General features: G+C 55.0%; 54 protein-coding genes, 2 tRNA genes and 1 pseudogene (1 of these 57 only partly in view). 21 read left to right on the forward strand and 36 right to left on the reverse strand.

The features are described from left to right. Positions 1-10: 10 nt before the first annotated feature. Genes AC007G_RS04190 through AC007G_RS04200 form a run of 3 tightly spaced genes read right to left on the reverse strand, consistent with a single transcriptional unit; the run spans position 11 to position 4,137 of the window. Complete coding sequence (locus tag AC007G_RS04190; protein WP_142630494.1) at positions 11-1,804, reverse strand: aryl-sulfate sulfotransferase; 1,794 nt, start codon at positions 1,802-1,804, stop codon at positions 11-13. Between the two features lie 24 nt (positions 1,805-1,828). Beyond that, entirely contained in the window at positions 1,829-2,572 is a 744-nt protein-coding gene (locus AC007G_RS04195) for an ABC transporter ATP-binding protein (RefSeq protein WP_142630496.1), read from the reverse strand. After that, a complete protein-coding gene (locus AC007G_RS04200) occupies positions 2,569-4,137 on the reverse strand; it encodes an ABC transporter permease (RefSeq protein WP_064793321.1) in 1,569 nt (522 codons plus the stop codon). The genes AC007G_RS04195 and AC007G_RS04200 overlap by 4 nt, the downstream gene beginning before the upstream one ends. Before the next feature lie 220 nt (positions 4,138-4,357). On the opposite strand from AC007G_RS04200, the gene AC007G_RS04205 reads away from it, so the two are divergent. Then, positions 4,358-5,425, forward strand: coding sequence for an ABC transporter substrate-binding protein (locus tag AC007G_RS04205; RefSeq protein ID WP_032696593.1), 1,068 nt, complete (start codon positions 4,358-4,360; stop codon positions 5,423-5,425). Here the strand turns inward: AC007G_RS04205 and AC007G_RS04210 are convergent. Beyond that, positions 5,422-6,366 carry a LysR family transcriptional regulator gene (locus AC007G_RS04210; protein ID WP_047664145.1) on the reverse strand — a complete coding sequence of 315 codons (945 nt, stop codon included), beginning with the start codon at positions 6,364-6,366 and terminating at the stop codon, positions 5,422-5,424. The genes AC007G_RS04205 and AC007G_RS04210 overlap by 4 nt on opposite strands. Before the next feature lie 342 nt (positions 6,367-6,708). Here AC007G_RS04210 and AC007G_RS04215 point away from each other — a divergent pair, with 342 nt between their 5' ends. Then, a complete protein-coding gene (locus tag AC007G_RS04215; protein WP_032689339.1) occupies positions 6,709-7,275 on the forward strand; it encodes a C40 family peptidase in 567 nt (188 codons plus the stop codon). A gap of 89 nt (positions 7,276-7,364) precedes the next feature. Here the strand turns inward: AC007G_RS04215 and phoE are convergent, their stop codons facing one another. Continuing rightward, positions 7,365-8,417 (reverse strand): phosphoporin PhoE, encoded by a 1,053-nt coding sequence (gene phoE, locus AC007G_RS04220; protein WP_032689340.1) that lies wholly within the window; start codon positions 8,415-8,417, stop codon positions 7,365-7,367. 290 nt (positions 8,418-8,707) lie between these two features. Between phoE and proB the strand changes: the two genes are divergently transcribed. After that, entirely contained in the window at positions 8,708-9,811 is a 1,104-nt protein-coding gene (proB, locus tag AC007G_RS04225) for a glutamate 5-kinase (protein WP_004858334.1), read from the forward strand. A 10-nt stretch (positions 9,812-9,821) separates the two neighbouring features. Further along, a complete protein-coding gene (proA, locus tag AC007G_RS04230) occupies positions 9,822-11,075 on the forward strand; it encodes a glutamate-5-semialdehyde dehydrogenase (RefSeq protein WP_032700722.1) in 1,254 nt (417 codons plus the stop codon). Positions 11,076-11,125: 50 nt separating this feature from the next. On the opposite strand, the gene AC007G_RS04235 is transcribed toward proA, so the two are convergent. Genes AC007G_RS04235 through AC007G_RS04245 form a run of 3 tightly spaced genes read right to left on the reverse strand, consistent with a single transcriptional unit; the run spans position 11,126 to position 14,479 of the window. Further along, positions 11,126-13,156 carry a hypothetical protein gene (locus AC007G_RS04235; RefSeq protein ID WP_223849359.1) on the reverse strand — a complete coding sequence of 677 codons (2,031 nt, stop codon included), beginning with the start codon at positions 13,154-13,156 and terminating at the stop codon, positions 11,126-11,128. Further along, positions 13,146-14,105 carry a glycosyltransferase family 2 protein gene (locus AC007G_RS04240; protein WP_142630498.1) on the reverse strand — a complete coding sequence of 320 codons (960 nt, stop codon included), beginning with the start codon at positions 14,103-14,105 and terminating at the stop codon, positions 13,146-13,148. The genes AC007G_RS04235 and AC007G_RS04240 overlap by 11 nt, the downstream gene beginning before the upstream one ends. Beyond that, positions 14,105-14,479 (reverse strand): GtrA family protein, encoded by a 375-nt coding sequence (locus AC007G_RS04245; protein ID WP_032689344.1) that lies wholly within the window; start codon positions 14,477-14,479, stop codon positions 14,105-14,107. The genes AC007G_RS04240 and AC007G_RS04245 overlap by 1 nt, the downstream gene beginning before the upstream one ends. A 341-nt stretch (positions 14,480-14,820) precedes the next feature. Here AC007G_RS04245 and AC007G_RS04250 point away from each other — a divergent pair. Next, positions 14,821-14,896 (forward strand) — tRNA-Thr (locus tag AC007G_RS04250). Positions 14,897-15,007: 111 nt separating this feature from the next. Next, a pseudogene (locus tag AC007G_RS04255) lies at positions 15,008-15,169 on the forward strand (Arm DNA-binding domain-containing protein); the annotation flags it as partial. A 319-nt stretch (positions 15,170-15,488) separates the two neighbouring features. On the opposite strand, the gene AC007G_RS04260 reads toward AC007G_RS04255, so the two are convergent. From AC007G_RS04260 to AC007G_RS04270, 3 genes are read right to left on the reverse strand one after another with little or no spacing between them, the layout of a single operon-like run. Next, on the reverse strand, positions 15,489-16,391 hold the full coding sequence (locus AC007G_RS04260) for an alpha/beta hydrolase (protein ID WP_032689345.1): 903 nt from the start codon (positions 16,389-16,391) through the stop codon (positions 15,489-15,491). Then, entirely contained in the window at positions 16,381-17,277 is an 897-nt protein-coding gene (locus AC007G_RS04265) for an alpha/beta fold hydrolase (RefSeq protein ID WP_142630499.1), read from the reverse strand. The genes AC007G_RS04260 and AC007G_RS04265 overlap by 11 nt, the downstream gene beginning before the upstream one ends. 25 nt (positions 17,278-17,302) lie before the next feature. Next, positions 17,303-18,358 carry a sugar phosphate isomerase/epimerase family protein gene (locus AC007G_RS04270; protein WP_142630501.1) on the reverse strand — a complete coding sequence of 352 codons (1,056 nt, stop codon included), beginning with the start codon at positions 18,356-18,358 and terminating at the stop codon, positions 17,303-17,305. A gap of 141 nt (positions 18,359-18,499) precedes the next feature. Between AC007G_RS04270 and AC007G_RS04275 the strand changes: the two genes are divergently transcribed. Then, the gene (locus AC007G_RS04275) at positions 18,500-19,093 is read left to right on the forward strand and encodes a TetR/AcrR family transcriptional regulator (protein WP_032689348.1); all 594 of its coding nucleotides are present in this window, start codon (positions 18,500-18,502) and stop codon (positions 19,091-19,093) included. A gap of 423 nt (positions 19,094-19,516) precedes the next feature. Beyond that, positions 19,517-20,566, forward strand: coding sequence for a LacI family DNA-binding transcriptional regulator (locus AC007G_RS04280; RefSeq protein WP_142630503.1), 1,050 nt, complete (start codon positions 19,517-19,519; stop codon positions 20,564-20,566). Between the two features lie 60 nt (positions 20,567-20,626). On the opposite strand, the gene AC007G_RS04285 is transcribed toward AC007G_RS04280, so the two are convergent. The 4 genes from AC007G_RS04285 to AC007G_RS04300 form a co-directional block, all read right to left on the reverse strand. Next, complete coding sequence (locus AC007G_RS04285; RefSeq protein WP_032689350.1) at positions 20,627-21,046, reverse strand: RbsD/FucU family protein; 420 nt, start codon at positions 21,044-21,046, stop codon at positions 20,627-20,629. A gap of 45 nt (positions 21,047-21,091) precedes the next feature. Beyond that, positions 21,092-21,856 carry an SDR family NAD(P)-dependent oxidoreductase gene (locus AC007G_RS04290; RefSeq protein WP_049266034.1) on the reverse strand — a complete coding sequence of 255 codons (765 nt, stop codon included), beginning with the start codon at positions 21,854-21,856 and terminating at the stop codon, positions 21,092-21,094. 207 nt (positions 21,857-22,063) lie between these two features. Next, positions 22,064-23,938 carry a TRAP transporter large permease gene (locus AC007G_RS04295; protein WP_032689352.1) on the reverse strand — a complete coding sequence of 625 codons (1,875 nt, stop codon included), beginning with the start codon at positions 23,936-23,938 and terminating at the stop codon, positions 22,064-22,066. Positions 23,939-24,012: 74 nt separating this feature from the next. Next, positions 24,013-24,969: a TRAP transporter substrate-binding protein gene (locus tag AC007G_RS04300; protein WP_227507585.1), complete on the reverse strand. Its 957-nt coding sequence runs from the start codon at positions 24,967-24,969 to the stop codon at positions 24,013-24,015. A 566-nt stretch (positions 24,970-25,535) separates the two neighbouring features. Here AC007G_RS04300 and gabD point away from each other — a divergent pair. Next, on the forward strand, positions 25,536-26,984 hold the full coding sequence (gene gabD, locus AC007G_RS04305) for an NADP-dependent succinate-semialdehyde dehydrogenase (RefSeq protein ID WP_032689354.1): 1,449 nt from the start codon (positions 25,536-25,538) through the stop codon (positions 26,982-26,984). Positions 26,985-27,050: 66 nt separating this feature from the next. Here the strand turns inward: gabD and AC007G_RS04310 are convergent, their stop codons facing one another. The 4 genes from AC007G_RS04310 to gpt form a co-directional block, all read right to left on the reverse strand. Further along, complete coding sequence (locus AC007G_RS04310) at positions 27,051-27,416, reverse strand: hypothetical protein (protein ID WP_032689355.1); 366 nt, start codon at positions 27,414-27,416, stop codon at positions 27,051-27,053. A 258-nt stretch (positions 27,417-27,674) separates the two neighbouring features. Continuing rightward, positions 27,675-28,073 carry a sigma factor-binding protein Crl gene (crl, locus tag AC007G_RS04315; protein ID WP_032696603.1) on the reverse strand — a complete coding sequence of 133 codons (399 nt, stop codon included), beginning with the start codon at positions 28,071-28,073 and terminating at the stop codon, positions 27,675-27,677. A gap of 57 nt (positions 28,074-28,130) precedes the next feature. Beyond that, complete coding sequence (gene frsA, locus AC007G_RS04320) at positions 28,131-29,375, reverse strand: esterase FrsA (protein ID WP_032689368.1); 1,245 nt, start codon at positions 29,373-29,375, stop codon at positions 28,131-28,133. Between the two features lie 107 nt (positions 29,376-29,482). Further along, on the reverse strand, positions 29,483-29,941 hold the full coding sequence (gene gpt, locus AC007G_RS04325; protein ID WP_004858267.1) for a xanthine phosphoribosyltransferase: 459 nt from the start codon (positions 29,939-29,941) through the stop codon (positions 29,483-29,485). Positions 29,942-30,198: 257 nt separating this feature from the next. Here gpt and pepD point away from each other — a divergent pair, with 257 nt between their 5' ends. Beyond that, positions 30,199-31,656 carry a cytosol nonspecific dipeptidase gene (gene pepD / locus AC007G_RS04330; RefSeq protein WP_032689369.1) on the forward strand — a complete coding sequence of 486 codons (1,458 nt, stop codon included), beginning with the start codon at positions 30,199-30,201 and terminating at the stop codon, positions 31,654-31,656. A gap of 40 nt (positions 31,657-31,696) precedes the next feature. On the opposite strand, the gene AC007G_RS04335 is transcribed toward pepD, so the two are convergent. The 9 genes from AC007G_RS04335 to AC007G_RS04375 all read right to left on the reverse strand — a co-directional run bounded on the left by AC007G_RS04335 (position 31,697) and on the right by AC007G_RS04375 (position 39,406). Next, the gene (locus tag AC007G_RS04335) at positions 31,697-32,152 is read right to left on the reverse strand and encodes a GNAT family N-acetyltransferase (protein WP_142630505.1); all 456 of its coding nucleotides are present in this window, start codon (positions 32,150-32,152) and stop codon (positions 31,697-31,699) included. A gap of 2 nt (positions 32,153-32,154) precedes the next feature. Continuing rightward, on the reverse strand, positions 32,155-33,210 hold the full coding sequence (gene dinB / locus AC007G_RS04340; protein WP_032696605.1) for a DNA polymerase IV: 1,056 nt from the start codon (positions 33,208-33,210) through the stop codon (positions 32,155-32,157). Positions 33,211-33,346: 136 nt separating this feature from the next. Further along, positions 33,347-33,562, reverse strand: a complete 216-nt coding sequence (gene nqrM / locus AC007G_RS04345) for a (Na+)-NQR maturation NqrM (RefSeq protein ID WP_032689392.1) — start codon at positions 33,560-33,562, stop codon at positions 33,347-33,349. Positions 33,563-33,564: 2 nt separating this feature from the next. Next, a complete protein-coding gene (gene nqrF / locus AC007G_RS04350; protein WP_032696606.1) occupies positions 33,565-34,788 on the reverse strand; it encodes an NADH:ubiquinone reductase (Na(+)-transporting) subunit F in 1,224 nt (407 codons plus the stop codon). 11 nt (positions 34,789-34,799) lie between these two features. Beyond that, complete coding sequence (gene nqrE, locus AC007G_RS04355; protein ID WP_032689372.1) at positions 34,800-35,396, reverse strand: NADH:ubiquinone reductase (Na(+)-transporting) subunit E; 597 nt, start codon at positions 35,394-35,396, stop codon at positions 34,800-34,802. A 6-nt stretch (positions 35,397-35,402) separates the two neighbouring features. Beyond that, positions 35,403-36,041 (reverse strand): NADH:ubiquinone reductase (Na(+)-transporting) subunit D, encoded by a 639-nt coding sequence (locus AC007G_RS04360; protein WP_004858245.1) that lies wholly within the window; start codon positions 36,039-36,041, stop codon positions 35,403-35,405. Then, the gene (locus tag AC007G_RS04365; protein ID WP_032689373.1) at positions 36,034-36,828 is read right to left on the reverse strand and encodes a Na(+)-translocating NADH-quinone reductase subunit C; all 795 of its coding nucleotides are present in this window, start codon (positions 36,826-36,828) and stop codon (positions 36,034-36,036) included. The genes AC007G_RS04360 and AC007G_RS04365 overlap by 8 nt, the downstream gene beginning before the upstream one ends. Next, a complete protein-coding gene (locus tag AC007G_RS04370) occupies positions 36,821-38,059 on the reverse strand; it encodes an NADH:ubiquinone reductase (Na(+)-transporting) subunit B (protein WP_032689393.1) in 1,239 nt (412 codons plus the stop codon). The genes AC007G_RS04365 and AC007G_RS04370 overlap by 8 nt, the downstream gene beginning before the upstream one ends. 3 nt (positions 38,060-38,062) lie before the next feature. After that, entirely contained in the window at positions 38,063-39,406 is a 1,344-nt protein-coding gene (locus AC007G_RS04375) for a Na(+)-translocating NADH-quinone reductase subunit A (protein WP_032700758.1), read from the reverse strand. A 410-nt stretch (positions 39,407-39,816) separates the two neighbouring features. Between AC007G_RS04375 and dpaA the strand changes: the two genes are divergently transcribed. Further along, positions 39,817-40,557 (forward strand): peptidoglycan meso-diaminopimelic acid protein amidase, encoded by a 741-nt coding sequence (gene dpaA / locus AC007G_RS04380; protein ID WP_015585090.1) that lies wholly within the window; start codon positions 39,817-39,819, stop codon positions 40,555-40,557. On the opposite strand, the gene AC007G_RS04385 is transcribed toward dpaA, so the two are convergent. Further along, on the reverse strand, positions 40,528-41,295 hold the full coding sequence (locus tag AC007G_RS04385) for a class II glutamine amidotransferase (protein ID WP_032696609.1): 768 nt from the start codon (positions 41,293-41,295) through the stop codon (positions 40,528-40,530). The genes dpaA and AC007G_RS04385 overlap by 30 nt on opposite strands. 107 nt (positions 41,296-41,402) lie before the next feature. Further along, a complete protein-coding gene (gene lpcA / locus AC007G_RS04390) occupies positions 41,403-41,984 on the reverse strand; it encodes a D-sedoheptulose 7-phosphate isomerase (RefSeq protein ID WP_004099149.1) in 582 nt (193 codons plus the stop codon). Between the two features lie 238 nt (positions 41,985-42,222). Here lpcA and fadE point away from each other — a divergent pair, with 238 nt between their 5' ends. The 7 genes from fadE (at position 42,223) to AC007G_RS04425 (ending at position 51,087) form a co-directional block, all read left to right on the forward strand. Beyond that, a complete protein-coding gene (gene fadE, locus AC007G_RS04395; protein WP_032696610.1) occupies positions 42,223-44,667 on the forward strand; it encodes an acyl-CoA dehydrogenase FadE in 2,445 nt (814 codons plus the stop codon). Positions 44,668-44,850: 183 nt separating this feature from the next. Further along, entirely contained in the window at positions 44,851-45,621 is a 771-nt protein-coding gene (locus AC007G_RS04400; RefSeq protein ID WP_032689394.1) for an amidohydrolase, read from the forward strand. Positions 45,622-45,893: 272 nt separating this feature from the next. Next, a complete protein-coding gene (locus AC007G_RS04405) occupies positions 45,894-47,021 on the forward strand; it encodes an AI-2E family transporter (RefSeq protein WP_099973416.1) in 1,128 nt (375 codons plus the stop codon). Continuing rightward, positions 47,011-48,534 carry an efflux transporter outer membrane subunit gene (locus tag AC007G_RS04410; RefSeq protein WP_046853063.1) on the forward strand — a complete coding sequence of 508 codons (1,524 nt, stop codon included), beginning with the start codon at positions 47,011-47,013 and terminating at the stop codon, positions 48,532-48,534. Before AC007G_RS04405 ends, AC007G_RS04410 begins: the two co-directional genes overlap by 11 nt. Beyond that, positions 48,531-49,625, forward strand: a complete 1,095-nt coding sequence (locus AC007G_RS04415; protein ID WP_142630506.1) for an HlyD family secretion protein — start codon at positions 48,531-48,533, stop codon at positions 49,623-49,625. The genes AC007G_RS04410 and AC007G_RS04415 overlap by 4 nt, the downstream gene beginning before the upstream one ends. A gap of 12 nt (positions 49,626-49,637) precedes the next feature. Further along, the gene (locus tag AC007G_RS04420; RefSeq protein ID WP_142630508.1) at positions 49,638-50,660 is read left to right on the forward strand and encodes a DUF2955 domain-containing protein; all 1,023 of its coding nucleotides are present in this window, start codon (positions 49,638-49,640) and stop codon (positions 50,658-50,660) included. A 1-nt stretch (position 50,661) separates the two neighbouring features. Next, a complete protein-coding gene (locus tag AC007G_RS04425; protein WP_032689379.1) occupies positions 50,662-51,087 on the forward strand; it encodes an ion channel in 426 nt (141 codons plus the stop codon). A gap of 75 nt (positions 51,088-51,162) precedes the next feature. Here the strand turns inward: AC007G_RS04425 and AC007G_RS04430 are convergent. After that, positions 51,163-51,239, reverse strand: a tRNA-Asp gene (locus tag AC007G_RS04430). A 132-nt stretch (positions 51,240-51,371) separates the two neighbouring features. Further along, the gene (dnaQ, locus tag AC007G_RS04435) at positions 51,372-52,103 is read right to left on the reverse strand and encodes a DNA polymerase III subunit epsilon (protein ID WP_047665456.1); all 732 of its coding nucleotides are present in this window, start codon (positions 52,101-52,103) and stop codon (positions 51,372-51,374) included. A gap of 64 nt (positions 52,104-52,167) precedes the next feature. Here dnaQ and rnhA point away from each other — a divergent pair, with 64 nt between their 5' ends. Continuing rightward, entirely contained in the window at positions 52,168-52,635 is a 468-nt protein-coding gene (gene rnhA, locus AC007G_RS04440; protein ID WP_004858198.1) for a ribonuclease HI, read from the forward strand. On the opposite strand, the gene AC007G_RS04445 is transcribed toward rnhA, so the two are convergent. Next, entirely contained in the window at positions 52,632-53,354 is a 723-nt protein-coding gene (locus AC007G_RS04445; RefSeq protein WP_032689381.1) for a class I SAM-dependent methyltransferase, read from the reverse strand. The two genes, rnhA and AC007G_RS04445, sit on opposite strands and share 4 nt — an antisense overlap. Before the next feature lie 33 nt (positions 53,355-53,387). On the opposite strand from AC007G_RS04445, the gene gloB reads away from it, so the two are divergent. Beyond that, on the forward strand, positions 53,388-54,143 hold the full coding sequence (gloB, locus tag AC007G_RS04450) for a hydroxyacylglutathione hydrolase (RefSeq protein WP_032696615.1): 756 nt from the start codon (positions 53,388-53,390) through the stop codon (positions 54,141-54,143). Positions 54,144-54,214: 71 nt separating this feature from the next. Then, the gene (gene mltD, locus AC007G_RS04455) at positions 54,215-55,582 is read left to right on the forward strand and encodes a murein transglycosylase D (RefSeq protein ID WP_032689383.1); all 1,368 of its coding nucleotides are present in this window, start codon (positions 54,215-54,217) and stop codon (positions 55,580-55,582) included. Positions 55,583-55,646: 64 nt separating this feature from the next. Here mltD and AC007G_RS04460 read toward each other — a convergent pair whose 3' ends face one another. The 3 genes from AC007G_RS04460 to AC007G_RS04470 all read right to left on the reverse strand — a co-directional run. Next, the gene (locus AC007G_RS04460; RefSeq protein ID WP_032689384.1) at positions 55,647-56,417 is read right to left on the reverse strand and encodes a class I SAM-dependent methyltransferase; all 771 of its coding nucleotides are present in this window, start codon (positions 56,415-56,417) and stop codon (positions 55,647-55,649) included. Between the two features lie 86 nt (positions 56,418-56,503). After that, complete coding sequence (locus AC007G_RS04465; protein ID WP_479466549.1) at positions 56,504-57,301, reverse strand: endonuclease/exonuclease/phosphatase family protein; 798 nt, start codon at positions 57,299-57,301, stop codon at positions 56,504-56,506. Positions 57,302-57,404: 103 nt separating this feature from the next. Then, a protein-coding gene (locus AC007G_RS04470) for an MFS transporter (protein ID WP_032700764.1) crosses the window boundary here: on the reverse strand, positions 57,405-57,671 show its final stretch. 921 nt of this gene lie beyond the right edge of the window; only the last 267 of its 1,188 coding nucleotides appear in the window; its start codon lies beyond the right edge, outside the window; it ends in the stop codon at positions 57,405-57,407.

Consider the following 57,671-nt stretch of genomic DNA (forward strand, 5'->3'; position numbering starts at 1 on the left):
CCAGACGGGGTCACAGCACCGCGCTCTGCAGCCAGTCCCGCAGGCTTTCCACGGAAAGGTCCGCCGGGGCCCGCGCCGTCGGCTGACCCGATTTCACCATCAGCAGCGCAGGTAAACCACGGACCCCCAGCGCTGTCGCCAGTTGCTGATGACGATCGGCATCGAGATAGCGTGTCTCCAGCGCCGCCAGGTGGTTCGCGAGGCTCGCATGACCCAGCAGCTGCCACAGCTTACGGCAGTGGACGCAGCGTTCAGCGCCGACGAACAACAGCAGCGGAGATTCAGACTCGCCGGAGAGCTCGCTTTCCGCGTTCAGCGGCGTGAAGCGGCTCTCCGCCACCCGGAACAGTTTCGGACTGCGGCGTAGGGTATCGTTATCGGTCGCCACGCACAGCGCATCGGCGCTTTTACTGTAGGGCTGCACGCCGGCGACGCGCACCATGCTCTGCGCCGGACCTGCCGCTGCGGCGCCGGGCTGGCGTAAAGTCCGCACGTCAACCGCCGCAATCGGCACTTCGGACGGCCGCGCCAGCTGCGGGATCCAGGCATACGGAATACGATAGGCGCGGTAAACCATGTTGTTATTCAAGGTCTTGCCCCAGAATGGCGAAATATACTCCCAGACGATTTCATGGTCGCGGGTCACTTCAAAAATGCGGCCGTTGGAGCCTTCGTTGATGAGGGTATTGCCGTTTTCCAGGCGCTGCATATTGCTGATATACGGGCTATAGAACCGATACGAGTCGGTTGGCTGCGGGAGATCCGCCTCATACGGCGAGTAGCGCCATTCGATATCGAGCGTCACCGGGTTGATCTCGAGGATCCGCGAATAGTCGCGCCAGGCGTTTTTCACCCCGTCCGCCGACGCCGGGTTGGGGGCGCCGTACCCGGCCCAGCCGCCGTTATCAAAGATCAGAATATTGCCCGCCCCGGGTAATCCCTGGGGGATCATATGCGCGTGGTGCTGGCCGATAATCCACCCCAGATGCTTCAACCGCGGCGTGCTGTAGTCCGGGCCAAGCTGCCAGACAATCTTACCGCTCTGTTTATCAATGATGGCGATGATATTGGACTCGCGGGCATCCCAGATGATGTTGTCAGGATGGAAGCGCGCATCGCCGGCGTCATACCATTTGTTTGGTCCCAGCGCCGACATGGAGTTGATGTGCATCCAGTCGCCCATCCCGCCGCCGCTGGCGCGCATATTGGGGTTATTGCGCAGCGCCGCGCGCGCCGCCTCGTCAAAGCCCAGCTCGTGGAAATGATCGCTGCAGCGCCATTCCCACACCACATTGCCCTGCCAGTCGACCTCAATAATGGTGTCATCAAGCAGCAGCTTATCGGAAATCTCTTCATTCACCAGGTTGGTGTGGGCCAGAATTAAGGTGTTGCCGCCGTCAACCTGCGGCTCAAGCCCCGGGGCGTAATAGCCCACCGGATTCCCGGCGCGCTGATAATCATGGTGCGCGCGCGCCATCCAGCGCGGCGCGTGACCCGGGTCGCTCACCTGTTCATAGCGGTCAAATTTCCAGGTGATATTGCCTTCCCAGTCCACCTGAATCAGGTCGAGCATATCCTGCATCCCGTAGCGGGGATCGCGTTCGCCGCTGTGGCCCAGGATCGCCCCCCCGGGCAGGATTTTATTCGGAAAGCCGTGCAGTTCGGGCCATTCGCGGACCACGTTGCCATTCATATCGACCAGAATCGCCCCGCGTTCGGTGGCCTGAAAAACGGTATATCCGCTCCACGCGCGCTGCGGATCGTAGAGCGTGGCGCCGGTCGGGTAGACGGAAGGATGTCCCATATTGTCACTCCTTAAATAGTCAAATCAGGCACAAGTAATCAAGGTACGAATCTGCCGGCAGGCGGCGGAGAACGACTCATCATCGCGCTGTCGCGGATGGGGCAACGCCAGCGTCACCACCTCACGAATCCGTCCCGGACGGGGAGAGAGCACCACCACCCGGTCGGCCAGCGCCACCGCCTCTTCCACATCGTGAGTCACCAGCAGCGTGGTGGTCCCCGTGCGGCGATGAATATGCAGCAGCTCCTGCTGCAGGGTATGGCGCGTCAGGGCATCCAGCGCGCCGAAAGGCTCATCGAGCATCAGAATTTGCGGCCGGGCGATCAGCCCGCGGGCAATCGCTACCCGCTGGGCCATCCCGCCGGAAAGCCGGGATGGCAGCGCATGGGCGAACTCCTGTAGCTGCACGCGCTCCAGCATCGCCAGCGCGCGCTGGCGCTTCCCCCCACGACTCAGCTTTTCATCCGCGAGGCCCAGCATCACGTTGTCGATCACCGTCAGCCACGGAAACAGCCGCGGCTCCTGAAAGACAATGCCGCGCTCTTTGCCCACGCCGCGTACCGGCTCGCCGTTAACGCGGATTTCCCCCTGCGTCACCGGCTCCAGGCCAATCAACATCCGCAGCAGCGTGGACTTGCCGCAGCCGCTGCTACCCACCAGCACCACCAGCTCGCCGGCGGCGATATCGAGGCTGAAGTTTTGCAGTGCCGTCACCTGTTGCCAGGATTTATGCACATGGCGAAAAGAGACCAGGGTCGAGTCGGTCATCGTTGCTCCCGTTGGCGCCAGCGGGTGGCGCGAGATTCCAGTAAACGTCCGGCTTTATCCAGCGCGGCGCCGGTGATACCAATCAGCACCATGCCGCAGAGAATGGTCGGCATATCCAGCAGCTGCTGGGCGTTGATCATCAGGCTGCCGATACCGGTCCCGGAGGACATGAAATATTCCGCGCCGATGTTGCCCAGCCACGCATAAATCAACGCCAGGCGCAGACCGGCAAATATGCCCGGCGCCGCCCCCGGTAAAATCAGCGTCCGCAGGCGGGTCAACGGGCCAAAGCGCAGCACCTTCGCCACTTCATCAAGCTGCGGATCGCGCTGGCTGACGGCCTGCAAGGTGCTAAAAAACATCGGGAAGAAAGAAGCCAGGGCGATAAACACGATTTTGCCGCCGTTATCGTTACCCACCCACGCGGTCAGCAGCGGCAGCCAGGCAAAGAGCGCGATATGGCGCAGGACGTTCAGCGTCGGGGTCAATATCTGCCCGGCTCGCGGGCGCAGGGCCAGCAGCAACCCGCACAGCAGCCCGATAGCGATCCCCAGCGCGCCGCCGGCAAAGGCCCGTCCGAGACTGGCCAGCATCGCGGCGGGCAGCTCGCCGCTGGCCGCTCCGGCCATAAAGCGCTGCGCCACCGCCAGCGGCGAGGAGAATAACGTGCTGTCGATCCAGCCCCAGCCGCTGGCCAGTTGCCACAGCGCCAGTAGGATCAGCGGCAGCTGGAATGCATGCCAGCTGGCCTGCGGCTTCCAGGCCAACCGCCCGGTAGCGGGCTGCGGCCAGAAGACCAGACGGGCATAGACCCGGTTGGTCGCCCACTCCATCAACAGCCCGCTCAGCCCGACCACCGCGATGGTGACGAAGACAATATCCAGCTGAAACAGCTGGCGGCCCCAGACCATCAGGTAGCCGATCCCTTCAGACGAGGCCAGCAGCTCGACAACAATCAGCGACACCCAGGCCTGAGATAACGCCAGCCGCAGGCCGGTAAACCAGCCCGGCAGGCTCGCGGGAATCACCAGCCAGCGCAGCCGCTGCCAGCGGGAAAAATTCATCACCTGCGCCGCTTCCCCCAGCGCTGGCGAGACGCTGGTGACCGCCAGTTGCGTATGGATGGTCATCGGGACAAGGGTGGTTTTGACGATAACCGCCAGCTTCAGGCCGTTATCGATGCCAAACAGCACCATAAACAGCGGGATCCAGCCCAGGGTGGGGATCTGCGCGAGGGCATAAAATAGCGGTTCTATCCGCTGAGCCGCGGCCGGTACGAGACCAAACAACGCCCCCAGCAGGGTACCCGCCGCCACGCCCAGCAGCAGCCCGACGGCCAGGTGCTGAAGGCTAAACCCCCATTGCGCCAGCAGATCGCCGCTGAGAAGCGACAGCGCGGTATCGGCGACGACCGCCGGGGCGGGCAGGATCTGCTCCGGCATCCAGCGCTTTACGGCGGCGATGTGCCACAGCAGCGCGATCAGCGCCGGCAGCAGCAGGGGCCAGCCGTTTAGCCTGATAGCAGGCAAGGAGTACCTGCGTCTTTTCAAGATCATCTGCGACATAGCGGTCCGTTTTGAGTGAAATCATCACCCTATAAAACCGTCCTCACCGTCTGTCGTCATTGCGTTTGCTGAATAATCCCGATGCAACAAATGCATCTCAGCCTGGCGGACAGGCGGGCTCTGATTTAGCTTATTTTTGCCTTTGCTCTGCGAATAAAAGCATTTAACAGTACGCGGTGAGCCTCTTTAGGGTGAGAAAAAACTCAGGGAGTCACCACCAATGATGAAAGCTATTTTTACCCGTACGGCGCTGGCGCTGGTCGCCGTGGTCACGCTGATGGCCAGCGCGCAGGCCGAGAGTCTGCGAACCATTCGCATTGGCGTGCCGGATCAAAGTGCCGGCAGCAAACCGTTTATTGAAGGGCCGGTCGGGATGGCGTTTATCCGTCATCAGCTGGAGGCGGTGTTTAAACCACAGGGCGTGGAGGTGCAGTGGCAGTTCTTTAAGGGCGCCGGCCCGGCGGTGAATGAAGCGCTGGCCAACCGGCAGCTCGATTTTGTCTATCTCGGCGATCTGGCGGCGATTATCGGCAAAGCCAACGGTCTGCCAACCCGTCTGCTGCTGGGCAGCCGCGGGTCGGAGTCCTACCTCGCGGTCACCAGAGCATCGGCGATTAAACAGCTGGCGGACCTGAAAGGGAAACGCGTGGCAGTGTATCGCGGTACCGCAGACCAGCTGGCCTTCGATCGCGCTTTGCAGACCGTCGGACTTAGCGAACGCAATATGCAGGTCATTAATCTGGACTGGAGCGCCGGGAAAGCCGCGTTGGCCGCCGGTCGCGTGGATGCGGTGTGGGGCGGCGTCTCGCTGCTGGCGCTGCGCGGCGATAAGATTGACGTGGTGGTGAAAAGCGGTGATTCAGGCCGCCAGAATACCACCCAGGCGGCTTTTCTCGGAACTCAGGACTTTATTCAGGCCTGGCCGCAGGCCACCCAGCAAGTTATTGACGTGCTGGTGAAAAACGCGGCGGAAATCAGCAACCCGGCGAATCGCGAGGCCTGGTCGGCGGAGATGGCGCAGCAGAGCCAAATTCCGCAGGCGCTGTTCCTTGAGGATCTGCAGCCGCAGGATCTCAACTTCAGCACTTCGCCGCGCATCGACCCCTTCCTGGCCGACAGCTTCAGCAGCAGCGTCGAGCAGGCCAAAACAGGTCGCCTCATTCGCAACGCCTTTGCGGTGACGCAGTGGGCAGACGGGCAGTTTGTCGAACGGGCGCTGAAGACTCTGCAGCTGGAAAACCACTGGCCGCAGTATGATAGCCAGGGCCAGGCGGCGGACGCCGGCTAAGCCCCCTCCTCCTGCGCCAGCAGCGGGATCTGATGCTGGCGGTCGGTATGCAGGATAATATCGATAAACCTGGCGACCAGCGGCGAAAGCGCGGCATGAACCGGGGAGATCACCGCAAAGCGGGTCTGCATCAGCCGCCACTCTTCCGGGAGGTTGCTGAGCTCCAGCTTCACCAGGCGATGGCTGTGCTGGCACAGGGCGAAGCCGTCTTCGCTGGCAAAGCTTATCGCCTGAGTGTGCGCCAGCGTCGACAGCAAGGCGTAGACGTGATCGCATTGAATCGCCGGGGTGAAATCCTGCTGCTGGCTGAGCGTTGCCAGCACTTTTCGCACCCCCGGAGGCAGATAGGGCGCGGCAAAGGGGTAGCGCAGCATCTCCTCAATAGCCACCGGCCCGCTCTGCGCCAGGGGATGGTCGGCATGACAGATGAAGAAACAGCGCTGCGGGCTGAGCGGCTGGACCCGCAGCTGCGGATCCAGCTCCGCATGCCAGCTGTCGGCCACCACGAAGGGAAACTGCTGGGTCGTCAGCGCGTGATGCAGGGCAAACCAGTTATCGACCTGAAAACGCACCCTCGCCTGCGGTAGACGGCGATGAAACTCACCGATGGCCGCCGGGATCAGGCGCGCCGCTGGCGCCGGGCCGCAACCGAACGCCACTTCGCCATTTTCGCTATCGTCCGTTTCTCCCAGCAGGCTGCTCAGCTCAATGTTTAGCTCCTGGAAACGGCGGGCGTAAGGCAGCAGCGTTTGCCCGTGTCGCGTCAGCGTCGGCAGCTTATTCTGCCGGTCGAATAAGGGATGGCCGACGCTCAGCTCCAGCGACTGAATACTGCGGCTGAAGGCCGATTGCGACAGGCATACCGACTCGGCGGCGCGGTGAAAACTACCGTATTCAACCAACGCGACAAAGTTGCGCAGCTGGCGAAAATCGAGATGCATAAGCTTGCCTCACAGGGACCTGGAGCGGACAAAGTACTGGACGCCGCCCCCGGCGCGCAATGGCCGGATGATGAGGATCTTTCACCTTCCGCGAAGAGAAGAGAGTCATTAACATCAGATGCGTCTTATATGCGATCGCGAAATAGTGTTTCATGGTGAAATAATTTATTAACAAGCGACACCACAGATTTTTCTCTTATATTTAACTGGAGCAATGAAAAACGTGAAGTAACAAGTTTACTCTACGTAAGGTTTCGTAAATTTTTCAGCGAACCATTCTGACAATATGGCGGATACGCTATAAATACCCACGGCCCATTCCCCCTCACGAAAAATAACGATATGACGCCTAAACTTGCTCACGCTTTATTATTGGTGCCTTTTTTAATTTTGGCAGGATGCTCATCTTCATCTAAACATCCGCCAAAAACCGCCGCCAAACACCAATACGCCCCGATCGATAGCGGATCTGACGATCTGATTCCGGTGGTTGCCGCCCTGCACGATCAAATGCACACCTGGCACGGCACCCCCTATGAATGGGGCGGTACCGAGCAAAGCGGCGTCGACTGTTCTGGCTTCGTCTGGCGAACGCTCAAGGACCGCTTCAATTTGCCCATGGAGCGCGTAACAACGAGCGATCTCCTGCATATGGGCGTCCGCGTCAGCAAGCAGCAGCTCCGTCCGGGGGATCTGGTATTCTTCCGTATTCGTGGCGGGATGCACGTCGGTTTCTATGACACCGAGCACAACTTCCTGCACGCTTCCAGCAGCCAGGGCGTCATGCGCTCCTCGCTGGACAACCCTTACTGGAACTCGGTCTTCTACCAGGCGCGTCGCCTGCCGAAAGAATATAACGCGCAGATCACCATGAATAGCGACCATCAGCACCTGGCTAAAAATCATTAATCCTTTTCAATAAAAAACCGCAGCAATAATGCTGCGGTTTTTTGTTCAGCCTGCTAACCGCCGCGGAAGTCTCCTGCGGCGGTCGCGGATTAGAACTGGTAAGTCATACCCAGAGCGACGATGTCGTCATTGTTGATAGCGAGTTTATTATCGCTGTTCAGCTGGTTGATTTTATAATCAACAAAGGCGTTCATGTTTTTGTTGAAGTAATAAGTCAGACCCACGTCGATGTAGTTCACCAGGTCCTCGTTACCAACGCCTTCAATATCTTTGCCTTTTGACAGCACATAGCCCAGGGACGGACGCAGGCCGAAGTCGAACTGGTACTGAGCAACGGCTTCAAAGTTCTGCGTTTTATTGGCAAAACCACCGCTGATTGGCGTCATCTTGCGGGTTTCAGAATACATAGTGGCCAGATAAATATTGTTGGCGTCATATTTCAGACCGGTCGCCCAGGCTTCCGCTTTTTTACCCACGCCGCGCGCCAGCAGGTTCTGGTCATTGGTACGGTCAGAGCTGGTATAGGCCGCGCTGATGGCAAAATCGCTGCCGCCGAAGTCATAGCTTAACGAGGTGCCGAAGCCGTCGCCGTTCTGTTTTTTCGCTTCGCGGCCTTCGTTTTTGCCCTGATATTGCAGAGTCATATCCAGGCCATCCACCACGCCGAAGAAATCGGTATTGCGGTAGGTTGCCAGACCGCTGGCACGCTTGGTCATGAAGTTGTCGGTCTGTGCGGAAGAGTCGCCGCCGAATTCCGGGAACATATCGGTCCAGGCTTCAACGTCATACAGGGCGCCGAGGTTACGACCATAATCGAAAGAACCGTAGTTTTTCAATTTCAGGCCGGCAAAGGCCAGACGGGTTTTCTGGGTGGAGTCGCTTTCCGTTTTGTTACCGGAGAATTCAGATTCCCAACGACCGTAGCCGGTCAGCTGGTCATTAATCTGGGTCTCGCCTTTGATGCCGAAACGGACATAGGTCTGGTCGCCATCTTTACTGTCATAGTCGCTGATGTAGTGCATCGCTTTGACTTTGCCATACACGTCCAGTTTGTTGCCGTCTTTATTATAAACTTCTGCTGCCTGTGTAGCTGAAGAAGCGACAAGACCCATCATCATTAATGCCAGTGAGCTCTTTTTCATTATTCAGTCCTGGTGATTTATTTATACGCGCTAATCAATTCCGGGCGAAGGCCCCGTGAAAAACAGGAGGTTTTTTAACGCTCCGATATTAAAAATTTATGACAATGTGGAACTTTTTATAAAAAAGAGTGTTTAGATGTTTCCGTCATAAATTTGTCATCGTGTTACGCCACAATGCCCGATCTCGCGCAATAAAGTGGCTCGCCCAATACGCCAGGTGTTGGCAAGCGGCCTGAGTCCTGTTACAACATCAGCTCGATATCGATATTCCTTTTGAACGGCAGAGAATCATGAGTGATAGCCAGACGCTGGTGGTAAAACTGGGCACCAGTGTTTTAACGGGCGGATCCCGTCGCCTGAACCGCGCCCATATCGTCGAATTAGTGCGTCAATGCGCACAGCTGCACGCAATGGGCCACCGTATTGTCATTGTGACCTCCGGGGCCATTGCCGCCGGGCGTGAGCACCTCGGCTACCCGGAACTGCCCGCGACCATTGCGTCGAAACAGCTTCTGGCTGCGGTCGGACAGAGCCGTCTGATCCAGCTGTGGGAACAGCTGTTTTCCATTTATGGTATTCACGTCGGCCAGATGCTGCTGACCCGTGCGGATATGGAAGATCGCGAGCGCTTCCTCAACGCCCGCGATACCCTGCGCGCGCTGCTCGATAACAACATCGTGCCGGTCATTAACGAAAATGACGCCGTGGCGACCGCCGAGATTAAAGTCGGCGATAACGACAATCTCTCCGCGCTGGCGGCGATCCTTGCCGGCGCCGATAAGCTGCTGCTGCTGACCGACCAGCCGGGTCTGTTCACCGCCGACCCGCGCAATAACCCGCAGGCAGAGCTGATCAAAGATGTCTACGGCATTGATGATGCCCTGCGCGCCATCGCCGGCGATAGCGTTTCCGGCCTGGGCACCGGCGGTATGGGAACCAAGCTGCAAGCCGCCGATGTCGCCTGTCGTGCCGGTATCGACACTATTATTGCCGCCGGCAACCGTCCCGGTGTGATTGCCGATGTGATGGAGAGCGTGTCGGTCGGTACCCGCTTCCACGCGCAGGAATCGCCGCTGGAGAACCGCAAACGCTGGATCTTCGGTGCCCCGCCGGCGGGTGAAATTAGCGTGGATGCCGGCGCCACCCAGGCGATTCTGGAACGCGGCAGCTCCCTGCTGCCAAAAGGCATCAAAACCGTCACCGGTAACTTTTCCCGCGGTGAAGTTATCCGCATCCGCAATAGCGAAGGTCGCGATATTGCCCACGGCGTCAGCCGCTATAACAGCGATGCGCTGCGCCTGATTGCCGGCCAGCACTCGCAGCAGATTGATGCCATTCTGGGCTATGAATACGGCCCGGTTGCCGTCCATCGTGACGATATGATTATCCGTTAAGGAGCTGAAAATGCTGGAACAAATGGGCATTGCTGCCAAGGCGGCCTCTTACAAACTCGCGCAACTCTCCAGCCGTGAAAAGAATCAGGTGCTGGAAAAGATCGCCGATTATCTCGAAGCGCAGAGTGAAGAGATTCTGCGCGCCAACGCCGAAGACCTGACGGAAGCGCGCGCCAATGGCTTAAGCGAGGCGCTGCTCGACCGCCTGGCGCTTAACCCGGCGCGTCTAAGCGGCATTGCGAACGATGTTCGCCAGGTGTGCAATCTGGCCGATCCGGTTGGCCAGGTGATCGACGGCGGTCTGCTGGACAGCGGTCTGCGCATCGAACGCCGCCGCGTGCCGCTGGGCGTGGTGGGGGTGATTTATGAAGCCCGTCCTAACGTCACCGTCGATGTTGCTTCCCTGTGCCTGAAAACCGGCAATGCCGCGATTCTGCGCGGCGGGAAAGAGACCTGGCGCACCAATGCCGCCACGGTGAAAGTGATTCAGCGGGCGCTGGAGGAGTGCGGGCTGCCGGCCGCGACGGTCCAGGCGATTGAGAATCCGGATCGCGCGCTGGTTGGCGAGATGCTGAAGATGGATAAGTACATCGATATGCTGATCCCACGCGGCGGCGCCGGTCTGCACAAGCTGTGCCGCGAGCAGTCCACGATCCCGGTGATCACCGGCGGGATTGGCGTGTGTCATATCTATATTGATGATTCGGCCGATATAGCTGAAGCGCTGAAGATTATCGTCAATGCCAAAGTTCAGCGCCCAAGCGCCTGTAACTCGGTAGAAACCTTGCTGGTGAATCAGCATATCGCCGACCGTTTCCTGCCAGCCCTGAGCCAACAGATGGCGGAAAGCGGCGTGACGCTGCATGCTGACGCCGCCACCCTGCCGGTATTGCAAAACGGCCCGGCAAACGTCGAGCCGGTGAAGGCGGAGCAGTACAACGATGAGTATCTGTCGCTGGATCTGAATGTCAAAGTGGTCGCTGGCCTCGACGAGGCCATCGCCCATATCCGCGAGCACGGTACCCAGCATTCTGATGCCATCCTGACCCGTACGCTGAGCAATGCCAACCGCTTTATCAACGAAGTGGATTCCTCGGCGGTATACATTAACGCCTCTACCCGCTTTACCGACGGCGGCCAGTTTGGCCTCGGCGCAGAAGTGGCGGTCAGCACCCAGAAGCTGCACGCGCGCGGCCCGATGGGCCTGGAAGCGCTAACCACCTACAAGTGGATTGGTTTCGGCAACGATACGATTCGTGGTTAAGTCAAATCGGCAACGGTAGTAAAATGGGGGCGATTGCCCCCATTTTTTCTTTACTGGTTAATATCCAGGCTATCACAAGCAGAAGAACCATTATTATCAATAATCAAGGTAATATCTTTGTTGTGAAAATCGCGCATATCAAAAACCACGCTCTCTGCTGTGGCAATATGCTTTTCTACACGATGCGTCGCATCTTTGATAATCACTTTCACTCCGTCAGTTTTCCCGCAGTTTTTATTGACTGACGTAATACGTAAGGTGTCATATTCCCCGACGAACATCCTGACAATAGTCGGTGTTGTTGCGCCTGGGTGGGCGTAGATTCGACCTTCACGATACATACTAAACTGCCCCCAGGTGTCGCCTTTCTCCACTGCCGCGCTTAGATAACTCTCTGTAAGATTATTTTCATACTCCGCTTTCCATGAGGGGTAGGAACGGGAAAATTCATCAATCATGCTTCTGTATTCATCGATTGTATACGGTCTGATTTTTTCATAGACGTATGCCTGAACACCGCCGCTAAGTATAAATGGCTGACTGACTCTTTTATAAGCGGCACCAATTCCCTTACCTTCCAGGATAAGATTATTTGGCAGATATATAACCTGTTGTCCATGAATTCCAAGATGCGTTTGAGCTGGATCGGTCACAATCGCATAACGAGAACTAAAGGCTTCAGTAGCCAGCTTATCACGCAAATCTACCTGCGAGACGTTGGCGATATGGCTGACAAACGATGCCGGTGATATGGCTGAAAACAGATCATTATTAAGTGAACCGCTGGATGCAAAAACAGCCACCTTATCATCTGGCTCAACACGCGCACTCATAAAGGCAATCAGCTCATGGTAATGGTCAAAGTTTTCTAATCTGAGAGGATACTCTTTGCCAGGAAGATAGCGGCTGACTAATTCCGGTTTACCAAATGGTTTTGAATATGTGCTAATAAAGACTGCAACCGTAAGTAATGAGAATGCGATCGTAAGTGTTATCGCCAGTCCTTTGTTTAACCTGTCAAAGAATAGTTTTAAAGCCGAAAGCACGAGTATTGCCAACCAAAAACAGAATGGCATTCCATGCTGCATCCCTGGTGTCTGTGTTCGGGTAAATATAATATAGGTGATAATAAAATTAGCTAATGCAAAAGCACAAAGAACTTTAAGCCGAAAACTGGTTCCGAAAACAATATACAAGCCCCCCAAAACAATTAATGGCAGCAAATATAAACCAGCATAGTTCAGGGTTATAAAGAAGGTTGCCTGCTCTGTCGCCTTGTATGCAGAATAAATATCAGAATAGTTTGTCGTCAGTATTCTCTCAGCCAGTTCGAACTGAAAAACACAGACTAAAAAAATCACTACCAGCCCAGAAAGAGTAAAGAAAATAAAGTATTTAAATATTCTTTCCTTACTAAACCTGGCCGCTTCACCAAACAAAAATGTATTCAAAAAAGGCAACGTAACAAACAAGGAAACTACGCTATAGGCATACCATCGCCGGAATGCAAAGGGCAACCATAGTAATACTCCCATTGCGATTGCAAGTAATACAAAACGGGCTCCCTGGTATTTTAAGATATTAACTTTAAACAAAATCAAGCAGCACAGCGATAGTGGAATCATTCCTATGATATCAGGATAGCCGCGCAAGGTTGGTGTGACAAAAGGAATAAAACTTGCCAGAAAAACAAAGATATACGGCTGGTATTTGTTGTCCACACCTGCAGCAGTCGCAAACAAACGCATTGCAATATAAGCAAATGGTAAAAAATAAAGAATATACACACCCAATATGTAAGCTTCCCGATTTCCTATCGGCAGATAGTTAAACGGGATCAGTGCAATGACTGGCAAAGGGTTATAATCAGCTGAATAGACTGAATATTTTATACTAGCAAGCCATTGACTAAATGAGTCATGCAGTAAGCCAGTATACTCATTCCATACTACCCAGTAAAATCTGGAATCCCATGTATAAGCCTGATTTTCACTTGCCACAAAGGAATAACAAAGTACTGATAATATGGCGATGAAAACCACATACTGTATTCTACTGATTATTTTTTCGTTATTCATCATCAACCTTCTGCTGCGTTGTTTTTTCGATAAAATATTTAGGACGACCTTTAGACTCCATATATATCTTACCGACATACTCACCAATGATGCCTAACGATAGCATCTGTACACCGCCGAGGAAGAAAATAGCGATCATAACTGAGGCCCACCCTTCAACGGTATTTCCTGAGAATTTCTCAAACAGCGCATAAATTGCTGCAAACACCGAAAGAATACTGATCGCAAACCCTGAGATAGCGATAATCCTTAATGGGGTAATGGTCAGAGAAGTGATGCCTTCAATTGCCAGGGCAAGCATTTTTTTTAATGGATACTTCGACTCACCAGCCAGACGAACTGTTCTCGAATATGCAACCTGAGTGGAACGATAACCAATCAGTGGCACTAATCCGCGTAAATATAAATTTTGCTCTTTAAAGCTCAGCAACGCCTTTTTAGCGCGATCACTTAACAATCTGAAATCGGCATGCTGAGGAATCTGCTGAACGCCCATCCACTTCATACAACTATAAAAGAGACCCGCGGTTTTTCTTTTAAATGGAGAGTCAGATGCCCGATCATTACGTACACCATATACGATCTCATTACCATTGAGGTACTCTTTAACCATTAATGCAATAACAGAAGTATCATCCTGAAGATCTGCATCAATGCTCACAGTAATATCCGATTCGGCGGCCTCAAGACCCGCAACCAGGGCTACCTGATGACCACGATTTCTTGAAAGCTTAACCCCTTTAATCGTTGAGTAATCCATCGATGCTTGAGCAATCAACTGCCACGTTGAATCACAGCTGCCATCATCAACGAATAAAATATAGCTATCAGCTGAAATCAGTGTTGCCGTGACTAATTCCGCCAGAACCGCTTGTAATTCAGATAAGCAGTGACTGAATACTTCTTCCTCGTTATAACATGGCACAACAATAGCCAACTTTGGTTGTTTCATTATTTCATCACCCAGAGTTTATTAATTAAAAAACCAGCAATTGTGTAAACAATCATGCCACATAACTGAGATATATAAATCAAATCAGGGAATATTAATAAAAACATTTTAACTGTTATAATATTAGCTACCCAGCACATTGCACAAGATGCCAGAAACTTTATAAACCGTTTGCCGGTCAGCGCTATTGAAAAGGTAAACAACGAATTAACCACAAAACTAAAGAGAATACCTACCACATATCCCATGGCATTTGATAGATATACTCCAACCCCGGCAGACATTAATAAAAATATCACCACCGCAGTTATTGCTGTATTCAATAACCCCACCATTACATATTTCAATGCGGGATTAGAAAGTATTTTTTTCACTGCATCATCCTGTTATTAACCGCGACTGATTTTATCATTTAGGGGAAAGCTGACAACTACTAAGGTTGGCCCATTACCTTTAGTTGCATACCGTTAGCATTTTTTACGGCTCTTATAGGCTGCAGTGATAGCGTTTTGAAAGCGTGTAGCTAAAGAGCAGCTCGCGCCAATACCCGGCACAATTCAGGTCAATGATCGTCGTAGAAGTGGACAATTTGATGCTTAATACCATGCAGGCGCTGGAAAAATAGCCATTCGGTACAAGAGGGCATTGACGCCCCCTCCACTTAGTTTTAACCTTTTACCCCGTGATTCACATTCGTGAAGATGTCCTCTTCAGGGCCGATATAGCTCAGTTGGTAGAGCAGCGCATTCGTAATGCGAAGGTCGTAGGTTCGACTCCTATTATCGGCACCATCTCAACTTCCCCAAACGTCCGCATTCATCCATAACCACATTGATTTATAAAGATTTTACCGCTTTTTAGTCCATCATCGTCCGCAACCATCCAGTAGAATCCGATACGGAATGTGTATATGTGTTTTTAACGATATGCAGATTCGCCGCACGAAGCCTGAGGCTAAAGCCTGTACACCTGAAGATGGCCGGGGATTATCTTTGCTTATAGAACCGAATGGCAGCAAGAGCCGGCGGTTTCGTGATCATTACGCGGGTAAGTCCGCAATGCTGTTGAAAAGATAAACAAATGTCGGCACGAGATGCCTCCGCCAGTATGCAGGCATTTTACGGGCTATTTTCCCGTAAGCAGGCACAGCCAGTCGGTTGGATTAAACCGTCAGAGCGGCTCAACATGCTACGTACAATTGCAGCATGTCGCAGCGGATAAATGCCGGTCCATTTGCAAACATTGTGGGGTTGAACCGGCACTGATTACCGCTAATGCGGGCTGAAAATCGGCAGGGCAAAAATGCCTGAGAGGGGGATTATCAGCGGCTGTAAACCACCCGCCGCGCCATTGCAATGTGCTTTTTTGGCTGCACGTCTTCCGCTAACCGCGGGCGAGCTCGAATAGCTGGCCTGCCGCCGGAGTCAGACCTGACATATGGATACAGGCATGGACCATGCCCTGCAATCGCTCGCTGCGCACCTTAACGCCAGCTTTCTGCAGCCGTTGCCCATACTCTTCAGCCTCATCGCGTAACGGATCATATTCACAGCTCAAAATGGTAGCCGGAGGTAAGCCGCTAAGTGAAGCGGCATGCAGCGGTTCGGCATAGGGATGACGACGCAAGCCAAGATAGTTGTCCCAGCAAAACGCCATCGCATCGTGCGTTAAAAAGTAGCCTTCGGCAAACTCTCGGTAGCTCTCCGTCGCCATATCGCGACTTAACGCCGGATATAACAACAGCTGATGCTCGATATGAGGGCCACCGCGGTCCCGAGCCAACAATGCCGTCGCCGCAGCCATATTTCCTCCAGCGCTATCGCCGCCCACCGCTAACCGACTGGCATCAATCCCCAGACGACGCGCCTGCTCATTAACCCAGCATAGCGCCTGATAGACATCTTCCAGGGGGCGAGGAAACGGATATTCTGGCGCCAGTCGGTAATCAACCGACAGTATTATCCGGCCTGTCGCGTTGGCCAATGCCTGGCAAGGTTGATCGTACAGCGCCAGAGATCCCAGGCACCAACCGCCGCCGTGGGCGAAGAGCATTGCTGGCTGTGCGCTCCCGTTATTTGCCGCTACGGGTTTATAGGCGCGAAGCGTAATGCGATGGCCGTCATCAGCGACAACGACATAATCCTTAATACCTCCGCTCATTTCCCCTTTTCCCTGCAGCTGGCGCAAACCCGTTTCTGTCGTCGCTCTCATATCGGTCAGCGATACGGGCGCTGGTGTTCCCGCCAAAGAGGTCAAAAAGTTGGCAATATGCTCATCAAGCGGCATAACGAGTCCCCTCAGACAGAAATGGCACGATCAGCGCGATAAAAACCTCATGGCTCTCTTCGGTAATAAAATGTCCGCAGTCGGCCACCGTCTCGCCGCGCAAGTCATGCGCATTGCCTTGTAGAGTGGCCAGCGGCGCATCGCCCGTCGCGTGCTCAGCACCTATTGTCAGTACCGGCATAGTTAATGGCGTTTGCGCGCGTAATTGGTTCTGTCGAATGGTTTCCGGAATCGCCCGATAGTACTCAAAACCTGCTCGTAATCCACCCGGAGTCGAATAAGCGGCAATGTAAACCTCTGCGGCAACCCGATCGCGGCGATGAGACCAGCGGTTGAAAATATAGTTGAGATACTGTGATTCACGCCCGTGGGTCAAGGTTTCAGGTAAATCAACCAACTGATTGAACATGAAGTGCCAAAGAAAAATGTTCTCCTCCGGCGTGACAAAAATCGGCGGTGGCGGAGCAAGACCGGGGATCACCGCTTCTGTCAGCACCAGGCGTTCGACTGCTTGCGGAAAATCGCTCGCCATAGCGTAGCCAATCCACATCCCGACATCGTGACCCACCAGACGGTAACGTGAATGCCCCAGTTGCGTCATCATCGTATGCAGCATCACGGCAATACTCCCGGTGTCGTAACCGTCGCGCGGTTTGTCCGAATCGCCGATGCCGGGCGGGTCTACGGCTATCGCCTGAAAACCAGCCACGGCCAGCGCGCGCATAACATGGCGCCAGGTATACCAGGTCTGTGGCCATCCGGGGATCAGCAGGACTGGCTGCCCTTTCCCTGCGACAACGCAATGGATGCGTTGTCCGTTTACCTTCGTATAGACGTGTTCCATCCCGGGATCCTGTTCGAGGATCTCGTCATATAGCGGTTTCATGGGGGGTTCCTTGTGATATTACGGCTTAGCGAATGCCGAGTAATGTATTGATCTGATGAGGATTAACCTGTGCCCCGGCGAAATCGTCGAACACTTTATCAGTGACGTTAATGAGGTGGTCGCGGATGAACGCAGCGCCTTCCCGGGCGCCGTCCTGCGGGTGTTTCAGGCAACATTCCCACTCCAGGGTAGCCCAGCCGGAATAGTCATATTGTGCCAGCTTCGAGAAGATGCCTTTAAAATCAACCTGACCATCCCCCAACGAGCGAAAACGGCCTGCACGGTCTATCCACGATTGGTATCCACCATAGATACCCTGGCGACCGTCTGGATTAAACTCAGCATCCTTAGCGTGAAACATGCCAATAAAATCTTTATAAATATCAATAAAATCCAGATAATTAAGCTGCTGAAGCACCATGTGACTGGGATCGAAAAGTACCTGGCAGCGAGGATGTTTTCCTACCCGCTGATGAAACATTTCGAACGTCACGCCATCATGTAGATCTTCGCACGGGTGGATTTCATAACACAGGTTAATGCCCTGTTCATCGCAGGCATTGAGTACCGGCAGCCAGCGTCTGGCCAACTCGTCAAAAGCAGCTTCGATTAACCCAGCCGGACGCTGCGGAAACGGAAACAGATAGGGCCAGGCCAGTGAGCCGGAGAACGTACCCAGCTCGCTGAGACCAAGCCGTGCGGAGGCTTTGACGGCCAACAGCAGCTGTTGCCGTGCCCATTCACCGCGCGCTTGCGAATTACCATGCACATCCGACGGCGCAAAACTGTCGCACATGGCGTCGTAAGCCGGATGCACCGCCATGAGTTGACCGAAAATATGGCTGGTCAGTTCACTGACAACCAGGCCGTGTTCCGACAGCATTCCGGTGAGGTCATCACAGTAGGCCTGGCTCTCCGCCGCGGTGGCGACATCAAACAGACGCCGATCCCATGCCGGAATTTGCAATGCTTTGAAGCCGGTTTCCGACGCCCATCGGGCAATCGTAGGCAAGCTGTTGAACGGGGCTATCCCATCACTGAATTGGGCGAGATGCAGGCTTGGGCCTTTGATGGTTTTCATTGTAAACCCCTATTGTTTGTCGATTGACAAACAATAGGGGTAAAATCGGAGAACCACAAGAATAATTTATAAATTCTTTGGTAATAGCGCAGGTTTAAGCGATCCTGTGGGACTGAAAGGCAGGCAAAATGGAGCAGCATAATGGCAGGTAGACCGCGCGAATTTGATCGCGAACATGCACTTTTGAAGGCGCGCAATCTCTTCTGGCGACAGGGCTATGAAGGTACGTCAATGTCGGATTTAGTGGCAGAACTTGGCATCGCTTCCGCGCGCATTTACAAAGCGTTCGGTTCAAAAGAACAGTTGTTCCGACAAGCCATAGTCCATTATGAAAGCCAGGAAGGCGGGTTTGCAGATCGGGCCTTCGCCGCTGAGAATAACGTGCAGGAGGCGATCAAAAAGATGCTAGTGGACGCCGTGCACCTGTACAGCCAGGCGGAATTGCCGCGAGGATGTATGGTCGTCGCTTCTGCCGCGAGTGTCAGCGCGGAAAATGATCAGATCAAAACCTGGCTGGCCCAGCATCGCCTGCAACGCACGCAACAGATCATCGACCGCCTAAGGCAGGCAGTGTATAACGGCGAGTTACCGGATACGACCGATGCCGACAGCCTGGGAGACTATTTCGCCGTCTTTTTACATGGTCTTTCCGTTCAGGCGCGAGATGGCATCACAGAAGCGCGATTGTTAGCGGCAGTTAATGTCGCGCTTAACGCGCTGCCGTGTACAGCATAATGCATTGTAGCCAGCAATGAGTCTTTTAATATCAAAGGGTCATTAACACCCACAGTGTTTACTATCGCAGGTAAGGATGCCTCACGATGACCCCGAGACTCTCCCGCTCTCATTTGTCTCCTTTCGCGACACCTCACTGCCTGCGTTGATAGCCATCCCGGCGGGAAAAATACCCTACGGAGGGTCGAACCGGGTTAAAGAAAGGGCCTGCGATTTCCCGTAGGCCCTGGACCGCTGTCGCGTGGCTTACATCACTTGCCGCTCGCAAGCGCATTGACAGCACCAACTGTAACGTTACACTAAACCGTTATTGTTGATGTTCCTCATCAGAAAGCGATGCAGGATCAGGCTTGTCGACCCCGTATAAAACGGCGCGGAGAATCGTTCTCCTCCGCGCCTCGCCCACCGCTGCAAAGGAGATGTATGGCAAACATTCGCGATGTCGCAAAGCATGCTGGCGTGTCCGTCAGCACCGTATCCAACGTGCTCAATGGCCGTACAGACCAGATGCGCGAAGAGACGCTGGCGCGTATCCAGCAAAGCATGCAAACGCTCAATTACTTCCCTAACCGCGTCGCCCAGCAGTTGAAAACAGGCCAGGCCAAAATGATCGGCCTGCTGGTTCCGTCCATCGTCAACCCCAGCTTCGCCTCGCTGGTCCGTGAAGTGGATCTGGCGGCAAAAAAGCGCTTCTATCGCGTGCTGATCGGCAACACCTACCGTCAGATTGAAGAAGAAGAAGCCTTTCTGGAAGATATGTTCGCCCACGGCGTGCGCGGCATTATTGTCGCCGCCGGTGATATTGAAAAACCGCATTTTGTGCGCGCCGCCTCTCAGGGCATGATTATGGTCAACTACGACAGTCGTATGCCGGCCAGCGCCGGTTCCGGCGGCCTGGCGCTCGACAGCGTATCCATGGATAACGTCGAAGCCGGGCGTTTAGCCACAGAGCATCTGATTGAGCGCGGGTGTCGGCATCTGACGTTCGCCACCGTCGCCGGTATGATCCCGAGTCGCGCCCATAAAATCGAAGGCTTTCTCAGCGCGGTGCAGCGTCACGGGCTATTTCGTGAAGGCATGATTGTCGAGGAGAAAACGCAGGCGGCGTACGGTGATGCGGAAATGACCGAACTGGGCCGTTCGCTGGCGCAAAAAATCTGCCGCCAGTCGCGCCGTCCTGATGGTATTGTGGCAATTAATGACGCGCTCGGCATTGGGCTGATGGCCGGCCTGCACGAAGCCGGGATTAGCGTGCCGGGAGAGATCTCCATCATCGGCATCGACAACATCCCGCTATCCGGCCTGGTTTACCCCAGATTGAGTTCCGTGATGCCTCCGCTGAGTGAGATGGCGGAGGTCATGGTACAACGCCTGATTGAACGGACGGACAACCCGTCTCTCCCGCCGCAGGAATTTCTGTTTACCCCTTCCCTGGTGTGCCGTCAGTCGGTAAGCGATGCGCCCGAGGTCTGACTCTCGCGCCGCTGTTTTTGTGCCTGTGACGGGAGAAAAACACGTTCTCCTTCTCCCACGTCACAGTAGCGTCGGGCCGACGGTGAGCAGAATATTGGCAAAGCGGCGGGTTTCGCCGGAGGCGACAACCAACAGGGTATCCGACGATTTCGCCTGCGCGTAAAAGTCCTCCCGGGCCACATATTCCACTCCGGTCGACTCAGCAAGCAGACTGCGATATTCACGCGCAATCGTATTATCAAAATCATCCGGGCAGGACATCAGCAACGCTTTTTCAATATTGATGTAGCCGAGCATTTTTTGCAGGATGACCACGCTGCTAATTAAACCCGGGGAAAAATTCAGATAAATAATCCGCGCCCGCGGCGACGAGTTGGTTAAAAATGAATAATTAGCATCAGCGATAAGAATATTGGCTTTATGGCCACACTGGGCCAACGCCTGGAGTAAGTCCGGATGAATAATTTCTGATTTGATCATGACGACGTTCTCTGAATATGGGCGGGATATACCCCGCCCTGAGATTTATGCCCGATAAATACCGCCGTTAATATCCAGAGTCGCCCCGGAAATAAAGCCATCGTATTCCGAGGCCAGGAAGCAGATCGCGCGCGCGATATCTTCAGGCGTACCGGCTCTTCCCAGCGGAATATCTTCGATAGTCCGATCGGCCGAGGCCTGAGTGGTATGCTGGTTATGAAAACGAGTCCCCAGAATCAGCCCTGGCGCCACGGCATTCACCCGAATACCAAACTCGCCAAGCTCTGCGGCAAGGGAGCGGGTCCACGTCAGCACCGCGCCTTTAGTCATCGAATAGACCAACGATCCGGAGTGCCCGCCGGAGCGTCCGGCTAACGAGGCGAGATTCACGATACTCGCGCCGTCAGTCGCCTCTTTTAACCACGGCAGCGCCGACTGAGTCACATTGAGCATGGTCGTCATATTGACATCAATGACGGTACGCCAGAACTGCGGGTCAATTTCACCGAGCCATTTGCGGGCAATAATTCCCCCGACGTTATTCACCAGAATATCGATCCCGCCTAAGAACGCCGCCGCCTCGGCAACGCAGCGTGCCGCATCCGCCTCGCTGGTCAAATCCGCATAGCCGCAGGCGGCCTTGCCTCCCCGCTGCTGGGCAATAGCGATTAATTCTCTGGGGCCTTCTTCACCGCTGAAATAGTGAATATAGATATCACATCCGGCCTCAATCAGTTTTCTCGCGGTCTCTTTACCAATACCTTGCTCAGCGCCAGTAATAAATACTTTCTTTCCCGTTAATGACCCCATTGCATACTCCTTTCTTCAGAATAAATCCGCCATCGGCGCATAATATTTATCAGCGAGAGATTCAGGACGTTGTTATCCCCACCTGCAGGCGTGTTAAATATCAGAACCTGAGCGATACATGTTGACCTTGCGCCCTGTCGACATTGACAGGACGCCTCTTTTAACCGTCTTTAAATAACGAAATGCGGTTTACTACTGGATTCACAATTAATAACCAGCGAGCCCCGGCAACCATGTTGTTAATGGTGGGACCATGGCCACGATAATAATACCGACGAAGACCACCGCCAGATATTTTGCCATTGGCCGAATAACGTGTTTCATCTCCACGCCGCAAATGGCGCAAGTGGTATAAAGGCCAAGTCCGATAGGCGGTGAAAAGAGACCAAAGCCCATTGCCATAATCATAATGATGCCGAAATGCAGCGGGCTGAAGCCCAGCTGAACGGCGATCGGCACCAGTATCGGCGCAAAGATAATCAGCGCCGGAGCACCTTCCAGTACGGCGCCAAAAATAACCAGAATAACGATGGTTAATAGCAGAAACAGCCAGGCTCCCTGCTCGACCCCAATGCTGACCAGTAATTCCGCTATTTGCTGCGGGATCATCTGTATCGTGAGCGCATAAGAAAGGCTGGTGGCGCAGGCGACGATAAACAGCAGCACTCCGGACATGGCGGCGATATCGATAAACATTTTTACCGTTGCTTTGAACGTCAGTTCACGAAATGCAAGGCGACCGACGACGATCGCGTAAATCACGGCAAAAGCGGAGATTTCTGTCGAGGTGGCGATCCCCATCATGACGCCGCGGCCGATCATAAAAATCATCACCAGCCCAACGGCGGCGCCAAGGTAGAGCTGCGTGCGCGGCCGTAATACCGGATACGCTTCGCTAACGTTGATTTTGCCGCCAAACCGGTTGGCGGCAATCATCAGCAGTACCAGCAGGCAGACGGCGGGCACCAGACCAGCAATAAACAGCGCGCCAATCGAGATGTTCGCGACAAAGCCCATAACAATCAGATTCACGCAAGGTGGGATTGTTTCGGCCATCACGGCCGAGGCAGCGAACACCCCGGCGGCCTCTTCGCCATCCTGTTTAGCCCGACGCACCGCCGGCATCAGCACGCCGCCAACCGCCGCAACATCTGCCAGCTTGGAGCCGGAGATCCCGGAAAAGAAGGCCATCGACAGTACGGTGGTCATGTTGAGGCCGCCGCGAAAGCGCCCCATGCCACGCACGATAAGTTCAACGAGCCGCGTTGACATCCCGTTGATCTCCATCGCGGCACCGGCCAGCAGGAAGAACGGAATGGCCAACAGCACGAAGTGATCTACCCCCGCCGCAACCTGCTGGGAGAAAAAGACAAACGGTAATGACGGATCGCAGATAAAAAACACCATCGCCGACAGACCAAGGGTAAACGCAATCGGCACGCCGGCGAGAATACCGAGGACAAAGCAAATCAGCATCAGCCCGGCTGCAGCGCTGGCGGGATCGGCCATCAGCGAGAGTTTCATATAGCCAATGGCGGCCAGAACCACAATGCCAAGGCCGCTAAACAGCACAACCCGAATGCGCTCCCGCAAGGCAAGCTCCAGCGCCGCCACCATCATAACCAGCGAACCAATCAGCACCGGAATGACGTAGATTGTCTGCGGCAAACCGGTCTCCGTGGTTTGCAATCGCGCGGCCTGCACCAGGTCGTAGCTGGAAACGACAAGCCCAACCGAGACCAGAAACAGGATCCAGCGGCTGGCATGAACGACATAGGGCCGAACCTGTTCAGGCAGGAAACGCAGGAACAGATCGACGCCAATATGGCCTCCTTTCGCCGTCGAGGTGGCCACGCCGAAAAACACCAGCGCAATCATCAGCGCGCGGGCCACCTCTTCGGCCCAATGAATGGGCGAGTGCAGCGCATAGCGCCAGATAACGGATGCGAACACCACCAGCACGTTGATAAACAGCACCAGCGCTCCGGCCCAGGCGGTTAAGGTGGTTAAAAACCGGCTCAGCTTGCCCAATAGCGCAAGGACGAAGCACTCATCCTTTGCTTTAATAGAGATATCAGCCATGTTGAATCTTCTCCACAAGATTGCCAATCTCACCGCTTAACCCCGCCGTGACACGGCCGGGTAAGCGGCGCCGATCATGACGGGTCTTTTGCCGCCGCGGTAATTTCATCAACGATGGGCTTCATATCCGGATACTGCTTGAGGAACGACTGCCACACGGGCTGCACCTGCTGATAGAAGAACTGGCGATCGGTTTCGCGGAACGTCACCCCTTTTGCTTCAAGGTTCTTTATTGCTTCCTGTTCTTTTTTACCCGCTTGCATGCGTTCATAGTCCGTCGCCTCTTTCGCCGCCGCCAGCACGTCCGCGCGCAGTTCCGGCGGGATTTGTTCGAAACTCTTTTTATTCATCGCAATCATCAGCGGGTTGTAGCTGTGGCGAGTCAGGGTGCCGTTTTTGATGATTTCATAATATTTGCTCGCATAAATCGTCGGGGCATCGTGCTCTACGCCGTCAATAACGCCCATTTGCAGGCTGGAATAGACTTCACCGCCCGGCATAGGGATCGCCACCGCCCCCATATGGTTTAACGTGGCGATAAAATTAGGCACCGGTAGCACGCGAATTTTCAGGTTTTTTAAATCCTCCGGCTTTTCAATCACCTTTTTGGTATAAATATTGCGCGCACCTAAGTTAAAGCCGTAGCCGAGCACCATCACGTTGGCTTTATCCATCATTAAGGCGGAGAGTTTTTCCCCGGCGCTGCCATCCAGCGCTTTCCCTACCTGACTGTAATCTTTAAATAAATAACCCAGATCCAGGACGCCCATTTCAGGTACCAGCGTGGCCCAAATGGATGTACCGGAAATCATCATATTAATTGCGCCTATGCGAACCTGCTGCGTCGCATCGGCCTCTTTCCCCAACATGCCGTTGGCAAAATAGTTGAGCTTAATTTGCTCTTTCAATTTCGCATTGTTGTTAATGTTTTCCTGAAAACGGCTGAACCAGATGTAGTGCGCCGAGGAGTCGTCCGCGGGGAGAGAAGAGTAAACGCGGAAGTTGAGTGCCGCATGGGCTAAGGTGCTCACCGCACTTCCCGCTATCAGGGCCGAGCTCAAACAAGCAAAAGCTAAAATACGTCTGGCCGAACAAAACTGTGTCATTTTCATCATCGTTATCCTTTCACGTACCGTTGAGGTGTCTGTAGCACCTTCGGGCCTCGCTAAATCGCCAGGGACTTCAGTCATAACCGGAGGGTAAATTTCTTCTGTAACGTTTTAGTGTAACGTTACAGACCGTATTCGCCTCGCCAGATAAAAGCAAGTTGCTTCCCCCCGTCATCGCGCATGATGTGTGAATTTTGTGGCAGGCGTCGCGAATTCAGGCTCAGGTTTTACATCGTGAAAACGCCCTCATCGCTGTTTAGTCACTGTTTAGTCGCTGCTGTCATCTGACTCTGGCGACTACACTAAACAAACACAGGCGTGCCTGGCTGGCGTACAAGAAGAGGGCCGAAAGAGTCTTTACCGGGCATAACGCGGATTCGCACCATAGCCGTTGCTAAACGTGAAGGCCATCGCAAACGCCGCTTTTGATTCTCCGCTACGCTGGAGTACGCCATTCACTCATTAACGTTCTGAGACAGGAAATAACCATGCAACTGAATGACCTAACCTTGTTCCGCCAGCAGGCATTTATCAATGGTGAGTGGCGTGATGCCCTCAGCAGCGATGTCATTACGGTGACCAACCCGGCGAACGGAGAGGTGCTGGGCTCAGTACCTAAAATGGGCGCAGAAGAGACGCACGACGCGATCCAGGCCGCCCATCGCGCCCTTCCCGCCTGGCGACAGCTCACGGCGAAAGAGCGCGCCGCGATCCTGCGCCGCTGGTTCGATCTGATGATGGCAAACCAGGACGATCTGGCCCGGCTGATGACCCTGGAGCAGGGCAAACCGCTGGCAGAGGCAAAAGGCGAGATTAGCTACGCCGCTTCATTTATCGAATGGTTTGCCGAAGAGGGAAAACGCATTTATGGCGATACCATTCCCGGTCATCAGGCCGATAAGCGCCTGATCGTGATTAAACAGCCGATTGGCGTTACCGCCGCGATCACGCCGTGGAATTTCCCGGCGGCGATGATCACCCGTAAAGCCGGCCCGGCGTTAGCGGCCGGCTGCACAATGGTTCTCAAACCCGCCAGCCAGACCCCTTTTTCCGCGCTGGCGCTGGCCGAACTGGCCAGACGCGCCGGGATCCCTGACGGCGTATTTAACGTGGTGACCGGTTCCGCCAGCGCGGTGGGTAATGAACTGACCGGCAACCCGCTGGTGCGTAAGCTGTCGTTTACCGGCTCCACGGAAATCGGCCGCCAGCTGATGGCACAGTGTGCTCAGGACATCAAAAAAGTTTCGCTTGAGCTAGGCGGTAACGCGCCGTTTATCGTGTTTGATGATGCCGATCTGGATAAAGCGGTAGAAGGCGCCATGGCGTCGAAGTTTCGTAACGCCGGGCAGACCTGCGTCTGCGCCAATCGCCTGTACGTGCAGGACGGGGTGTATGCGCGCTTTGCCGAAAAACTGCAGCAGGCGGTGGAGCAGCTGCACCTCGGCGATGGCCTACAGCCGGGCGTCACAACCGGACCGTTGATTGATGAGAAAGCGATTGCCAAAGTGCAAGAGCATATTGCCGATGCCGTCGGAAAAGGCGCCCGGGTCATCACCGGCGGGAAGGTGTCTTCCCTCGGCGGCAACTTCTTTCAGCCGACTATTCTGGTCGATGTTCCCGACGGCGCCAAAGTGGCGAAAGAAGAGACGTTCGGCCCGTTGGCTCCCCTGTTCCGCTTCACAGATGAAGCGGATGTCATCCGCCAGGCCAACGATACCGAATTTGGTCTCGCCGCCTACTTCTATGCCCGTGATTTAAGCCGCGTTTTCCGCGTCGGCGAAGCGCTGGAGTATGGGATTGTGGGCATCAACACCGGGCTGATTTCCAACGAAGTCGCCCCGTTTGGCGGCGTGAAGGCTTCCGGTCTGGGTCGCGAGGGCTCGAAGTATGGTATTGAAGACTATTTAGAAATCAAATACATGTGTATTGGCCTTTAATCCACGTCCGTTCCGGGCAACGGAGTCCCGATGGGGTACCCCTTCGGGCTCCGTTTGCGCCGCCGGTTACTTGCTTTTCTTATAGCGCGGTAGCTCAACAACCGGATAGGAATAGGTCTCCTGTACAATACAGCGGTCAGGTGTCGCCATCCCGGAATAGAAGAAATAATAGGCCTCGCTGTCCGGGAAAAAGACCAGATCATCGCCATTTTGAAAACGCGTCACGCGAAACGGGACATTGCCTGTGGTTTGCGCCTGTCTGATTCCGGAAGCAACCTGGAAGTGATCGCCCCATTTCATCGTCGACAGCTTGTAATGGAATTTTGAGATCGTCACGCTTTTGCGTAACGAGCAGGACAATTTCACTGCAGTACCCGCAAATGCCGGAGAAAGAAACAGGCTTACCAGACTCATTAGTAATATAATTTTCATAAATATCTTTAGTTTACAGATCCATGTGGTGACGGTAACACGGATAGCCTGTTCAGGCATTCTCGCGGAGCACATTTTCTCGGGACAGCGCGCCTCTAAGAACAATCCCACCATGATGTTTATGGAAATAAGTCCGACATGACTCAATGATACGAGCGATTAATAAAAATCAGGCAGTTTGAGGGTGGGTAAAGGAATAAAAAAATCCACGCGCTCTGGCGTGGATTTTTTTAGACTGAATCTGGCAGACGTGGGACATCAGGCCCGCAGTCTGAGCGGCTCGCTAAAGTCATCGGCGGGTTCCAGCTTCAGACTGAATGTCGTCAGCAATGCCTTAGCCCGGTCGTGGAAATCACGCAGCGTTTTCTCAAGTTTCTCGCTGACTTCCGGATCGTCGATAGCCACCGGTCGCCAGACCCCTTCTTTATCGAACAGGCCAAACTGATAGCTGTAAGTGAAGCGTGATGTCTGTGCTTCCATCTCCATCCACCATCCCCAGAACTCTCGTTTTTCCGGGGCGGGTTTTACATTGACGCAAACTGCCAGGCAATCGAAAAAGAAGCGATTGTCTTCACACTGCTCTTCGCGAATATAAGGGCCAAGAGCCGTGAATTTCTTAATCAGCTTACTCTTGAGGTGTCCACTCGGTAACGTCATTGCGATCTCCTTTAGTGATGCAACTGTTTTACCAAATCAATAAAATTTAGCAATATATTAACTAAATCTATGATTGATCCAGCGGGCAATCTGGCGCAATGCGCGATCGAAATTGTGATAAACGGGCTTAAATGGAATCTCAAGCAGCTTGCCATCGGCGGATGACGAGGTAATTAAGCGCGATTCCTCTTCCGGGCTGAACGGATCGTTTTTCCAGAAGCCGGAAAGCATCGGCGTCGGACAGCGACGGCCCAGAAGCCCCTGGGTTTTTAATGAGTAGCGGTTCAGCTCGATGCGCAATGCTTCATCAGACGCATCGTGCATGCCCAGCCGCGATGCCAGAACGTCGAGATACATTTCCGGAACCCGGCCCTGGTGCAGCGGATCCACCAGCAGGTTATGCACCACCGGGCCAAGGCAGGCCACGGCTTTTAAGCGCTGCGGCTCCAGATAGCCCAGACGGACGGCGACATTCGCCCCAAAACGGAAACCGAACGCTGCGACCCGGGTATGATCGACCCACGGAACATTCGTCAGGTGCCGCAACGCATGCTGATGCAGCAGGCTGGTATCCTGGGTCAGTTTCCATTTTGACGAGAAGCCTATCGAAGGCATATCCAGCGTCAGCATAGCGATCCCCAGCGGCGCAAAGTAGTTCTCATACAGGCTGTAGTAGTCCGTCTGCAGCGCATCCAGCCCGCCGCACATCAGAACCACCGGGAACGGACCTTCGCTTTTCGGCATATGTAAAAAGCCGGTCACCGGCGCGCCGCCGGGCACAGGAAACTCCAGCTCGCGCAGCTCGCCCGGCAGGCGAAGCGCGGCCTCTTCATAGGCCCGATTAGCCAGCGCCTGCGCCTGTTCCGCCAGCTCGTCACCTTTAATATGCGGATAGGCGGCAATGCTATAGAGATTGGACGCATGCAGCCAGTGGCGCCCGCTGCTCAGCGGATCGGCTTCCTGCCCGGCCTTTTGCTGCCAGATCATTGCCTGTTTGGCCCATTCGAAAATCCAGTTGCCACCACGATAGCCCACCACGGTGTCATAAAGCTCCGGATCCGTACGCTCAGCATCGCTCATCACAATGCGCGCCTGCACATCCAGGATCTCCTGTGGCGCCACGCCACGCCAGATCCACATCAGACGGTTAATCAAGCGATACCAGTGATCGACATTGCTCCCGTCAAGCGCAGAGTGGATCGGCTGTTGCGAACCCGACGCAAACCGACGCACCAGCGTAGACGTCTCTGGATGTTTGAATCGAGGTTTAAACAGTGTTTCGCTAAGGTTAGCTTGTGACATGTGCAGCCTCCATCGTGTTGCCACTCCGGACTATTGTAACCTGCATACGGACAAAAAAAACCACGCCCGGCATAACCGGGCGTGGTAAATAGCACTCACCTTGTAAATTAACGACCTGAGATCGGCGGTACGAACACCACGCCCATGTCCCACGGTTGTTCAATCCAGGTATCCTGTGGAATATCAACAACATAATCATCAACCAGCGGACGACCAGCCGGTTTAGCAAAAATGGTAACGAAGTGTGCTTTTGGGTACATTTCGCGAATAGCGACGGCGGTACCGCCGGTATCGACCAGGTCATCGATCACGATGAAACCTTCACCATCCCCTTCAGCGCGTTTCAGGACGGTCAGCTCGCGCTGGTTATCGTGGTCGTAGCTGGAAATGCAAACGGTATCAACATGACGAATACCCAGTTCACGCGCCAGTAATGCACCCGGTACCAGACCACCGCGGCTTACGGCAATAATGCCTTTCCATTGTTCAGAAGGCATCAGACGATTGGCCAGTTTGCGGGCGTGAATCTGCAACATGTCCCAGGTGACGACGTATTTTTCGCTCATGTGAAGTGTCCCAGCCTGTGTTATACGGCTTAAATGATGTTCGAGGGGGAAAATGGTTGCGCGAGATTATAGAGATCTGACGCACTAAAAACCAGTGTTAAGCGGCCATCCCAGCGCTTTTTGCGTTGTTTACACTACCAGTCGGCGTGGAAAGTGGTATTCTCAACCCCACCGCGCAAGCCTGCGCCTGTTGTATTTTTTATTGCTAACCCTCGACCTGTAAAAGACTTTTGCAGGCGATCGTAAGGAGACTCATCGTGTCTGAATTGTCTCAATTATCCCCGCAGCCGCTATGGGATATTTTTGCCAAAATCTGTTCCATTCCCCATCCGTCCTATCACGAAGAACAACTCGCTGAACACATCATGGGCTGGGCAAAAGAAAAAGGCTTACACGCAGAACGCGATCAGGTTGGCAACATTCTGATTCGTAAGGCCGCCACGGCCGGTATGGAAAACCGTAAACCGGTTGTTCTGCAGGCGCACCTTGATATGGTGCCGCAGAAAAACAACGACACCGTTCATGACTTCACCAAAGATCCGATTCAGCCGTATATCGATGGCGAGTGGGTCAAAGCGCGCGGCACCACCCTGGGCGCGGATAACGGCATCGGTATGGCTTCTGCGCTGGCAGTGCTGGCTGATGACAACGTCGTACATGGCCCGCTGGAAGTGCTGCTGACCATGACCGAAGAAGCCGGCATGGACGGCGCATTTGGTCTTCAGGCTAACTGGCTGCAGGCCGATATTCTGATCAATACCGACTCTGAAGAAGAGGGCGAAATCTATATGGGTTGCGCCGGCGGTATCGACTTTACCTCAAACCTGGCCTTAACCCGCGAAGCGGTTCCGGCAGGTTTCCAGAGCTTCAAGCTGACCTTAAAAGGGCTGAAAGGCGGTCACTCCGGCGGCGAAATTCACGTCGGCCTGGGGAATGCCAACAAGCTGCTGGCCCGCTTCCTCGCAGGTCATGCGCAAGAGCTGGACCTGCGTCTGGTGGATTTCAACGGCGGCACCCTGCGTAACGCCATTCCGCGTGAAGCGTTCGCCACCGTCGCCGTCGCGGCCGACAAGGTCGATGCTCTGAAAGCGCAGGTCGCCACCTATCAGGACATCCTGAAAAACGAACTGGCGGCAAAAGAGAAGAACCTGGTGCTGCTGCTGGATGCCGCCGCCAATGACAAAGCGGCCCTGACGGCGCAATCCCGTGACGGCTTTGTGCGTCTGCTTAACGCCACGCCAAACGGTGTTATTCGTAACTCCGACGTGGCAAAAGGCGTTGTAGAGACCTCTTTGAACGTCGGCGTCGTGACCATGACCGATGACAATGTCCAGATCCACTGTCTGATTCGTTCGTTGATCGACAGCGGCAAAGATTACGTAGTCAGCATGCTGGATTCGCTGGGTAAACTGGCGGGCGCGAAAACCGAAGCCAAAGGCGCATACCCGGGCTGGCAGCCGGACGCGAACTCGCCGGTGATGCATCTGGTGCGTGAAACCTATCAGCGTCTGTTCAACAAGACGCCGAACATCCAGATTATTCACGCCGGCCTGGAATGCGGTCTGTTCAAAAAACCGTACCCGAATATGGATATGGTCTCCATCGGGCCAACCATTACCGGCCCGCACTCTCCGGATGAGCAGGTGCATATCGAAAGCGTCGGTCAATACTGGACGCTGCTGACGGAACTGCTGAAAGCGATTCCGGCGAAGTAAGTTACGGCAATAAACGGTCCGGATAACGGCGCGTGGCGCCTTATCCGGGCCGTCTCATCTTCTCCATCCGATAATTAATAAACGTCTCGCCGCGCACCGCCACCTGCTGTTCTTCCTCGACCCTGAAACCATGCCGTGCAAAAAACGGTTTTGCCGTAATGCTCGCGTCGACCGTCAGGGAACCGTGCGGTATCTGCGCAAACAGTTCCTGGAGCAGCGAGCTGGCAATGCCTCGACGGCCATACTCCGGCGCCACAAACAGGAGATCGATATAGCGGTCCACGGCGCTGATAAACCCTACTGGAAGCGGGTCAATGACCGCGACCCACACCCGAGAATCCCTCATTTTGTGTCGCCAGCGGGCCTCGTCTATCTGCGCCCAGGCGGCTATCTGGCGGGGGGAATAATCATGGCTGGCGGTCTCTTGTACCGCGCGCAGAAAAATGGCGCCCAGCGCAGTAAAATCATCGTCGCGATAAGGTCTGATCTTCAGCATCGTTATAACCCCAGTACCAGCTGCCGCTCCAGTTGAGGATCAAGCAGCGTTACATGCAGCCCGACCAGCCGCACTCCGCGACCGCCCCGCCGCTCGTGCCAGGCTTTATAGGCAGTGGAAAGCAAATCCTCTTTATTCAGACGCGGCCAGACGTGTTCCTGAGTGGTCAGCTGAAAATCATTGAATTTCAGCTTTACCCCCTGACGAGCAATCAGAAGGTCCGGCTTGACCTTCAGCACCCGCCGTTCCAGCTCCTGATAGAGGTTCTCAATGATGCTCTCACAGGCAGACCACTCGTGGATATCCTCCACCAGCGTACGTTCAACGCCCACCGATTTACGCTGTCGGGTGTTGTTGATCTCCCGCTCATCGATTCCCTGGCTACGCTCCCACAGGATACGACCAAACTTACCAAAACGGCGGAGCAGCATCGCCAGGTCGCTTTTCTGCACATCTTCGCAGGTACGTAGCCCCATGCCTTCCAGCTTTGCGGCTGAGACTTTCCCCACGCCGGGGATCTTCGCCAGCGGCAGGGTGCGGACAAACTCCGCGACCTGATGCGGCGCAATCACAAACTGACCGTTGGGTTTATTCATATCGGAAGCAATTTTCGCCAGAAATTTTACCGGCGCGATACCGGCGGAGGCGGTCAGTTGAAGCTCGTGAAAAATGGTCTGGCGAATCTCTTCCGCGATCAGCGTGGCAGAGCCCTGGCAGTGAACGCTATCGCTGACGTCGAGATACGCCTCATCCAACGACAGCGGTTCAATCAACGACGTGTAGCGAGAGAAGATTTCCCGGATATGGGACGAGGCCTCTTTATAGGCATCAAAGCGGCCGGGTAACAGGGTTAAATGCGGGCAAAGCTTGAGGGCCATCGCGGTCGGCATCGCGCTGCGTACGCCAAATTGGCGCGCCGGATAGTTGGCCGTGCTGATCACCCCCCGCTGTACCCGGCTACCGCCAATGGCAATGGGAATATCACGCAGGGCTGGATTATCCCGCATTTCCACGGCGGCAAAAAAGCAGTCCATATCGACATGGATAATTTTGCGCATACTCAGCCCTCAACGATCACTGGTTAAGTATACAGTAATAATACAAGGAATGAGAAGTGGGGTTTGTAGGCCTGATAAGCTTGCGCCATCAGGCCATAATGCCCGGCGGCGCAAGCTTGCCGGGCCTACGGAGAGATCAGAGGATCCGATTTTGCTGGCGCTGCGCTTCGCGCGCGATGCGCTTTTTACGCGCATCGCACGGCTCCGGGCAGTCGCAGACCTTCTCAAGCCCCAGCGATGAGATACCGCCGCAGCTGCCCTGGAGACTTTTGCGCTTTATCAGATATCCTAAAGACATCCCCAGAATCACCAGCGCGAAAATGACGAAGGTTGCCACAAACACCGTCAACATCATTAACCTCCAAAGTCATCCAGCATGATGTTGTCATCCTCAACGCCAAGATCTTTTAGCATCTTGATCACTGCGGCATTCATCACCGGCGGCCCACACATATAAAACTCGCAGTCCTCCGGAGCCGGATGATCGCGCAGGTAGTTTTCATACAGCACATTGTGAATAAAGCCGGTGTGGCCGTTCCAGTTATCTTCCGGCAGCGGATCGGAAAGCGCCACGTGGAAGGTAAAGTTCGGATTTTCACGCGCCAGCTGCTCAAACTCATCGTCATAGAACATTTCACGCAGCGAACGCGCGCCGTACCAGAAGCTGATTTTGCGCTTGCTGTGCAACCGTTTAAGCTGGTCGAAAATATGCGAACGCATTGGCGCCATGCCGGCGCCACCGCCAATAAAGACCATCTCTGCATCCGTCTCTTTAGCGAAGAACTCACCAAACGGCCCGGAAATCGTCACCTTATCACCGGCTTTCAGCGACCAGATATACGAAGACATGATCCCCGGCGGCGCGTCCGGCACTTTCGGCGGCGGCGTCGCGATACGCACGTTGAGCATAATGATGCCCTTCTCATCCGGATAGTTCGCCATCGAGTAGGCGCGCAGCGTCGGCTCTTTAACGTCGGAAACATAGCGGAACAGATTAAATTTATCCCAGTCCGCGCGGTACTCGTCCGGCACGTCAAAATCGGCATATGCCACTTTATGCGACGGACATTCAATCTGAATATAGCCGCCCGCGCGGAACGGCACGCTTTCGCCTTCCGGGATGGCCAGCTTCAGCTCTTTAATGAAAGTCGCTTTGTTATCATTAGAGATAACTTCACACTCCCATTTTTTGACGCCAAAAATCTCTTCCGGCAGCGCGATCTTCATGTTTTGCTTCACGGCAACCTGGCAGGCCAGACGGCAGCCCTCTTTCGCCTCGCGTTTGGTGATATGGGAAAGTTCGGTAGGCAGGATATCTCCGCCCCCCTCCTTGACCGTCACCCGGCACTGGCCGCAGGAACCGCCGCCTCCGCAGGCAGAAGAGATAAAGATCCCGTTGCTGGACAGCGTATTCAGCAGCTTATCGCCCGCCGGCGTGCGAATCTGTTTATCCGCTTCATTATTGATTTCAATAACCACATCACCGGCGTTGACCAGCTTCGAGCGCGCCGCCAGGATTAACCCCGACAGCACCAGCACGATCAGCGTGAACATCACGACGCCAAGAATAATTTCCATACTTTCCGCCCTTATAGCTGCACACCGGAGAATGACATAAAGCCCAGCGCCATCAGACCTGTGGTAATAAAGGTGATCCCTAACCCGCGCAGACCCGCGGGCACATTTGCGTATTTCATTTTTTCGCGGATGCCCGCCATCGCCACTATCGCCAGCATCCAGCCGATGCCGGAGCCGAAGCCATACACGATGGATTCCGGGAAGTTATAGTCGCGCTGCACCATAAAGGAGACGCCGCCAAAAATGGCGCAGTTCACGGCAATTAGCGGCAGGAAGATCCCCAGCGCGTTGTACAGCGACGGGAAATACTTATCGAGGATCATCTCCAGAATCTGCACCAGCGCGGCGATCACCCCGATAAAGGTGATGAAGTTGAGGAAGCTCAGATCGACACCTTCCACCAGCGCACCGTCACGCAGTACGAGGTTGTAAATCAGGTTGTTCACCGGCACGGAAATGCCGAGCACCACCGTCACCGCCACGCCAAGACCGAACGCCGTGGAGACTTTCTTCGACACAGCAAGAAACGTACACATGCCGAGGAAGAAGGCCAGCGCCATGTTTTCAACAAACACCGCGCGGACAAAAAGACTGAGGTAATGAGCCATAATCGGTTACTCCTTCTCCTGCTGTTCCGGTTTCCAGCTGCGCAGCGCCCAGATCAGCAGACCGATGATGAAAAACGCGCTCGGCGCGAGCAGGAACAGGCCGTTCGGCTGATACCAGCCGCCGTTCTGCACGGTTTGCAGCACGGTGACGCCAAACAGTTTACCGCTGCCGATAAGCTCACGCAGGAAACCGACAATCATCAGAATGGCACCGTATCCCAGACCGTTACCAATACCGTCCATAAAGCTCGCCAGCGGCGGCGACTTCATGGCATACGCTTCCGCACGCCCCATCACAATACAGTTGGTGATGATAAGCCCGACAAACACCGACAGCTGTTTGGAGACTTCATAGGCGTAGGCGCGCAGCAGCTGATCGACCACGATCACCAGCGAGGCGATGATCGCCATCTGCACGATAATGCGTACGCTGTTGGGAATATGGTGGCGGATCATCGAGATAAACATGCTGGAAAACGCCGTCACCAGCGTTACCGCGATCGTCATGACGAATGCGGTTTCCAGTTTGGTGGTCACCGCCAGCGCCGAACAGACGCCCAGCACCTGCAAGGCAATGGGGTTGTTGCTGATCAACGGCCCGACCAGCACCCGTTTTACTTCTTTCATCTCATCGAGCTCAGCCATTGTTCAGGCCTCCTTCACGAATCTGCTTGAGGAACGGACCAAAGCCCTGCTCCCCCATCCAGAAATCAAAACTGTGCTGCACGCCGTTGGAGGTGAGCGTTGCGCCGGAAAGGCCGTCAACCGCATAGTCATCCCCCTGACGTGCGCCGCCTTTCACCACTTTCAGCGCAGGCATGCCGCTGTCGTCGAGCACTTTTTTACCGATGAACTGTTGACGCCAGGCGGGGTTTTCCACTTCGCCGCCGAGGCCCGGCGTTTCGCCCTGATCGTAATAGGTGATGCCTTTCACGGTACGGCCATCGGTATCAAGCGCCACAAAGGCGTACATCATCGACCACAGGCCGTTGCCGTAAATCGGCAGCACCACTTCCTGAACCTTTTTCTGCTCGTCTTTCACAAGGTAGATTTCCACCACGTTAGTACGACGCTTGATGCCCGCCGGATCCTGGCTGGCCTCCAGCACGGTACTTTGCTCAGGATCTTTCAGCGCCAGCCCCTGATTGAAGGAGTCCGGATCTTTTTCCAGCAGTGCGCCGCTTTTCAAATCCAGCAGCCGCGGAGTGATACGCTCGGCAAACACCGAGGCAATCTCCTCCTGCTTCATGTCCGGCTGCATCAGCCCGGCGACGGAGAGAATGTTACGCTGTTTATCGAGCGCTTTTTGCTCCTGCTGGCGCGGCTTCAGCCCCACCGCAGAACCGGCAACAATGACCGAGCAGACCAGGCAAAGCACCAGCACCACCAGCAGCGTTTTGCCGATGCTATCGTTACTTTTTTTCTCAGCCACGCGACTTCCTCCGCTTGATATTGGCCTGCACCACCAGGTAATCGAACAGTGGCGCAAAGAGGTTGGCAAACAGAATGGCCAGCATCATCCCTTCCGGATAGGCCGGGTTCACCACGCGGATCAGTACGCACATCGCGCCAATCAGCGCACCGTATGCCCACTTTCCTTTGTCGGTGAACGACGCCGACACCGGGTCAGTCGCCATAAACATCATGCCGAAGGCAAAGCCGCCGAGCACCAGATGCCAGTACCACGGCATGGCGAACATCGGGTTGGTGTCAGAGCCAATAACGTTAAACAGCGTTGCCGTGGCAATCATGCCAATCATCACCCCGGCGACAATGCGCCAGGAGGCGACGCGACCGAAAATGATGATGGCGCCGCCAATCAGAATCATCAGCGTCGAGACCTCGCCTATGGATCCCGGAATATTGCCGAGGAACGCATCCATCCAGCTTACCGGTTGGCCGCTGGTGACATTCACCAGCGCTTCACCGCCGCGGCTCGCCCACTGAGAAAGCGGCGTTGCGCCGGAGAAACCGTCCGCCGCCGTCCACACCAGATCGCCGGAAATTTGCGCCGGATAGGCAAAGAACAGGAATGCGCGCCCGGCCAGCGCCGGGTTGAGGAAGTTACGGCCGGTGCCGCCAAAGATCTCTTTGCCAATCACCACGCCAAAACTGATGCCCAGCGCCGCCTGCCACAACGGCAGCGTCGGCGGCACAATCAGCGCGAACAGAATGGAGGTAACAAAGAAGCCTTCGTTGATTTCGTGTTTGCGCACGATGGCGAACAGCACTTCCCAAAAGCCGCCGACGATAAACACGGTGAGATAAATGGGCAGGAAGAATACTGCGCCCAGCCCCATCATGCTCAGCCAGCCCGCATCCGGGCCAAAGCTCACCCCCAGCCACTGCGCCACGCTATAGTGCCAGTGGCTGGCGATCACCTGCTGCAGCTGCTCCGCGCCGTAGAGTTTGTGTAGCGCCGGGATAGTTTGCAGACCAACGTTGTACATGCCCCAGAACATCGCCGGGAACACCGCCAGCCACACCAGGATCATCATCCGCTTGAGGTCGATGGCATCACGGACGTGAGAGGCCCCTTTCGTCACCTGACCCGGGGTATAGAAAATGGTCGCCGCCGCCTCATACAACGGGTAGTACTTTTCCAGTTTGCCGCCGTGGGTGAAATGCGGCTCAATTTTTTCCAGCAGATTTTTCAAACCCATCACTTATCCTTCCTGCTCAATGCGGGTTAAGACGTCACGCAGCAGCGGGCCGTATTCATATTTTGCCGGGCAGACGTAGGTGCAGAGCGCTAAATCTTCTTCATCCAGCTCCAGGCAGCCCAGCGCCTGCGCGCTGTCGGTGTCTCCCGCCAGCAAATCCCTCAGCAGATGTGTCGGCAGAATATCCAGCGGCATCACGCGCTCGTAGTTGCCGATGGGAACCATCGCACGCTCGCCGCCGTTGGTATCCGTTGAGAAACTGAACAGTTTGTGTTTGAGAAAATGTCCGAGCGTGGTGCGGGTAATCGAAAATTTGTCTTTGCCCGGCATCACCCAACCAAACAGCTCTTTCTCACGCCCTTCCTTCACGACGCTCACCTGCAGGTGATAGCGGCCAAGGAACGCATACGGCCCCTGGGCGTGGGTGCCGCTCAACACCGAGCCGGAAATCACCCGGTTTTCCCCCTCCAGCAGCTCACCGGCCAGCAGTTCATCAAGACTGGCGCCGCAGCAGGACTCGATCAGCCGCGGCTCTTTGACCTGCGGGCCCCCGAGCGCAATCACGCGTTCGCTGTAAAGTTCCCCGTCGAGAAACAGCCGACCGATAGCGATAACATCTTGATAGTTAAGGTACCAGACCTGCTTCTTCAGGCTGACGGGCTCAAGGAAATGGATATGGGTGCCTGCCAGCCCGGCCGGATGCGGTCCGGCGAACTGGTTAAAGGTCACCTGCCCTGACGGGTGGCCACCGAGCTTGCCGCCGCTGGCCTGGCAGACATGAACTTTGCCATCCGTCAGGCTGGTGAGCACGGTGAGTCCCGCATCAAAGGCCTCACGGCGGGCCAGAATAATCGGTTGCGGATCCGCCGCCAGCGGGTTGGTATCGATAGCGGTCACGAAAATCGCCGCCGGTACGCTACCCGGCGCCGGCGTTTTACTAAACGGACGGGTGCGAAATGCCGTCCATTGGCCGGAAGTCAGCAGCTGCTGCTGCACGGTTTCCCGCGCCAATCCAGCCAGATCGCCCGGCGCATAGCGGGGGAAGGAGACGGCCTCATCGCCGTCGACATCGATAACAATGGATTGCAGAACCCGACGTTCGCCGCGATGGATGGCGCTAATCACCCCAGCCGCAGGTGCGGTAAAGCAGACGCCGGGGTTCTTTTTGTCTTCGAAGAGGATCTGCCCTTTTTGTACCCGGTCACCTTCGCGCACCGCCATTGAGGGGCGCATACCAACGTACTCCTCGCCCAACAGCGCGACGCGTTTGACGGCAACCTGAGAAGTTTTCTGCTGTGATGGCATGCCAGCTATGGGCAGATTCAGCCCTTTCGTGATTTTAATCATATCGTTAGCAGGTATCCGTAACCTAAACCTCGATATCAGATCGAGGCCAGCAACATTGATGGGAAATCAGAGAAAAGGAAAAGCTGAGTCCTGGCGATTCACAAGACGGGAGAGAAGCATCCTTTCTTACCCTGATCGTTAAGCGGCGCAAGTGTAACATTTCGTGAGCGGCGTCAGTAGATAAACCACCATTAACTACCTATAAAATGAGATCTATTGCGCAAAGTTCTGACTGCGCTTTGACGTCGGATTCGCTATAAAGGACAACTAAATTGTAAACGCGGCAAGGCCGCGCTTGCGAAAAAATGCCGTGATGCTAATGTGAGCGCTCTAAATCCAGAAAAGTCTGATTTCGGGTATCTCTTGCCGTCCTGGCAATGTGGTTTTTGATTTATCAAGGAACAAGCAGTATGCGCAAAATCGCATTATTTATTGCGATGCTTCTGTTGCCGTGCGTTTCATTTGCTGGGTTACTCAGCAATAGCGGCTCGACGACGCCGGTTAGCAAAGAATACAAGCAACAATTAATGGGTTCCCCGGTTTACATTGAGATCTTCAAAGAAGAGCGCACGCTCGATCTCTACGTCAAAATGGGCGAAACCTACCAGCTACTCGACAGCTACCGGATCTGTAACTATTCCGGCGGTCTGGGGCCGAAGCAGCGTCAGGGCGACTTCAAAAGTCCGGAAGGGTTTTATAGCGTGACGCGCAATCAGCTCAAGCCTGACAGCCGTTTCTATAAAGCCATTAATATCGGCTTCCCCAACGCCTACGATCGCGCTCATGGATATGAAGGTAAATACCTGATGATTCACGGTGCCTGCGTATCCATCGGCTGCTACGCGATGACCGATACCGGCATTGATGAGATTTTCCAGTTTGTGACCGGCGCGCTAGTGTTCGGCCAGTCCAGCGTACAGGTCAGCATTTATCCTTTCCGCATGACCAACGCCAATATGGAACGCCACAAATACTCCTACTATGCGGATTTCTGGAAACAGCTGAAGCCAGGCTACGACTATTTCCAGCAAACCCACAAGCCGCCGGTTATCTCAGTGGCCGATGGCCGCTATATCGTCAGCAAGCCGCTCAGTCATGAAGTTATCCAGCCGCAGCTGGCTTCAAACTACACGGTCCCCGAGGCAAAATAACGCCCACTCGCCTGGCATGATTTTATGCCAGGTCTCGTTGCCGGTCAGCGGCTGAGTGGCGATAACGGTGACCACATCGTTGGGTGTGGTCTCCCGTTGAAAATCGATTTCTACGTCCTGATCCAGTAACGTTGCCACGCCAAACGGCGCCCGCCGCGTTATCCAGTGCAGATTCGTCGAACAAAACGCCATCACGTAACGTCCGTCCGACAACAGCATATTGAAGACGCCTTTTTCCCGCAGCGAGCCCGCCAGGGTCGCGATAAAGCTGAACACTTCAACCATGTCGTCCGGCGTCCCCGAATAGCGCTCGGTCAGGCAGTGCAGCAGCCAGCAGAAGGCTTTTTCGCTGTCGGTCTCGCCGATCGGCTGGAGATTGCCCGTATCCAGGGTCTCATAGCCCTCTAACTGGCCGTTATGAGCATAGGTCCAGTTGCGTCCCCACAGCTCGCGGGTAAATGGATGGGTGTTTTCCAGCGCAACGATACCGCGGTTAGCCTGGCGAATATGGGCGATAACCGAGCACGATTTGATGGGATAGTCCTGAACCAGTTTGGCAATCGGCGACTGGAAGCTGGGCTGCGGATCTTTGAATGTGCGACAGCCTTTACCTTCATAAAAGGTAATACCCCAGCCATCTTTATGCGGGCCGGTGCCGCCACCGCGCTGAACCAGCCCGGTAAAGCTAAAACAAATATCTGTTGGCACATTCGCGCTCATCCCGAGCAATTCGCACATACATCACCTCTACGCACTTTCAGGCAGTGCCGGGTAGTGCACTGCTTACCCGGCCGACAACTCAGCCCGCAGGTCGGGCAAACACTGTGCCGCCCGACACCATGTCATCAGGCCTTAACCATCTCTTTTTCGATCAGCATAATCAGAATATGAATCACTTTAATGTGAATTTCCTGAATACGATCGGCATAACCAAAATGCGGCACGCGAATTTCAACATCGGCGGAGCCGGCCATTTTACCGCCGTCTTTGCCGGTCAGCGTGATGACTTTCATCCCCTGCGCACGGGCAGCTTCAATCGCCTTAATCACGTTGCCGGAGTTGCCGGAAGTGGAGATACCCAGCAGCACATCGCCGGCGCGCCCCACGGACTCGACGTAGCGGGAGAAGACATACTCATAGCCAAAATCGTTACTGACGCAGGACAGGTGGCTGACGTCTGAAATCGCAATCGCCGGATAGCCAGGGCGATTCTCACGATAGCGCCCGGTCAGTTCTTCTGCAAAGTGCATCGCATCGCAGTGGGAACCGCCGTTACCGCAGGAGAGGACTTTACCACCGGCCTTAAAGCTATCAGCCAGCAGCACCGCGGCACGCTGAATCGCGTGAATATTAGCTTCGTCCTGCAGAAAGTTAGCCAGCGTTTCCGCCGCTTCGTTCAGTTCGTTACGAATAAGATCCTGGTACATGAGGATAATCCTTCAGTATGGTTGGAATAACCCTGGCAGTGTACCGGATAGGCGCCGAAGCGAGAAGCAGCAGCCGACGTTATCCGCCGTGGTTTTGCTTTTACGTGCCGCATTTACGTACAACAATGTGAGCAAGGTTGTAATTATTTTGTAAACACATTGCTAAAGCCAATAACATCCACTACAACCATATCATCACAAGTGGTCAGACCTCCTACAAGACAGGGAGCATTTCTCTATGATGATTTTGAGTATTGTTGCAACCGTTGTTTTACTCGGTGCGCTCTTCTATCACCGAATTAATCTCCTGCTGAGCAGCGTGATTTTGCTCGCCTGGACCGCCGCGCTTAGCGTGGCCGGGCTGTGGAATATCTGGCTGCTGGTACCGCTGGCGATTATCCTGCTGCCGTTCAACTTTGCGCCGATGCGCAAGTCAATTTTCTCGGCGCCGGCATTCCGCGCATTCCGTAAGGTGATGCCGCCAATGTCGCGTACCGAAAAAGAGGCCATCGACGCGGGCACAACCTGGTGGGAAGGCGACCTGTTTCGCGGGACGCCAGACTGGCAGAAGCTGCACAACTATCCGCAGCCGCGCCTGACCGCCGAAGAACAGGCGTTCATCGATGGCCCGGTAGAAGAAGCCTGTCGCATGGCGAATGATTTTGAAATCACCCATGAAATGGCCGATCTGCCACCGGCGCTGTGGGCCTACCTGAAAGAGCATCGTTTCTTTGCGATGATCATTAAGAAAGAGTACGGCGGCCTGGAATTCTCCGCTTACGCTCAGTCACGGGTGCTGCAAAAACTCTCCGGCGTTTCCGGTATCCTGGCAATTACCGTCGGCGTACCGAACTCCTTAGGCCCGGGCGAACTGCTGCAACATTACGGTACAGAAGAGCAGAAAAATCACTATCTGCCGCGCCTGGCACGTGGTCAGGAAATTCCGTGCTTTGCGCTGACCAGTCCGGAAGCCGGCTCTGACGCCGGTGCCATCCCGGACAGCGGCGTCGTCTGCATGGGCGAATGGCAAGGTGAGCAGGTACTGGGCATGCGCCTGACCTGGAACAAACGTTATATCACCCTCGCGCCTATCGCGACCGTCTTGGGTCTGGCCTTTAAACTCTCCGATCCTGACCGTCTGCTGGGCGGCGAAGAAGATCTGGGCATTACCTGCGCGCTGATCCCGACCAGCACGCCGGGTGTCGAAATTGGCCGTCGCCACTTCCCGCTGAACGTGCCGTTCCAGAATGGTCCGACCCAGGGGAAAGACATTTTCGTGCCGATCGATTACATCATCGGCGGCCCGTCGATGGCCGGTCAGGGCTGGCGGATGCTGGTGGAATGTCTGTCCGTGGGACGCGGCATCACCCTACCGTCTAACGCCACCGGCGGACTGAAATCCGTGGCGATGGCGACCGGTGCCTATGCCCATATTCGCCGCCAGTTCAAAATCTCCATCGGTAAAATGGAAGGCATCGAAGAGCCTCTGGCGCGTATTGCCGGTAACGCATATGTGATGGATGCCGCCGCTTCGCTGATTACCTACGGCATTATGCTGGGAGAGAAACCGGCGGTGCTGTCGGCTATCGTCAAGTACCACTGTACCCATCGCGGCCAGCGCTCAATTATTGACGCCATGGATATCACCGGCGGGAAAGGCATCATGCTGGGCGAAGGTAACTTCCTCGCCCGTGCCTACCAGGGCGCGCCCATTGCCATCACCGTGGAGGGGGCCAATATCCTGACCCGTAGCATGATGATCTTCGGTCAAGGGGCGATTCGCTGCCATCCGTACGTACTGGATGAAATGGCCGCCGCGCAAAACAATGATGTTAACGCTTTCGACAAACTGCTGTTTAAACACATTGGTCACGTCGGCAGTAACAAAGTCCGCAGCTTCTGGCTGGGCCTGACCCGCGGGCTGACAAGCAGCACGCCGACCCGCGATGGCACCCGTCGCTACTACCAGCACATGAACCGTCTGAGCGCGAACCTGGCGCTGCTGTCCGACGTCTCCATGGCGGTGCTGGGCGGAAGCCTGAAGCGTCGCGAGCGCATCTCCGCGCGTCTCGGCGATGTCCTGAGCCAGCTCTATCTCGCCTCCGCGGTGCTGAAACGCTATGACGATGAAGGGCGCAATGAAGCAGACCTCCCGCTGGTCCATTGGGGCGTCCAGGATGCGCTGTATCAGGCAGAACAGGCGATTGACGATCTGCTGAAGAACTTCCCGAACCGTTTTGTCGCCGGCGCCCTGCGCATTGCTATCTTCCCGACCGGCCGTCACTACGACGCGCCGTCCGATAAGCTGGATCATAAGGTGGCAAAAATCCTGCAGGTACCGAGCGCAACGCGTTCACGTATCGGCCGCGGCCAGTATCTGACCCCGAGTGAACATAACCCGGTCGGTCTGCTGGAAGAGGCGCTGCTTGATGTCATGGCCGCCGATCCGATTCATCAGCGTATCTGCAAAGAGCTGGGTAAAAACCTGCCGTTTACCCGTCTGGATGAACTGGCCCGCAACGCGCTGGCAAAAGGTTTAATCAATCAGGATGAAGCCGATATTCTGAGCCGTGCGGAAACCAGCCGTCTGCGCAGCATTAACGTTGACGATTTCGCAGCCGATGAGCTGGCGACCAAACCGGTAAAGCTCCCGGAGAAAGTCCGCAAGGTTGAAGCCGCGTAAAACAATAACCGTCACCACATCACGACCAGGGCGGGGAATTTCCCCGCCTTTCTTTTTTACCCGTCGACCGACATTCACCTGTCTGCGTTATCATTTTTTTAACAACATATTCCGCTGAGCAGCGAGAGACTGATATGGTGTTAAAATTACCCTGATGCTCTCATGATGATGGAGTTCAACACTGTGCCTGGTTTGAAAATTACGTTGTTGCAACAACCCCTGGTGTGGATGGACGGTCCCGCCAACTTGCGTCATTTCGATCGTCAACTGGAAGGCATCACCGGACGTGACGTCATTGTATTGCCGGAAATGTTCACGACCGGATTCGCTATGGAGGCCGCAAAGCAGTCGATGTCACCCGAAAACGTCATTGACTGGATGCAGAGCAAAGCGGTGCAAACAAATGCCCTGATTGCCGGCAGCGCGGCGCTGCAAACCGATCGTGGGCCGGTTAACCGCTTCTTGCTGGTAGAGCCCAATGGCACAACCCACTTCTACGACAAACGCCATCTGTTCCGCATGGCCGAAGAACATCACCATTATGAGGCGGGAAACGAACGGGTCGTGTTTGAGTGGCGCGGCTGGCGAATTCTGCCGCTGGTATGCTATGACCTGCGCTTCCCGGTATGGTCACGTAACCATAACGACTACGATTTAGCGCTCTATGTTGCCAACTGGCCTGCCCCGCGTTCACTGCACTGGCAGTCTCTGCTGGTGGCGCGCGCCATCGAGAATCTGGCCTATGTCGCCGGCTGTAACCGCGTCGGCACCGATGGTAACGGCCATCATTACCGCGGCGATAGCCGCATTATCAGCCCGCAGGGAGAGATTCTGGCAACGGCAGAACCCCATCAGGCAACGCGCCTGGATGCAGAGCTGTCGATGACGGCGCTCAAAGAGTATCGAGAGAAGTTTCCGGCCTGGCAGGATGCGGATCCTTTCACCCTGAACTGATCGCCTTCTCCCCTCGTTAATCGAGGGGAATCCGCTTTATACCTCGCCCCTCCCTTTTCCCCCGCCAGCTCGCAGAATAAGCGGAAAAATAATATTTTTTTGGACGGATTATTTCTGTTCTACACTCATTAAGTGGATAAAATTCAACAAGCACAAACTTCATTTTCAAATAACTTTAAGCTTTTTTTAAAGCGATTCCATCTCGGTCCTGGTCTGGTTTTATTGCCCGACCTGTAAGGTCGTGCGCGCATTATCAGTGAGAACAAACCATCATGGAAAATAATACCCTGCTTGTTGTTGAAAAAAGACTGGTTGCCCGTTTTTTGGATATGTTCATTCGCTTTGGACTTATTCTGGCATTAGCCTCTTTCTGCTATACCGTATTTTCTCCGTTTCTTAATATGATGCTGTGGGCCGTTATCCTGGCCGTCACTCTTTACCCTCTCCACCAGTATTTTGCGACGAAGCTGGGAGGAAAACAGGGCTGGTCTTCAACCCTGATAGTCCTGCTCGGCATTGTGCTGATCGTGGTCCCTACGGTGCTGATGATAAGCTCTCTGGGTGAAAGCGTCAGCGTGATGATTGATAAACTCGGCGGCCGTACTTTCGTCATTCCGCCGCCATCAGCGCATATCGCCACCCTTCCCATCGTCGGAGAAAAAATTAGCCTCCTGTGGTTAAAAGCGTCCAACGATTTGCCGGGGCTGATTAGCAACTACCGTTCGCAGATCGGAGATATCGCTAAAAATATCCTCGGTATTCTTGCCAGCATGGGCGGTGGATTGCTCGGTTTTATCCTCTCCTTCATCGTAGCGGGCATTATCATGACCTGGGGCGCCGCCGGGGCGGACAGCGCCCGACGCATTGCCATACGCCTGACGGATGAGAAAAAAGGACACGCTCTGGTGAAACTGTGTACCAGCACGATCCGTGCGGTGGCGCAGGGCGTGATCGGCGTCGCGCTGATCCAGGCGCTGCTGGTAGGCGTCATTATGATCGTGGCGGGCATTCCGGCAGTGGGGATCTTCTTTGTTCTGGCGCTGATCCTCGGGATCGCGCAGATTCCCGTGATTCTGGTGACCGCGCCGGCCATTGCGCTGATGTGGAGCCTCGGCGACCACGGAACGGCGATGAATATCATCTACACGATCTTGCTGATTGTGGCCGGTATGGCAGACAACGTACTCAAACCGCTGATGCTCGGACGCGGTGTCGATGCCCCGATGCCAGTCGTGCTGCTTGGTGCATTAGGCGGCATGGCGGCCAGCGGTATTCTCGGTATGTTTATCGGCGCGACCCTGCTCTCTATTGGCTATCGTATTTTCATGTCCTGGGTCAACGATGGGCAGGTCGGCGATAGCCAGACTCCTGTCGTTCCGGACGACAAAGATGCTCAATGAGCACCGTACCAGGCGCCTGCTGTTCACCGCTGGCGCCTGCCTTGTTCTCACCGCATGCACGACGCTGGGGCCAGACTACCATCCGCCGAAAACGCCGGAGCTGACCCACTGGCAGCCGGCCACGCAGCGGATGGCTTCCCGCTCGACGCCTGCCGATTACGCACGGTGGTGGACGCAGCTCAACGACCCGACCTTAACCGCGCTGATTAACGAAGCGCTGCGGAAAAATCCGGATGTCAAAATCGCCGGTCTGCGTCTGCTGGAATCCCGGGCGCAGCTGGGGATCGCCGAGAGCTTACTGGGACCGCAGGCGACGATCGGCAGCGGCGATCTGCTGCGCACCGGCCAGCAGCGTTCGGGAAACTACAGCTCAGGAACCCGTTACAGCGCCGGGGTCAATCTGGGATGGGAAATCGATTTCTGGGGTAAGTTTCAGCGCGGCGTCGAGTCCGCCGATGCCAGCTATTTCGCCACGCTAGCGCAGTACGATGATATTCAAGTGCTGATGGCAGCCCAGGTGGCACAGTGGTACGTCAATATCCGCACGCTGGAAGCCCGCCTGCAAATAACCCGCAGCAATGCGAAGATCCAGCAGCGTAGCCTGCAGATCACCGAGCGGTTATTCCTCAGCGGCAACAGCGCGGAGCTGGACGTTCAGCAGGCAAAAACCCAATACCTCTCCACGCTTTCGACGATCCCCCAACTGGAAACCAGCCTCGCACAAAGCCAGAATGCCCTGAGCGCGCTGCTGGCACGCAAGCCCGGTCCCCTGCCGGAAATGGCGAGCCAGACCGGCGATATCCCGCTGGGCGAACTCTCGTTAGTGTCTGAACTTCCTGCCAACCTTCTGCGCCGACGGCCCGACGTCAGGGCGGCTGAGCGACAGCTGGCGGCACAGTCGGCGCTTATCGGCGTAGCGGAGAGCGAGCTCTACCCGTCCATTTCGCTGATCGGCAGCGTCGGGATTAGCGGCAGGACGGAGAGCAATGGCACGCTCAGCTGGGCGGCGGGCCCGACATTCAGCTGGAATCTGCTGGATCAAGGCCGACTCGGAAATCAGGTTCTGGTTCAGGATGCCCGTTTTCTCCAGCTTCACGAGCACTATCGCGATACCGTCTTTCAGGCCGCGCGTGAAGTCGACGATGCGGCTATCGCCTACGCGAATGATAAAGATGAAATTGTATTGCTGAGCCAAACGGGTAAAGCCGCCAGCCGTTCCCTCGAAATAGCCAACACGCAGTATCGTGAGGGAATGGCTGACTTTCAGCGTGTCCTTGACTCGCAGCGGGCGCTGTTCAACCAACAAGAACGGCTGGTCAGCAGCCGCGGCGCGGCGATGCGCGATCTGATCGCGCTGTATAAAGCGTTGGGGGGCGGCTGGGAAAGCGGACGGACACGTCCGCTGGTCGATGCCGCAACGGAAACGCACCTGCGCCAGCGTGATAGCTGGCTGCCGCTGCTGAAGACCCCGCTTCCTTCCGCCACATCTCCTTCAGAAGGACCTTCGCTATGAATGCCCCCTCCTCTTCACCTGGACAGGCCAGCCGGCGTACGGCCATCGGCCTGGTGGTGGTGATTGTACTGCTGATCGGCTTTTATTTAGTCACGGACAGGGTGACGCCCTATACCTCGCAGGCCAGGGTACAGGCCTTCGTCATTCCGGTCGCAGCGGAAGTGACCGGGCAAATAAAAAAGGTATATGTTCGTGACAATCAACGTGTCGCTATGGGCGAACCGCTGTTTGAGCTGGACCCGAAACCTTATGATATCGCCCTGGCGCGTGCACGTTCGGACTATGCCACGGTACTCAGTTCCGTGAAGGCCAACGGTGAAAGCGTGGTCGCGGCAAAGGCTGGCCTGCAGGCCGCCACCACCGCTTACCAGAATGCGGCGAAAGATGCCGAGCGCCAGGAACGGCTCTATCGTGAAGATCCCGGCACCATTTCCGTCCGGCGCCTGGAAATAGCCCAGGCCACCCGGGAAACCGCCCGTAGTCAGATGGCCGCTGCCGCTGCCGACGTGCGGCGTGCCATTGAAGCCGCCGGTGCAGCCGGTGACGATAATTCTCAGCTGTTAAGCGCCCGGGCCGCGGTTCGCAAAGCCGAGCTGGACCGCAGTAAAAGCACCGTGATTGCCGGCAGCCGCGGGCTGATTACCGATTTACGCACCGAAGCTGGCCAGTTTGTTGGCGCGGGCGCCCCGGTGATGACATTGATTGCCCTGAACGATGTCTGGATTAACGCGGACATGACCGAAAATAACCTCGGTCGTATCCGGCCGGGTAATGAGGTAGCGATTCTTCTCGACAGCATGCCCGGACACATTTTTACCGGCCGGGTACTCAGCATCGGCTATGGTATCAACGCCTCGCAACCCCCGCCAGCCGGCGGTCTCCCTACCGTGGATAACAACCGTGACTGGCTCCGTCAGGCCCAGCGCTTCCCGGTTAAAATCGCCTTTGCAAAAGAGGATACCCCGCCGCCCACCAGCCTTCGCGTTGGCGGGCAGGCAGATGTGCTGGTTTATACCAGCGGCAGTAGCCTGCTGAACGTTGCAGGCTACCTGTATATCCGTGTCATGAGCCTGTTCTCCTGGCTCTATTAGGGGACCAGCGCGATGCATAACGTGGACCGTGCCGTACTGAGAATAAGCTGTGGCAGCGGACTGGCCGCGCTGGTCTGCTACGCCAGCGCGCTGCCGATGCCGCACCTCGGATGCATCATGGCCTGGATTGTGCTGTGCCAGGGGAAACCTTTGGCGCTGAAAAAAGGTCTCGTCATTGGTTCTCTCCTGATAGTCACCATGACGGGTGGCATTCTGATGGTGCCATTACTGACCTATTACGCCTTACCGGGCGTGCTGCTCACGGCGCTGTTGCTGTATCAGTTGATATTAATGGGCCTTTCCGGGAAGGCCACGCTGTCGATGCTGCTGGTGGTGGCAATAGCGGTGATTCCCATTGCCGGGCTGATTGAGCAGGCGCTGGCGATGGGGCTGGCGCAAATGCTGGGGATCGGTTTTATTACCGGTACGTTGGTCAACGGGCTGGCGGTGGCGTTATTCCCACCGCCACCGGGCCCGGCGCCCCAGCCCAGGGAATCGCCGGTGGTGAGTTCTCCCCATGTCAGGGCGCTACGGGCGGTGATTATTGTACTCCCCGTCTGGCTTCTGGCACTGAGCCACCCGACGTTCTACATCCCGGCGGTGATGAAAACCGTCACGCTGGCGCAGCAGGCGACGACGCTCACCACGAAAACGTCGGGAAAAGAACTGGTGCTATCGACGCTACTGGGGGCGCTGCTGGCGCTGGGGCTGTGGTTCGGTCTTAGCCTCTGGCCGTCGCTGCTAATGCTGGTGCTCTGGCTGAGCCTGGTCAGTCTGTGGGTGGCCCGGCGGCTGGTTCGTCTGGTGCCGGGACGGTTTCCGCCCTCTTTCTGGAGCAATGTCTGGATAACCGCCCTCATTCTGTTCGGCCCGGCGATTCAGGACAGCAGTTCAGGAAAAGATGTCTGGACAGCCGCCGCGATGCGCTGCGCGTTATATCTCATCATCGCGCTTTATGGCTGGGCCTGCATCGCCCTTCTTGAGCGCTGGCGCCCCCTTGACGCCTCCTCAACAAAACTTCATTCAGGAGATTAACATGTTGCTTCCGCTGATTACGGGCATGCCCGTTATCCTGTGTAATATGCTGCTGCAATCTCTGGTGTCCGTCTGGTGCATTCGCTTTTATCTCAAGCGTTTTCACGGCAAAGAGGGGCTACTTGCCGGCGTGCTGGCGCTGTTCGGCACCATCATCATCATTTTAATGGGTAATTTGCTGCAGATTTTGCTCTGGGGAATACTGTTTGTCTGGCTGGGCGAGTTTCCGACGCTGCTGGATGCGGTGTATCACTCCGGGGTGAACTTCGCGACGTTGGGGTATGGCGATGTTGTGATGAGCGCCAGATGGAAACTGCTCGGTCCGCTGGAGGCAGTCAACGGGGCGCTGATGATCGGCCTGTCCGGTGCCTGCATGCTGGCCGTTATGCAGCATCATATTCGCAAGCAATTGAAATATATAAAATGAACTCAATGAGTTTGTTTTGGCGGGGCGTGAAACGACGAAAGCCTGAATCATTTCTGATTCAGGCTTTCTGAATAGTGGCGGAACGGACGGGACTCGAACCCGCGACCCCCTGCGTGACAGGCAGGTATTCTAACCGACTGAACTACCGCTCCACTTACTGTTCCCTTGGGAACGAGGCGAATATTACGGATTCCCCGTAACGCCGTCAACGCTTTTTCTTCAGTTTTGAATCGTTTGCTGTAAAAATCGCCCGCCAGGTGATTTTTACAGCATATCCCAGTGACTCAGGCGCGCCACAGGCAGCTTCCGCCTTTCTTTTGCACCAGATCGAGTCGGGATTCATGGCTCACGATCTCTTCATCAGTCGCATAAACCACGCGTAATTTGCTGGCGGCGCGAACAACCCGCTGTATTCCCATTTCACCAGCCTGCTGCTGCCCCTCACCTTCCATTGAAAATGCCATCGTCGTCTGACCACCGGTCATCATCAGATAGACATCGGCCAGAATCTGGGCATCGAGTAATGCCCCGTGCAGCGTGCGCTTACTGTTGTCTATTTCATAACGTGAGCACAGCGCATCGAGGCTGTTACGCTTGCCGGGGAACATTTTCCGCGCCAGTGCGAGGCTATCGGTGACTTTGCAGAAAGTATTCGTTTTCGCAATGCCGCGATTCAGCTTGCTGAATTCATAATCCATAAAGCCGATATCAAACGAGGCGTTATGGATGACCAGCTCCGCGCCGCGGATATAGTCCATAAACTCGTCGGCCACATCCGCAAACACCGGTTTATCCATCAGGAATTCATCGGCGATCCCGTGAACGCCGAACGCTTCCGGGTCCACCAGCCGGTCCGGTTTCAGATAAACATGGAAGTTGTTCCCGGTGAGGCGGCGGTTTATTACCTCTACCGCACCGATTTCGATGATCTTATGTCCTTCATAGTGCGCACCGATCTGGTTCATACCGGTGGTTTCAGTATCAAGAACAATCTGTCGTGTAATTGCAGTGCTCATATCAGTCATTTATGTCAGACTTGCCGTTTATCTATCGATTTCAATTACAGGAAGTCTACCAGAGATGCTTAAACAGGTAGAAATTTTCACCGATGGTTCATGCCTGGGAAATCCTGGGCCCGGTGGTTATGGGGCGATTTTACGCTATCGCGGAAAAGAAAAAATCTTTAGTCAGGGCTATCACCTCACCACCAATAACCGGATGGAGATGATGGCGGCAATTGTCGCCCTCGAGGCGCTGAAGGAGCAGTGCGAAGTGATCCTCAGCACCGACAGCCAGTACGTGCGCCAGGGGATCACCCAGTGGATCCATAACTGGAAAAAACGCGGCTGGAAAACCGCTGATAAAAAACCGGTTAAAAATGTCGATCTCTGGCAGCGCCTGGATGCCGCGCTCGGCCAGCATCAAATCAAATGGGAATGGGTCAAAGGCCATGCCGGCCACCCGGAAAATGAACGCTGTGATGAGCTGGCGCGCGCTGCTGCCTCCAGCCCGACCCAGAGCGATACCGGCTACCAGCCAGAAAGCTAACTCTGGCCGTTGCGCCACTGACGCGTGGCGCCAACCGTCTGGCGCAGCTGCGTTTTTGCTTTTCCCGACTTCATCGGGTTTAACGTCAGCGGAACCGTCCGCTTCCGGGCAACAATCAGCTGCAAACTGCCCAGTGCCGGCAGATGAGTGCTGAGGAGTTTGCCACCATGCCTGGACCAGGGCAGCACCTGATACCGGCCATAATGCAGCACCTCAAAATTCAACAACGCCAGCCAGTCCAGCTGACGCGTGAGCGTAAACATCCGGCTGTTGTAGGGCGTCGTCTTACGTAATACCGGCACCAGCTTGCGCAGGCCCATCAGACTGACGGGGTTAAAGCCGGTCAAAATCATCCAGCCGTCATCAATCAATACCCGATCGGCCTCTCGCAGCAAACGATGCGGATCGCTGCACCAGGGCAAGGTATGCGCCAGCAGGCAGGCATCAACCGATTTTTCTGCAAAGGGAAGATGGAGCGGATCGGCTTTCACCTGAATCGGGTTGCCCTGCAAAGACACGTTCACCTGATGAGAGATAGCACAGGCTTCCGTGTTGATTTCCGCGCTCAGATTGCCAATCTTAAGTAAATGAAAGCCATATAATTTAGCCAGCCACGGTTTCATCTGCCGTTCCAGCGATTCGCGATAGTATTCGCCCCAGGGCATACTGGACCAGTGCTCGGGCGCTGTGATTGTCTGAGGTATCCTTGCCGGCTTCATCGCAACCTTCCGCTACGCTTTGAGAGGTAATTTATGAATCTTATCAGCATTCCCGCATTTCAGGACAACTACATCTGGGTTCTTAGTGAGGAGAACGGCCGCTGTCTTATCGTCGATCCCGGCGAAGCGGCACCGGTACTGGCCGCCATCGAAGCCAATCACTGGCAACCCGAAGCCATTTTATTGACCCACCACCACCACGATCATGTTGGCGGCGTAAAACAACTGCGTGAAAAGTTCCCGGGTCTTGTGGTTTACGGACCGGCAGAAACCCAGGATAAAGGCACCACTCACCTTGTGGCCGATGGCGATCGGGTGATGATTTTGGGTCACGAATTTTCTATTTTTTCCACCCCCGGTCACACTTTAGGACACATCTGTTTCTACAGCGAACCTTATCTTTTTTGTGGCGATACAATGTTTTCCGGCGGCTGTGGAAGGCTTTTCGAAGGAACAGCAGATCAGATGTATCAATCATTTAGGAAAATAAACGCGTTTCCTGAGGATACTCTAATCTGTTGCGCACATGAGTATACTTTAGCGAATATGAAGTTTGCATTGAGTATCCTGCCTGATGACAGGGATATAAATGATTACTACCATAAAGTTAATGAGTTACGTGCAAAAAAACAAAAAACACTGCCCGTAACTCTGAAAAATGAGCGACGTATAAATATTTTCTTACGTACGGATGACAATGATTTAATTAAAGAAATATCCAAAGAAACAAATTTGCAACACTCTGCGCAGAGATTTGCCTGGTTAAGGTCAAAGAAAGATGACTTCTGACATTTAATTCTTGTCATTCGCCGCCTTCACCGTTATTCTTGCTCGTCTTTTAAGCAACTATTGACACACACATGAAGGCACGAGCGATTTTACTCGCCTCTGTCCTGCTGGTGGGGTGCCAGTCGTCGAAAAACGATGGCAACGTCCAACAGCACGCACAGAGCCTTTCTGCAGCTGGTCAAGGGGAAGCAGGTAAGTTCACAAGTCAAGCGCGCTGGTTAGATGATGGAACCTTCTACGCGCAAGACCAGGATCTGTGGACTTCCATAGGCGACGAGCTAAAGATGGGAATACCGGAAAATCCCCGGATTCGCGAACAAAAACAGAAGTATTTAAGTAATAAGAGCTATCTCCACGATGTAACTTTACGGGCAGAGCCGTATATGTACTGGATAGCCGGGCAAGTTAAGAAACGTAACATGCCAATGGAACTGGTATTACTACCCATAGTGGAGAGCGCTTTTGACCCGCACGCAACGTCTGGCGCCAATGCCGCAGGCATCTGGCAGATCATTCCGAGCACCGGGCGCAATTATGGTTTGAAACAGACCCGCAGCTACGATGCGCGTCGTGACGTCGTCGCCTCTACCACGGCGGCGTTGGATATGATGCAGCGTTTGAACAAGATGTTCGACGGCGACTGGTTGTTAACGGTCGCCGCGTACAACAGCGGCGAAGGTCGAGTGCTGAAGGCAATGAAAGCGAACCGTTCGCGTGGTAAACCCACCGATTTCTGGTCGCTGCCATTACCGCGGGAAACCAAGGTGTATGTGCCAAAAATGCTGGCGTTGAGTGATATTCTCAAAAACAGCAAACGTTATGGCGTGAAGCTGCCGACGGCAGACGAAAGCCGTGCGCTGGCGCGTGTTCGCCTCGACAGTCCGGTTGAGATTAGCCAGCTCGCAGATATGGCAGGCATGCCTGTCGGCAAGCTGAAAACCTTCAACGCCGGCGTCAAAGGATCAACCCTTGGTGCCAGCGGGCCAAAGTACGTTATGGTGCCACAGAAACACGCTGCTCAGCTGCGTGAATCACTGGCCTCTGGCGATATTGCAGCCGTGCAACCTACGCTGCTGGCGGACAACACGCCGTTGACCAGCCGTAGCTACAGGGTGCGTTCGGGCGATACGGTTTCCGGGATTGCATCGCGTCTTGGCGTATCGACGAAAGATCTGCAGCAGTGGAATAACCTGCGCGGGTCCGGGCTGAAAGTGGGTCAGAACCTGGTGATTGGCGCCGGTAGCAGCGCACAGCGTCTTGCCAACAACAGCGATAGCATCACCTATCGCGTACGTAAAGGTGATTCGTTGTCGAGCATCGCGAAACGTCACGGCGTGAATACACGTGATGTGATGCGCTGGAATAGCGGCACTGATGACCTGAAGCCTGGCGACCAGCTGACGCTGTACGTGAAGAACAGCGACAGGCCAGACTCCTGATACATCTGCTTAGTAGAAAAGGCACCGGATCCCGGTGCCTTTTTGTTTTAAAGCGTTTTTTGTTTTAAAGCGCTTTATGCGCTTCAAACATAATCGTATCGCTGGTAAAGGAGCCGTCCTGCTGCAAAGCGAAATAGGCTTTGACCTCTGCGGATGCGCTCTCCTGATATAAACGGATGGCCTCCACCAGCGGTGCTGGCGTGCGCATACGGGCCACCCATGAGGAAAATTCCAGCGGCAAGCGATCGGTCAACAGCTGATTAACCGCCAGCCCGGCCTCATTCGCTAATGCCAGCCATTCTCCGCTCGAGTAGTTTCGTACATGAGACGTATCACGCAGCGCTTCAACGGTTTGCAGCCAGATATCGCGTACAGGATGCCCGGGCGACATCACATCCATAATTATCATCACGCCGCCCGGCTTCAGGACGCGCTTAACCTCACGCAGCGCCTGGCCGACATCATGCCAGTGATGGGCAGAATAGCGGCTTATCACCACATCAAAGCTGTCATCGGCAAACGGCAGCGTTTCCGCATACCCCTGTTGAGTAACAATATTGGCGAAACCTTTATCTTTTGCGGCTTCAGCAACCACCTCCAGCATCTGGCTCGATAAATCATAAGCCGTAACCTGCGCCACCTGCCCCGCGGCGGTAAAGCTGGCGTGCCCTGCCCCGCATCCCATATCCAGCAACTTTGCCTGTGGGAAATCGGCCAGCCGTTCGGCCAGGCGCTGCAGATCGCGCCCGGAAGCGTGTACGGCGCTGGTCAGATAGGCGCTAGCCTGTGAGCCGAACTGCTTTTCGACATTGTCATGGTGAGAGCGTGTTGTCATTGTGTTGTCCTTCGGTTGTGTGAATCATTAAGGGCAGCATCGTGCTGAGCGCAGACCTGCCCGGTGGCAGGCCTGACATACCTTAATTAATCAGGCTTGCCGGGACTGAATTCGACTAGTAGCGGGTTGTGGTCAGAGGCGCGCGTCACCAGCACGGAAGCATCGTGTACGCTTAACCCACGATAGAATACAAAATCAAGCGGACGCCCAAACGCCCGACGTCGTTGATCGTCAGGGAAACGGACTTCGCGCAGCGACATTTCTCGCGCAAAGTGATAGAGCGCATTAATTCGTGAACGGCTCCAGGCATTGAAATCACCGGCCATAATCACCGGGCCACTGTGATGGGCTATTTGATCGCCAATCGGCAGCAGCTGCTTGCTGTAGACATCGACACCGAGGCTGAAATTAACTGCGTGAATATTCACAACCATCAGTAAACGCGTATCCGGCAGCGGATACACGGTCACTAACGCAGACTTTGCCAGCCGCAGAATCGGCTCACGCTCGCGCAGCGGGCAGCAGTACACCGGATGCGCCGAAGCCAGCGTCATGACGCCAGAGGGGTGCTGCGGCAACACCAGAGCCGGAACCTGATCGGCGGCCAGGTAATTAGTCGTCGCAAATCGAACCATTTCAGGGGTAGTTTGCGCTTCCTGTAACAGCACAAGATGGGCATCTTTACCGAAGTTCTTGAGAACGGACTTCCACTCCGCCCGCTGCTGCTTAAAGATATTCCACACCAGGACGCGGATCTTTTCATCTGTGCTTAATGGCACGCCGGCAGGAAATGCCTGGCCCACGCTTGCGAATGACCCCGGAGGCAAAATTCTCTCCGCGGGCTGTCCGGCAACGTAGCGCATAGCATAAGTATTCTTTCGCAATTTGGGCATCAAACCTCGATAACAGGAAACCAGCCTGACTGCGGCTGGTTCTTCTGTTATAGGGACTTTCACTGGTACTTTCAATGCAATTCGCGAGAAACCTTTATCCTTCGACATTCACCGTCTTTGCCGGTCGGTACTTATCCAGACGACCACTGCGCACAACCAGCAGCAGCGCGGCGAAGACGATGACGGCCCCTATCCACGGCGTCTCGGCCAGCCCATAGCGCTCCACCGTTTGTCCACCGATAACGGAACCTAACGCTATGCCAACGTTGAACGCGGCGATATTCAGGCCGGAGGCCACGTCAACCGCACCCGGGGTATACTGCTCGGCTTTTTGCACGACGTAAACCTGCAGCCCCGGCAC

The sequence above is a fragment of the Klebsiella sp. CSG-1 genome, from assembly GCF_056521145.1.

Bases quoted from the DNA above. Each gene is read 5' to 3' on its own strand.
- fadE (WP_032696610.1), top strand. From the start codon at position 42,223: ATGATGATTTTGAGTATTGTTGCAACCGTTGTTTTACTCGGTGCGCTC.
- AC007G_RS04290 (WP_049266034.1), bottom strand. From the start codon at position 21,856: ATGGGGTCATTAACGGGAAAGAAAGTATTTATTACTGGCGCTGAGCAA.
- dpaA (WP_015585090.1), top strand. From the start codon at position 39,817: ATGCGCAAAATCGCATTATTTATTGCGATGCTTCTGTTGCCGTGCGTT.
- AC007G_RS04265 (WP_142630499.1), bottom strand. From the start codon at position 17,277: ATGAAACCGCTATATGACGAGATCCTCGAACAGGATCCCGGGATGGAA.
- mltD (WP_032689383.1), top strand. From the start codon at position 54,215: ATGAAGGCACGAGCGATTTTACTCGCCTCTGTCCTGCTGGTGGGGTGC.
- AC007G_RS04240 (WP_142630498.1), bottom strand. From the start codon at position 14,105: ATGAAACAACCAAAGTTGGCTATTGTTGTGCCATGTTATAACGAGGAA.
- AC007G_RS04335 (WP_142630505.1), bottom strand. From the start codon at position 32,152: ATGCTGAAGATCAGACCTTATCGCGACGATGATTTTACTGCGCTGGGC.
- dinB (WP_032696605.1), bottom strand. From the start codon at position 33,210: ATGCGCAAAATTATCCATGTCGATATGGACTGCTTTTTTGCCGCCGTG.
- AC007G_RS04275 (WP_032689348.1), top strand. From the start codon at position 18,500: ATGGCAGGTAGACCGCGCGAATTTGATCGCGAACATGCACTTTTGAAG.
- AC007G_RS04410 (WP_046853063.1), top strand. From the start codon at position 47,011: ATGCTCAATGAGCACCGTACCAGGCGCCTGCTGTTCACCGCTGGCGCC.
- gabD (WP_032689354.1), top strand. From the start codon at position 25,536: ATGCAACTGAATGACCTAACCTTGTTCCGCCAGCAGGCATTTATCAAT.
- gloB (WP_032696615.1), top strand. From the start codon at position 53,388: ATGAATCTTATCAGCATTCCCGCATTTCAGGACAACTACATCTGGGTT.
- proA (WP_032700722.1), top strand. From the start codon at position 9,822: ATGCTGGAACAAATGGGCATTGCTGCCAAGGCGGCCTCTTACAAACTC.
- AC007G_RS04210 (WP_047664145.1), bottom strand. From the start codon at position 6,366: ATGCATCTCGATTTTCGCCAGCTGCGCAACTTTGTCGCGTTGGTTGAA.
- AC007G_RS04190 (WP_142630494.1), bottom strand. From the start codon at position 1,804: ATGGGACATCCTTCCGTCTACCCGACCGGCGCCACGCTCTACGATCCG.
- AC007G_RS04370 (WP_032689393.1), bottom strand. From the start codon at position 38,059: ATGGGTTTGAAAAATCTGCTGGAAAAAATTGAGCCGCATTTCACCCAC.
- AC007G_RS04385 (WP_032696609.1), bottom strand. From the start codon at position 41,295: ATGTGCGAATTGCTCGGGATGAGCGCGAATGTGCCAACAGATATTTGT.
- nqrM (WP_032689392.1), bottom strand. From the start codon at position 33,562: ATGTTGACGGTGTTTGTGGCAACCTTCGTCATTTTCGCGCTGGTGATT.
- AC007G_RS04215 (WP_032689339.1), top strand. From the start codon at position 6,709: ATGACGCCTAAACTTGCTCACGCTTTATTATTGGTGCCTTTTTTAATT.
- phoE (WP_032689340.1), bottom strand. From the start codon at position 8,417: ATGAAAAAGAGCTCACTGGCATTAATGATGATGGGTCTTGTCGCTTCT.
- frsA (WP_032689368.1), bottom strand. From the start codon at position 29,375: ATGTCACAAGCTAACCTTAGCGAAACACTGTTTAAACCTCGATTCAAA.
- nqrE (WP_032689372.1), bottom strand. From the start codon at position 35,396: ATGGCTCATTACCTCAGTCTTTTTGTCCGCGCGGTGTTTGTTGAAAAC.
- AC007G_RS04270 (WP_142630501.1), bottom strand. From the start codon at position 18,358: ATGAAAACCATCAAAGGCCCAAGCCTGCATCTCGCCCAATTCAGTGAT.
- proB (WP_004858334.1), top strand. From the start codon at position 8,708: ATGAGTGATAGCCAGACGCTGGTGGTAAAACTGGGCACCAGTGTTTTA.
- AC007G_RS04405 (WP_099973416.1), top strand. From the start codon at position 45,894: ATGGAAAATAATACCCTGCTTGTTGTTGAAAAAAGACTGGTTGCCCGT.
- AC007G_RS04420 (WP_142630508.1), top strand. From the start codon at position 49,638: ATGCATAACGTGGACCGTGCCGTACTGAGAATAAGCTGTGGCAGCGGA.
- AC007G_RS04285 (WP_032689350.1), bottom strand. From the start codon at position 21,046: ATGATCAAATCAGAAATTATTCATCCGGACTTACTCCAGGCGTTGGCC.
- nqrF (WP_032696606.1), bottom strand. From the start codon at position 34,788: ATGGAAATTATTCTTGGCGTCGTGATGTTCACGCTGATCGTGCTGGTG.
- AC007G_RS04235 (WP_223849359.1), bottom strand. From the start codon at position 13,156: ATGATGAATAACGAAAAAATAATCAGTAGAATACAGTATGTGGTTTTC.
- rnhA (WP_004858198.1), top strand. From the start codon at position 52,168: ATGCTTAAACAGGTAGAAATTTTCACCGATGGTTCATGCCTGGGAAAT.
- AC007G_RS04445 (WP_032689381.1), bottom strand. From the start codon at position 53,354: ATGAAGCCGGCAAGGATACCTCAGACAATCACAGCGCCCGAGCACTGG.
- AC007G_RS04310 (WP_032689355.1), bottom strand. From the start codon at position 27,416: ATGAAAATTATATTACTAATGAGTCTGGTAAGCCTGTTTCTTTCTCCG.
- AC007G_RS04460 (WP_032689384.1), bottom strand. From the start codon at position 56,417: ATGACAACACGCTCTCACCATGACAATGTCGAAAAGCAGTTCGGCTCA.
- AC007G_RS04415 (WP_142630506.1), top strand. From the start codon at position 48,531: ATGAATGCCCCCTCCTCTTCACCTGGACAGGCCAGCCGGCGTACGGCC.
- dnaQ (WP_047665456.1), bottom strand. From the start codon at position 52,103: ATGAGCACTGCAATTACACGACAGATTGTTCTTGATACTGAAACCACC.
- AC007G_RS04360 (WP_004858245.1), bottom strand. From the start codon at position 36,041: ATGGCTGAGCTCGATGAGATGAAAGAAGTAAAACGGGTGCTGGTCGGG.
- AC007G_RS04260 (WP_032689345.1), bottom strand. From the start codon at position 16,391: ATGCCGCTTGATGAGCATATTGCCAACTTTTTGACCTCTTTGGCGGGA.
- AC007G_RS04205 (WP_032696593.1), top strand. From the start codon at position 4,358: ATGATGAAAGCTATTTTTACCCGTACGGCGCTGGCGCTGGTCGCCGTG.
- lpcA (WP_004099149.1), bottom strand. From the start codon at position 41,984: ATGTACCAGGATCTTATTCGTAACGAACTGAACGAAGCGGCGGAAACG.
- AC007G_RS04200 (WP_064793321.1), bottom strand. From the start codon at position 4,137: ATGTCGCAGATGATCTTGAAAAGACGCAGGTACTCCTTGCCTGCTATC.
- crl (WP_032696603.1), bottom strand. From the start codon at position 28,073: ATGACGTTACCGAGTGGACACCTCAAGAGTAAGCTGATTAAGAAATTC.
- AC007G_RS04375 (WP_032700758.1), bottom strand. From the start codon at position 39,406: ATGATTAAAATCACGAAAGGGCTGAATCTGCCCATAGCTGGCATGCCA.
- gpt (WP_004858267.1), bottom strand. From the start codon at position 29,941: ATGAGCGAAAAATACGTCGTCACCTGGGACATGTTGCAGATTCACGCC.
- AC007G_RS04280 (WP_142630503.1), top strand. From the start codon at position 19,517: ATGGCAAACATTCGCGATGTCGCAAAGCATGCTGGCGTGTCCGTCAGC.
- AC007G_RS04425 (WP_032689379.1), top strand. From the start codon at position 50,662: ATGTTGCTTCCGCTGATTACGGGCATGCCCGTTATCCTGTGTAATATG.
- AC007G_RS04295 (WP_032689352.1), bottom strand. From the start codon at position 23,938: ATGGCTGATATCTCTATTAAAGCAAAGGATGAGTGCTTCGTCCTTGCG.
- AC007G_RS04195 (WP_142630496.1), bottom strand. From the start codon at position 2,572: ATGACCGACTCGACCCTGGTCTCTTTTCGCCATGTGCATAAATCCTGG.